The 55297-nt window shown below is 65.4% G+C and carries 53 protein-coding genes and 2 tRNA genes (2 of these 55 only partly in view); 30 read left to right on the top strand and 25 right to left on the bottom strand.

Features of this window, described 5'->3' with window-relative positions; all coding sequences use genetic code 11:
• From AC1DIX_RS01575 to AC1DIX_RS01565, 3 genes are all read left to right on the top strand, one after another.
• Positions 1–313 carry the 3' portion of a 3-deoxy-7-phosphoheptulonate synthase gene (locus AC1DIX_RS01575; RefSeq protein WP_477321589.1) on the top strand. The gene continues 746 nt to the left of window position 1, outside the view, so 313 of the gene's 1059 nt are visible here — the last part of the coding sequence; its start codon lies beyond the left edge, outside the window; its stop codon occupies positions 311–313.
• A gap of 102 nt (positions 314–415) precedes the next feature.
• The gene (gene tsaD / locus AC1DIX_RS01570; protein ID WP_477321463.1) at positions 416–1453 is read left to right on the top strand and encodes a tRNA (adenosine(37)-N6)-threonylcarbamoyltransferase complex transferase subunit TsaD; all 1038 of its coding nucleotides are present in this window, start codon (positions 416–418) and stop codon (positions 1451–1453) included.
• Between the two features lie 98 nt (positions 1454–1551).
• Positions 1552–2397 (top strand): endonuclease/exonuclease/phosphatase family protein, encoded by an 846-nt coding sequence (locus AC1DIX_RS01565; RefSeq protein ID WP_477321461.1) that lies wholly within the window; start codon positions 1552–1554, stop codon positions 2395–2397.
• Here AC1DIX_RS01565 and AC1DIX_RS01560 read toward each other — a convergent pair.
• From AC1DIX_RS01560 to ybaK, 3 genes are all read right to left on the bottom strand, one after another.
• On the bottom strand, positions 2394–3044 hold the full coding sequence (locus AC1DIX_RS01560) for a DsbA family oxidoreductase (RefSeq protein ID WP_477321459.1): 651 nt from the start codon (positions 3042–3044) through the stop codon (positions 2394–2396). The genes AC1DIX_RS01565 and AC1DIX_RS01560 overlap by 4 nt on opposite strands.
• A 337-nt stretch (positions 3045–3381) precedes the next feature.
• Entirely contained in the window at positions 3382–4029 is a 648-nt protein-coding gene (gene plsY, locus AC1DIX_RS01555; protein WP_477321457.1) for a glycerol-3-phosphate 1-O-acyltransferase PlsY, read from the bottom strand.
• A 76-nt stretch (positions 4030–4105) separates the two neighbouring features.
• On the bottom strand, positions 4106–4597 hold the full coding sequence (gene ybaK, locus AC1DIX_RS01550; protein ID WP_477321455.1) for a Cys-tRNA(Pro) deacylase: 492 nt from the start codon (positions 4595–4597) through the stop codon (positions 4106–4108).
• Positions 4598–4635: 38 nt separating this feature from the next.
• Here ybaK and AC1DIX_RS01545 point away from each other — a divergent pair, with 38 nt between their 5' ends.
• The 3 genes from AC1DIX_RS01545 (at position 4636) to AC1DIX_RS01535 (ending at position 10083) form a co-directional block, all read left to right on the top strand.
• The gene (locus AC1DIX_RS01545) at positions 4636–5601 is read left to right on the top strand and encodes an endonuclease/exonuclease/phosphatase family protein (RefSeq protein WP_477321453.1); all 966 of its coding nucleotides are present in this window, start codon (positions 4636–4638) and stop codon (positions 5599–5601) included.
• A gap of 152 nt (positions 5602–5753) precedes the next feature.
• Entirely contained in the window at positions 5754–6962 is a 1209-nt protein-coding gene (locus tag AC1DIX_RS01540; protein WP_477321451.1) for an efflux RND transporter periplasmic adaptor subunit, read from the top strand.
• A 4-nt stretch (positions 6963–6966) separates the two neighbouring features.
• Positions 6967–10083 (top strand): efflux RND transporter permease subunit, encoded by a 3117-nt coding sequence (locus tag AC1DIX_RS01535; RefSeq protein WP_477321449.1) that lies wholly within the window; start codon positions 6967–6969, stop codon positions 10081–10083.
• A 127-nt stretch (positions 10084–10210) separates the two neighbouring features.
• Here the strand turns inward: AC1DIX_RS01535 and AC1DIX_RS01530 are convergent, their stop codons facing one another.
• From AC1DIX_RS01530 to AC1DIX_RS01505, 6 genes are all read right to left on the bottom strand, one after another.
• Positions 10211–10387, bottom strand: a complete 177-nt coding sequence (locus tag AC1DIX_RS01530) for a hypothetical protein (RefSeq protein ID WP_477250786.1) — start codon at positions 10385–10387, stop codon at positions 10211–10213.
• 71 nt (positions 10388–10458) lie between these two features.
• The gene (gene xerD, locus AC1DIX_RS01525; protein WP_441934745.1) at positions 10459–11364 is read right to left on the bottom strand and encodes a site-specific tyrosine recombinase XerD; all 906 of its coding nucleotides are present in this window, start codon (positions 11362–11364) and stop codon (positions 10459–10461) included.
• Complete coding sequence (locus AC1DIX_RS01520; protein WP_441934744.1) at positions 11337–11867, bottom strand: methylated-DNA--[protein]-cysteine S-methyltransferase; 531 nt, start codon at positions 11865–11867, stop codon at positions 11337–11339. The genes xerD and AC1DIX_RS01520 overlap by 28 nt, the downstream gene beginning before the upstream one ends.
• Positions 11868–12140: 273 nt before the next feature.
• Positions 12141–13421, bottom strand: coding sequence for a TRAP transporter large permease (locus AC1DIX_RS01515; RefSeq protein WP_441934743.1), 1281 nt, complete (start codon positions 13419–13421; stop codon positions 12141–12143).
• Positions 13418–13984 carry a TRAP transporter small permease gene (locus AC1DIX_RS01510; protein ID WP_477250787.1) on the bottom strand — a complete coding sequence of 189 codons (567 nt, stop codon included), beginning with the start codon at positions 13982–13984 and terminating at the stop codon, positions 13418–13420. The genes AC1DIX_RS01515 and AC1DIX_RS01510 overlap by 4 nt, the downstream gene beginning before the upstream one ends.
• Positions 13985–14151: 167 nt before the next feature.
• The gene (locus AC1DIX_RS01505) at positions 14152–15156 is read right to left on the bottom strand and encodes a TRAP transporter substrate-binding protein (protein ID WP_477250788.1); all 1005 of its coding nucleotides are present in this window, start codon (positions 15154–15156) and stop codon (positions 14152–14154) included.
• Positions 15157–15285: 129 nt separating this feature from the next.
• On the opposite strand from AC1DIX_RS01505, the gene AC1DIX_RS01500 reads away from it, so the two are divergent.
• The 3 genes from AC1DIX_RS01500 (at position 15286) to AC1DIX_RS01490 (ending at position 18459) form a co-directional block, all read left to right on the top strand.
• Positions 15286–17301, top strand: coding sequence for a sensor histidine kinase (locus AC1DIX_RS01500; RefSeq protein WP_477250789.1), 2016 nt, complete (start codon positions 15286–15288; stop codon positions 17299–17301).
• 26 nt (positions 17302–17327) lie between these two features.
• Entirely contained in the window at positions 17328–17942 is a 615-nt protein-coding gene (locus AC1DIX_RS01495) for a response regulator transcription factor (RefSeq protein ID WP_441934739.1), read from the top strand.
• Between the two features lie 187 nt (positions 17943–18129).
• Positions 18130–18459, top strand: coding sequence for a DUF3052 family protein (locus AC1DIX_RS01490; RefSeq protein ID WP_477321446.1), 330 nt, complete (start codon positions 18130–18132; stop codon positions 18457–18459).
• 7 nt (positions 18460–18466) lie between these two features.
• Here AC1DIX_RS01490 and queG read toward each other — a convergent pair whose 3' ends face one another.
• A complete protein-coding gene (gene queG / locus AC1DIX_RS01485; protein WP_477250791.1) occupies positions 18467–19573 on the bottom strand; it encodes a tRNA epoxyqueuosine(34) reductase QueG in 1107 nt (368 codons plus the stop codon).
• A gap of 50 nt (positions 19574–19623) precedes the next feature.
• Between queG and tsaE the strand changes: the two genes are divergently transcribed.
• The 3 genes from tsaE to AC1DIX_RS01470 are packed head-to-tail and all read left to right on the top strand — an operon-like array spanning position 19624 to position 22377.
• Complete coding sequence (gene tsaE, locus AC1DIX_RS01480; protein ID WP_441934736.1) at positions 19624–20112, top strand: tRNA (adenosine(37)-N6)-threonylcarbamoyltransferase complex ATPase subunit type 1 TsaE; 489 nt, start codon at positions 19624–19626, stop codon at positions 20110–20112.
• The gene (locus tag AC1DIX_RS01475) at positions 20076–21518 is read left to right on the top strand and encodes an N-acetylmuramoyl-L-alanine amidase (RefSeq protein WP_477321444.1); all 1443 of its coding nucleotides are present in this window, start codon (positions 20076–20078) and stop codon (positions 21516–21518) included. The genes tsaE and AC1DIX_RS01475 overlap by 37 nt, the downstream gene beginning before the upstream one ends.
• 22 nt (positions 21519–21540) lie before the next feature.
• On the top strand, positions 21541–22377 hold the full coding sequence (locus tag AC1DIX_RS01470) for a D-hexose-6-phosphate mutarotase (RefSeq protein WP_477321442.1): 837 nt from the start codon (positions 21541–21543) through the stop codon (positions 22375–22377).
• Here AC1DIX_RS01470 and AC1DIX_RS01465 read toward each other — a convergent pair.
• From AC1DIX_RS01465 to AC1DIX_RS01455, 3 genes are all read right to left on the bottom strand, one after another.
• Positions 22367–22888 carry a hypothetical protein gene (locus tag AC1DIX_RS01465; RefSeq protein ID WP_477321440.1) on the bottom strand — a complete coding sequence of 174 codons (522 nt, stop codon included), beginning with the start codon at positions 22886–22888 and terminating at the stop codon, positions 22367–22369. The two genes, AC1DIX_RS01470 and AC1DIX_RS01465, sit on opposite strands and share 11 nt — an antisense overlap.
• Before the next feature lie 10 nt (positions 22889–22898).
• The gene (locus AC1DIX_RS01460) at positions 22899–23975 is read right to left on the bottom strand and encodes a carbonic anhydrase (protein WP_477321438.1); all 1077 of its coding nucleotides are present in this window, start codon (positions 23973–23975) and stop codon (positions 22899–22901) included.
• A 119-nt stretch (positions 23976–24094) separates the two neighbouring features.
• On the bottom strand, positions 24095–24739 hold the full coding sequence (locus AC1DIX_RS01455) for a VTT domain-containing protein (protein ID WP_441934731.1): 645 nt from the start codon (positions 24737–24739) through the stop codon (positions 24095–24097).
• Positions 24740–24872: 133 nt separating this feature from the next.
• Between AC1DIX_RS01455 and AC1DIX_RS01450 the strand changes: the two genes are divergently transcribed.
• From AC1DIX_RS01450 to AC1DIX_RS01425, 6 genes are all read left to right on the top strand, one after another.
• The gene (locus AC1DIX_RS01450; RefSeq protein ID WP_477321436.1) at positions 24873–25808 is read left to right on the top strand and encodes a peptidylprolyl isomerase; all 936 of its coding nucleotides are present in this window, start codon (positions 24873–24875) and stop codon (positions 25806–25808) included.
• Between the two features lie 249 nt (positions 25809–26057).
• A complete protein-coding gene (gene mutL, locus AC1DIX_RS01445; RefSeq protein WP_477321434.1) occupies positions 26058–28031 on the top strand; it encodes a DNA mismatch repair endonuclease MutL in 1974 nt (657 codons plus the stop codon).
• Between the two features lie 20 nt (positions 28032–28051).
• A complete protein-coding gene (miaA, locus tag AC1DIX_RS01440; RefSeq protein ID WP_477321432.1) occupies positions 28052–29005 on the top strand; it encodes a tRNA (adenosine(37)-N6)-dimethylallyltransferase MiaA in 954 nt (317 codons plus the stop codon).
• 43 nt (positions 29006–29048) lie between these two features.
• Positions 29049–29125 (top strand) — tRNA-Met (locus tag AC1DIX_RS01435).
• Between the two features lie 66 nt (positions 29126–29191).
• Positions 29192–29268, top strand: a tRNA-Met gene (locus AC1DIX_RS01430).
• Between the two features lie 90 nt (positions 29269–29358).
• On the top strand, positions 29359–29694 hold the full coding sequence (locus AC1DIX_RS01425) for a DUF2004 domain-containing protein (RefSeq protein ID WP_441934725.1): 336 nt from the start codon (positions 29359–29361) through the stop codon (positions 29692–29694).
• Here AC1DIX_RS01425 and AC1DIX_RS01420 read toward each other — a convergent pair.
• Entirely contained in the window at positions 29691–30608 is a 918-nt protein-coding gene (locus AC1DIX_RS01420) for a LysR substrate-binding domain-containing protein (protein WP_477321430.1), read from the bottom strand. The two genes, AC1DIX_RS01425 and AC1DIX_RS01420, sit on opposite strands and share 4 nt — an antisense overlap.
• A 105-nt stretch (positions 30609–30713) precedes the next feature.
• Here AC1DIX_RS01420 and AC1DIX_RS01415 point away from each other — a divergent pair, with 105 nt between their 5' ends.
• On the top strand, positions 30714–31880 hold the full coding sequence (locus AC1DIX_RS01415) for a mandelate racemase/muconate lactonizing enzyme family protein (protein ID WP_477321428.1): 1167 nt from the start codon (positions 30714–30716) through the stop codon (positions 31878–31880).
• A gap of 1 nt (position 31881) precedes the next feature.
• Here the strand turns inward: AC1DIX_RS01415 and AC1DIX_RS01410 are convergent, their stop codons facing one another.
• The 5 genes from AC1DIX_RS01410 to AC1DIX_RS01390 are packed head-to-tail and all read right to left on the bottom strand — an operon-like array spanning position 31882 to position 37019.
• Complete coding sequence (locus tag AC1DIX_RS01410) at positions 31882–32199, bottom strand: putative signal transducing protein (RefSeq protein ID WP_441934722.1); 318 nt, start codon at positions 32197–32199, stop codon at positions 31882–31884.
• Positions 32200–32230: 31 nt separating this feature from the next.
• Entirely contained in the window at positions 32231–33502 is a 1272-nt protein-coding gene (locus AC1DIX_RS01405; protein ID WP_477321426.1) for a DUF445 domain-containing protein, read from the bottom strand.
• Positions 33503–33521: 19 nt separating this feature from the next.
• Complete coding sequence (locus AC1DIX_RS01400; RefSeq protein ID WP_477321424.1) at positions 33522–34673, bottom strand: CaiB/BaiF CoA transferase family protein; 1152 nt, start codon at positions 34671–34673, stop codon at positions 33522–33524.
• Positions 34674–34685: 12 nt separating this feature from the next.
• Positions 34686–35828: an acyl-CoA dehydrogenase family protein gene (locus AC1DIX_RS01395; RefSeq protein ID WP_477321422.1), complete on the bottom strand. Its 1143-nt coding sequence runs from the start codon at positions 35826–35828 to the stop codon at positions 34686–34688.
• Positions 35829–35837: 9 nt separating this feature from the next.
• A complete protein-coding gene (locus AC1DIX_RS01390; protein WP_477321420.1) occupies positions 35838–37019 on the bottom strand; it encodes a lipid-transfer protein in 1182 nt (393 codons plus the stop codon).
• Between the two features lie 85 nt (positions 37020–37104).
• Here AC1DIX_RS01390 and AC1DIX_RS01385 point away from each other — a divergent pair, with 85 nt between their 5' ends.
• The 3 genes from AC1DIX_RS01385 to AC1DIX_RS01375 all read left to right on the top strand — a co-directional run bounded on the left by AC1DIX_RS01385 (position 37105) and on the right by AC1DIX_RS01375 (position 41749).
• The gene (locus tag AC1DIX_RS01385) at positions 37105–37740 is read left to right on the top strand and encodes a TetR/AcrR family transcriptional regulator (protein WP_441934717.1); all 636 of its coding nucleotides are present in this window, start codon (positions 37105–37107) and stop codon (positions 37738–37740) included.
• 134 nt (positions 37741–37874) lie between these two features.
• Positions 37875–39590, top strand: coding sequence for a cation:proton antiporter domain-containing protein (locus tag AC1DIX_RS01380; protein ID WP_441934716.1), 1716 nt, complete (start codon positions 37875–37877; stop codon positions 39588–39590).
• A 104-nt stretch (positions 39591–39694) separates the two neighbouring features.
• Entirely contained in the window at positions 39695–41749 is a 2055-nt protein-coding gene (locus AC1DIX_RS01375) for an FUSC family protein (protein WP_477321417.1), read from the top strand.
• A gap of 67 nt (positions 41750–41816) precedes the next feature.
• On the opposite strand, the gene AC1DIX_RS01370 is transcribed toward AC1DIX_RS01375, so the two are convergent.
• Positions 41817–43784: an AAA family ATPase gene (locus AC1DIX_RS01370; RefSeq protein WP_477250802.1), complete on the bottom strand. Its 1968-nt coding sequence runs from the start codon at positions 43782–43784 to the stop codon at positions 41817–41819.
• A gap of 511 nt (positions 43785–44295) precedes the next feature.
• Here AC1DIX_RS01370 and AC1DIX_RS01365 point away from each other — a divergent pair.
• A complete protein-coding gene (locus tag AC1DIX_RS01365) occupies positions 44296–44577 on the top strand; it encodes a hypothetical protein (RefSeq protein WP_477321415.1) in 282 nt (93 codons plus the stop codon).
• 114 nt (positions 44578–44691) lie between these two features.
• Here the strand turns inward: AC1DIX_RS01365 and AC1DIX_RS01360 are convergent, their stop codons facing one another.
• Complete coding sequence (locus AC1DIX_RS01360; RefSeq protein WP_477321413.1) at positions 44692–45252, bottom strand: DUF1697 domain-containing protein; 561 nt, start codon at positions 45250–45252, stop codon at positions 44692–44694.
• A 57-nt stretch (positions 45253–45309) separates the two neighbouring features.
• Positions 45310–45918 (bottom strand): glutathione transferase GstA, encoded by a 609-nt coding sequence (gstA, locus tag AC1DIX_RS01355; protein ID WP_477321411.1) that lies wholly within the window; start codon positions 45916–45918, stop codon positions 45310–45312.
• Positions 45919–46043: 125 nt separating this feature from the next.
• Between gstA and AC1DIX_RS01350 the strand changes: the two genes are divergently transcribed.
• Entirely contained in the window at positions 46044–46376 is a 333-nt protein-coding gene (locus AC1DIX_RS01350; RefSeq protein ID WP_441934710.1) for a hypothetical protein, read from the top strand.
• Positions 46373–47215, top strand: a complete 843-nt coding sequence (locus AC1DIX_RS01345) for an HDOD domain-containing protein (RefSeq protein ID WP_477321409.1) — start codon at positions 46373–46375, stop codon at positions 47213–47215. The genes AC1DIX_RS01350 and AC1DIX_RS01345 overlap by 4 nt, the downstream gene beginning before the upstream one ends.
• Before the next feature lie 125 nt (positions 47216–47340).
• On the opposite strand, the gene AC1DIX_RS01340 is transcribed toward AC1DIX_RS01345, so the two are convergent.
• On the bottom strand, positions 47341–47736 hold the full coding sequence (locus AC1DIX_RS01340) for a hypothetical protein (RefSeq protein WP_441934708.1): 396 nt from the start codon (positions 47734–47736) through the stop codon (positions 47341–47343).
• Positions 47737–48303: 567 nt separating this feature from the next.
• On the opposite strand from AC1DIX_RS01340, the gene miaB reads away from it, so the two are divergent.
• The 3 genes from miaB to ybeY are packed head-to-tail and all read left to right on the top strand — an operon-like array spanning position 48304 to position 51228.
• Positions 48304–49677: a tRNA (N6-isopentenyl adenosine(37)-C2)-methylthiotransferase MiaB gene (gene miaB / locus AC1DIX_RS01335; protein ID WP_477321407.1), complete on the top strand. Its 1374-nt coding sequence runs from the start codon at positions 48304–48306 to the stop codon at positions 49675–49677.
• Positions 49674–50777 (top strand): PhoH family protein, encoded by a 1104-nt coding sequence (locus tag AC1DIX_RS01330; protein ID WP_441934706.1) that lies wholly within the window; start codon positions 49674–49676, stop codon positions 50775–50777. Before miaB ends, AC1DIX_RS01330 begins: the two co-directional genes overlap by 4 nt.
• Positions 50758–51228 carry an rRNA maturation RNase YbeY gene (gene ybeY, locus AC1DIX_RS01325; RefSeq protein ID WP_477250804.1) on the top strand — a complete coding sequence of 157 codons (471 nt, stop codon included), beginning with the start codon at positions 50758–50760 and terminating at the stop codon, positions 51226–51228. Before AC1DIX_RS01330 ends, ybeY begins: the two co-directional genes overlap by 20 nt.
• A 109-nt stretch (positions 51229–51337) precedes the next feature.
• On the opposite strand, the gene AC1DIX_RS01320 is transcribed toward ybeY, so the two are convergent.
• On the bottom strand, positions 51338–53581 hold the full coding sequence (locus AC1DIX_RS01320) for a xanthine dehydrogenase family protein molybdopterin-binding subunit (protein WP_477321404.1): 2244 nt from the start codon (positions 53579–53581) through the stop codon (positions 51338–51340).
• A gap of 14 nt (positions 53582–53595) precedes the next feature.
• A complete protein-coding gene (locus tag AC1DIX_RS01315; protein WP_441934703.1) occupies positions 53596–54099 on the bottom strand; it encodes a (2Fe-2S)-binding protein in 504 nt (167 codons plus the stop codon).
• Between the two features lie 154 nt (positions 54100–54253).
• On the opposite strand from AC1DIX_RS01315, the gene AC1DIX_RS01310 reads away from it, so the two are divergent.
• Together AC1DIX_RS01310 and lnt are read left to right on the top strand one after the other, a co-directional pair.
• Entirely contained in the window at positions 54254–55138 is an 885-nt protein-coding gene (locus AC1DIX_RS01310; protein WP_441934702.1) for an HlyC/CorC family transporter, read from the top strand.
• Positions 55139–55219: 81 nt separating this feature from the next.
• On the top strand, positions 55220–55297 hold the start of the coding sequence (gene lnt / locus AC1DIX_RS01305) for an apolipoprotein N-acyltransferase (protein ID WP_477321402.1). The gene runs 1506 nt beyond the window's last position; 78 of the gene's 1584 nt are visible here — the first part of the coding sequence; the start codon lies at positions 55220–55222; its stop codon lies beyond the right edge, outside the window.

Genomic DNA, 55297 nt, shown 5'->3' with positions numbered 1-55297 from the left:
GATCGCAGAACAGGCACTCAGGAAGGCCAAGCTCCCGGCCAACCTGGTGGTCGACTGCTCGCACGCCAACAGCTACAAGAAGCCGGAACTGCAGCCGCTGGTGATGTCGGACGTGATCCAGCAGATCAAGCACGGCAACCAGTCGCTGGTGGGCGTGATGATCGAATCGAACATCGTCAGCGGCAACCAGCCGATTCCGGAAGACCTGTCGCAGCTGCGGTACGGCTGCTCGGTGACCGACGGCTGCATCGGCTGGGAAGATACCGAGGCGATGCTGCGTAGCGCGCACAAGGAACTCTTGCAGCGGCCTTGACGTTCGCATAACGCTGGCGTCCGCGTGGGCACGGTGTCCTCGCCGGCCGCGTCCACCCTACGTTACAATGGCGGATTGTGCTTTTCCACTTCCGCTATTCCCATGATTGTCCTCGGCGTCGAATCCTCCTGCGATGAAACCGGCCTGGCTCTGTACGACACGGAGCGCGGGCTGCTGTCCCATGCCCTGCACTCGCAGGTTGCGATGCACGAGGAGTACGGCGGCGTGGTGCCGGAGCTCGCCTCGCGCGACCACATCCGCCGCGCCCTGCCGCTGCTCGAACAGGTGCTGGCCCAGGCCAACCTGCCGAAGGAGTGCATCGACGCCATCGCCTATACCCAGGGTCCGGGCCTGGCCGGCGCCCTGCTGGTCGGCTCCTCGGTGGCCTGCAGCCTGGCGCTGGCGCTGGATAAGCCCGTGCTCGGCGTGCACCACCTCGAGGGCCACCTGCTGTCGCCGCTGCTGGCCAGCGAGCGCCCGGAATTCCCCTTCGTCGCCCTGCTGGTCTCGGGCGGCCACACCCAGCTGATGCGGGTCGACGGCGTCGGCCGCTACACGCTGCTGGGCGAAACCCTGGACGACGCCGCCGGCGAAGCCTTCGACAAGTCGGCCAAGCTACTGGGCCTGGGCTATCCGGGCGGACCGGCGATCTCGCGCCTGGCGGAATTCGGCGATCCGGAAGCGTATAAACTGCCGCGGCCGATGCTGCACTCGAAGGATTTCAACTTCAGCTTCTCGGGCCTCAAGACCGCCGTGCTGACGGTGGTGAAGAACAGCGGCTCCGGGTTCGCCAACATCTGCGAGCAGGACAAGGCGAACATCGCGCGCGGCTTCGTCGATGCGATCGTCGACGTGCTGACCGCCAAGTGCGTGTCCGCGCTCAGGCACACCGGCCTGAAGCGCCTGGTGATCGCCGGCGGCGTCGGCGCGAATCGCCAATTGCGGGAGTCGCTGAACGCGGCGGCGGCGAAGAAGAAGTTCAAGGTCTACTATCCGGAGCTGGAGTTCTGCACCGACAACGGGGCGATGATCGCCTTCGCCGGCGCGCTGCGACTGGAGCGCAATCCGGCGGCCGCGAGGCATGACTACGGCTTCAACGTGCGTCCGCGCTGGCCGCTGGACGAGATCGAAGCCGCCTGAGAAATGTGAACTTGCAAGCTTGATATTGATCCTAACGTGTGACCTTTCGGCCCGAATAGATGGCAATATCGGGCAGTCGAGTTTTACGGAGGTATCGAATGCGCATCGTCAGCTGGAATATTCACTGGGGCTGCGGGAAGGACGGGCGCATCCGGATCCACGCCATCATCGACGTGCTGCGCAAGCTGAATCCGGACGTGATCTGCCTGCAGGAAGTCGCGGCAAACCACCCGGAACTCGAGGGCAGCGCCACCGCCAGCCAGTTCAAGCAGCTCGGCGGAGCGCTCGGCGGCTTCCACATGATCGAACACGCGCCGAGCGAAATCTACCGTAACAACCTGCCTCGCCAGTTCGGCAATATCCTGCTGTCCAAGTACCGCATCACCCAGGCCCAGCGCCACATGCTGCCGTGGCCGGCCGCGCCGGAATACCCGTCGGGCATGCCGCGCGGGCTGATCGAAACCGTGCTCGACGCGCCCGGCGGCAAGCTGCGCGTGCTGACCACCCACCTCGAGTACTATTCGCCGCCGCAGCGCCGCGCCCAGGTGGCGCGCATCCGCGAACTGCATGCGGAAGCCTGCGCGCGGGCCGCGATCTACCAGCCCGAGCCCGATCTCGACCCGCCCTTCCAGCTGGGCTTCCGGCCCGGCACCGCCATCTATTGCGGCGACTTCAATTTCACGCCGGAGTCGGAGGACTACCGCGCACTGCTGGCGCCACCCGGCGATGGCGTCCTGCCCCTGGTGGATGCCTGGAAGGTCCGCCACGGCGCGATGGCGCGGGCGCCGACGGCCGGGCTGCACGGCTACCCGTGGCCCGACCGCGCGGAGTGCTACGACTACTTTTTCGTGACCGAGGACCTGGCGCCGCGCGTCGTGGAGCTCAACGTGCAGTCCGAGACCGCGGCCTCGGATCACCAGCCGGTCGTACTCGATTTGACCTAGACCGTTTCTTCCTGCTGCGCCAGCTGGCGCAGCGCCTGCTCGAACACCTCGGGCGGCTGGCCGCCGGAAATCAGGTGGCGCTCGTTGATGACGATCGCCGGTACCGAACGGATGCCGGCGCGCTGCCAGTAGTACTCCTGCTGGCGCACTTCATCGGCAAAGCTGTTCGACTCCAACGCGGCGCGTGCCTGCTCCTGGTCGAGCCCCGCCTCGCCGGCGGCCCGCACCAGCACCTCGCGCGAGCTGGGGTCCTCACCTTTCGTAAAATAGGCTTCGAACAGCTTTTCCTTCAGCGCGCGCTGGCGGCCTTCGCCCTGGTTCTCGGCCCAGTGCAGCAGGCGGTGGGCGTCGAAGGTGTTGTAGATGCGGCCACGCTTGCTCATGTCGAACGTGAAGCCGACATCCGCGCCGCGCTGGCGGATCATCTCGCGCGACTGCTCCTGCTGGGCCGGCGTGGATCCGTATTTTTCGGTGATGTGTTCGAAGATGTCCTGCCCCTCGGGCCCCATGCCCGGGTTCAGCTCGAACGGCTGGAAATGGATGTCCGCCTGGACCTCGCCGGCGACGCGCTCGAGCGCCTTCTCCAGCGATTTCAGGCCGATCGCGCACCAGGGGCACGATACATCCGACACGAAATCGATTCTCATTTGCTTGCTCACGACTCACCACCTTCCTGGAATTGGCGCCGCCATTCATGCGGCCTGGGACATATGGTGACACATCGAACGAAAGCAGGCAGCGCGTGCACGAAAACGCCCCGTCAAAAATTCGGGGTCAGAGCACTTTTTCACACCAATTCGGGGTCAGAGCACTTTTTCAGGAAATGGCCAGCGCGCAAACAGCGCCACCGGATGGCCCGCAAAAACAAAGCCCGGCCACGCGCAAGTCGCGGCAGGGCTTGAGAATGCTGCTCAGGAGCCATTGCTGAGAAAAGTGCTCTGACCCCGAATTTGCCTGAAAAAGTGCTCTGACCCCGAATTGGGGTTATTTTTTCCTGACGGTGGCCTTGGTGGCTGCGGCCTTGCTGCCGATGCGCGATTCTTTGCCGGCCAGCAGGTTGGAGATGTTCTTGCCGTGGCGGTAGAGCAGGAGCGCGCTCATGATGACGACGGCGAATAGTTTTTCGTCCGCGCCGAACAGCAGGCCGTAGTAGAACGGTGCGAAGACCGCGGCCACCAGCGCCGCCAGCGAGGAGTAGCGGAAGGCGTAGGCCACCACCAGCCAGGTCACCAGGGTCGCCAGGCCGAGCCAGACGTTCAGGCCCAGCAGCACGCCGAGCGCGGTGGCCACGCCCTTGCCGCCGACGAAGCGGAAGAATACCGGCCACAGGTGGCCGACGAAGACCGCCACCGCCACCAGGGCGATGCCGCCGTCCTCGACGCCGAAGCGGTCGCCGAAGTGCACCGCCAGCCATACCGCCAGCCAGCCCTTGGCGCAGTCGCCGATCAGGGTGGCGATGGCGGCTTTCTTGCTGCCGCTGCGCAGGACGTTGGTCGCGCCCGGGTTCTTGGAGCCGTAGGTGCGCGGGTCGGACAGGCCGAAGGCGCGGCTCGCCACGACCGCGAAGGAGATCGAGCCGATCAGGTAGGCCGCGATGGTGAAAACAATGGTGTAAATGGTCGAGCTGTCCATGCTGTTTCTTTCTTATATGGCTTGCGCCGGCAATTGCTCAGGCGCGTGGAATATACACCATCGGCCGAGCTGAACGCTAATCCGCCAGGGCGCATTGCACCGGCCTGGCCTTCAGCACCTCGACCAGCGCCTTCGGATCGATCCCGATCAGGAAGCCGCGCCGGCCGCCATTGATATAAATCCTGGGCAGGGACAGGATGCCCTCCTCGACGTACACCGGCATCGCCTTGCGCACGCCGAACGGCGATGTGCCGCCGACCAGGTAGCCCGAATGGCGCTGCGCCACCTCCGGCTTGCAGGGCTCGACCGACTTGCAGGGGATGGCGCGCGCCAGGTTCTTGGTCGATACCTTGCGGTCGCCATGCATCAGCACGATGAGGGGGCGCGCCGCCTCATCCTGCATCACCAGGGTCTTCACGACCGCGTGCTCGTCCACGCCCAGTTCGCGCGACGATACCGCGGTCCCGCCATGCTCCTCGTACTCGTAGGGATGTTCGGAAAATACGACCCCGTTCTTGCGCAGGAACTGCGTTGCCGGGGTCTCTGAAATGTGCTCTTTCTTGGCCATGCGTGTTACGCTAAAAACAAACGGAGGAGTTGCTTATTATGCAGCAAGAAATTCGCTTTGCCACCTTCAATGTCTGCAACCTGGCACCGCCGGGTGCGCGGCTGTACGAGAACCTGGAACCGAGTACGCCGGAAGAGTACGAAGCGAAAATCGCCTGGACCGCACACCAGATCGACATGCTGGGCGCCGACGTGATCGGCTTCCAGGAAGTCTTCTCGCAGGCCTCGCTGGCGGAGGCCCTGTCGCGCACCCGCCGCTACCGCGAAGCGATCCACGTCGGCTTTGACCCCGATCCGGGCGCCGACAAACTCACGCCCAGCGTCGCCCTGGTGTCGCGCCTGCCGCTGGCCGACGCCCCCGAATCCTTCCCCTATTTCCCGCCGGGAATCGCGATGCCGCCCGGGAACCGCGACCCGGAGCGCTTCACCCGCGCGCCCCTGCACGCGGCGATCGAGATCCGGCCCGGCCTGGTGGCCGACGTGGTGGTCGTGCACCTGAAGTCGCGCCGCCCGGACTACCGCGCCAGCGACACCGGCGACGATCCCCAGCTGTTTGCGCTCGCCTCGCTGCGCTCRCTGATCCGGCGCGGCACCGAAGCCGCCGCCCTACGCGTGCTCCTGTCGAAGCTGGGCCGCGAACGCCACCGCCCGCGGGTGGTGCTGGGCGATTTCAACGACGTCGCCGACGCCGTCACCACCGGCATCGTGCTGGGCATCGGCGCCCCCAGCGGCGACCGCCTGTACGACGCCTGCCAGCTGCAGCGCCGCCAGGACCGCCTGCGCCATGTCGGCTTTTCCAACTTGCATGAAGGTCAATACACGACCATCGACCACATCCTCGTGTCCGGGGAATTCAATGGCGAACTGGCGGGTGCGCTGGGAGAAATCGTCGACGTGGTCTACCTGAACGACCACCTCGACCTGGGCTTGCCGGAAGCCTCCGACCATGGGCAGGTGCTGGCGCGGCTGCGGCTGTTCGAGACCGGCCAGCCCGGCGATGCCTGACTGATTGTCCGGACACGCCAATCGTACAGACGTCCGATCCGCCTTTTCGACGTTTCGTCGGTCCGATTGCACGGCTCGTCGCATTCCGATAGCTGTTCGTCATCCCCATCCTTATTCTCTCATCACGCGAATAAGAGACCGGACCATCCGCCATGAAGATCGAATCCCTGCCGCCGCTGGCGCCTCCCCCCGTCGAACCGACATCCGCGCGCCGCCGCTGGCGCGTGCCCGTCATCGTCCTTGCCGTGCTGGCCGTCGCCGGCGGCGGTTATGCCTACACGCACAAAGGCAGCGCCTCTCCCACCCCGGCGCCAGCGGCGGCGGAGAAGAAGGCCACCGTGCACGAACTGTCGGCGCGCGACATCGCACGCGTGGAGGCGCGGCCGCTGGCGGTGACGCTGCCCCTGTCCGGTTCCCTCACCCCGCTGGCCCAGGCCACGGTCAAGTCCAAGGTGTCGGGCGTGGTGCTGCAGACCACGGTGCAGGAAGGCATGAACGTGACGGCCGGCCAGGTCATCGCGCGCCTGGACGACAACGAGGCGCGCGCCCGCGTCGCCCAGCAGCAGGCGGCCTTGAACGAGGCCTCGGCGCGCCTGGCGCTGGCGAAGAAGAACATGGCCAACAGCGCCGCCCTGCTCAAGCAGAACTACATCGCCCAGAACGCCTTCGACACCACCGCCAATGCGGTCGACCTGGCCCAGGCCTCGGTCGATGCCGCGCGCGCCCAGCTGGAACTGGCGCGCATCTCGCTGGCGGACACCGCGATCCGCGCGCCGATCTCCGGGGTGGTCAGCAAGCGCCACGTGCAGGCCGGCGAGAAGCTGTCGCCGGACAGCCCGGTGTTCTCCATCGTCGACCTCAAGCAGCTGACCCTGGACGCCCAGGTGCCGGCCTCCGACATTCCGCGCATCAAGGTAGGCCAGGAGGTGCAGTTCAAGGTCGACGGCTTCGGCGAGCGCAATTTCGCCGGCAAGGTCGTGCGCATCAATCCCGCCACCGAGGCGGGATCGCGCGCGATGCTGGTGTATATCGGCGTCGACAACCCGGACGGCGTGCTGCGCGCCGGGATGTTCGCGAAAGGCATGGTCACCACCGAGAAATCGGCGCCCCATGCCCTGCTACCCCTGCTGGGCGTGCGCAAGGAAGGCGGCCGCGACGTGGTCTACCGCGTCGACGGCGGCAAGGTCGAGGCCAAAGCGGTCACGCTCGGCCTGAAGAACGAGGACGACGGCCTGGTCGAGGCGATCGACGGCATCGATCCCGGCGCGCTGGTACTGGCCGTGAAGCTGGACGGCGTCAAGCCGGGCGACAAGGTCAAGCTGCCGGAAGCCACCCCGGCCACCCCGGCGAAGAAAGGCTGAACCCATGTGGATCACCCGTATCAGCATCAAGCATCCCGTCTTCGCGACCATGGTGATGGTCGGCCTGATGGTGCTCGGCCTGTTCTCCTACCGCAGCCTTGGCGTGGAAAGCATGCCGAACATCGAGATCCCGGGCGTGTGGATCGAGACCAATTATCCGGGCGCTTCGCCGGAACAGGTCGAGAACGACGTCACCCGGCCGATCGAGGAAGCGGCCAACACCGTCGGCGGCATCAAGACCATCCGCAGCAGTTCCTGGGAAGGCCGTTCGGGCGTCGGCGTCGAGTTCCAGCTGAACGTCGACATGAACCGCGCCGTGCAGGACCTGCGCGACCGCATCAGTACCTTGCGCGGCGGCTTCCCGCGCGAAGTCAAGGAACCCGTGGTCTACCGCCAGGAGAGCGAGAACGCGCAGCCGGTGCTGCAGGTGGCGCTGCTGTCCCGTGAGCGCAGCCTGCGCGACCTGTCGATGCTGGTCGACCAGGTGATCGTCAAACGCATCCAGGCGGTGGCCGGAGTCGGCCAGGTGCGCATCAACGGCAAGCAGAACCGCCAGGTGCTGGTCGACATCCGTCCCGACCAGCTGCGCAGCCTGAACGTCGGCATCGACGAAATCATGGCCGCGATCACCGCCACCAACGCCAACCTGCCGGCCGGCCGCATCAGCCACGGCGAACGCGAGAACCTGGTGCGCATCGAAGGCAAGATGAAGGAAGCGGCCGACTTCCGCCGCATCATCGTCGCCAAGCGCGCCAACGGTCCGATCTACCTGCACCAGGTGGCCGAGATCAGCGACGGCGCCGCCGAAGAGCAATCGATCTCGCGGGTGGACGGCCAGCGCGCCCTGTCGCTGGAAATCGCCAAGGTCCAGGACGCGAATACCGTCGAGGTCGGCGTCAACGTCAAGAAGGCGATCGAGGCAATGAAGCAGACCCTGCCCAAGGACGTCGAGTTCCGCATCCTCGACGACGTATCAAGCAGGGTCCAGCACCAGGTCGACAACGTCAAGGAGACCATCGTCGAGGGCGCGGTGCTGACCATGGTGATCGTGTTCCTGTTCCTGCATTCCTGGCGCAGCACGGTGATCACCGGCCTGACCCTGCCGATCTCGGTGCTGGCCAGCTTCATCGCGATGAAGTACTTCGGCTTCACGCTGAACTTCCTGACCCTGATGGCGCTGTCGCTGTCGATCGGCCTGCTGATCGACGACGCCATCGTGGTTCGCGAGAACATCGTGCGCCATCTCGGCATGGGCAAGAGCCACGCCAGGGCCGCCGAAGACGGTACCAACGAGATCGGCCTGGCGGTGATGGCCACGACCTTCGCGATCGTCGCCGTGTTCGTGCCGATTGCCTTCATGAAAGGCATCATCGGCCGCTTCTTCCYGCAGTTCGGGATCACGGTGGCGGTGGCGGTGCTGGTGTCGCTGTTCGTCAGCTTCACACTGGACCCGATGCTGTCCTCGGTGTGGCCGGACCCGGTCAAGGATCGCTTCAAGTACGTCCCCTGGCTGGGCCGCCTGATGGCGCGCATCGACGTCGGCATCGACCGTGTGCACGGCTGGTATGCGAAGGTGCTGGGCTTCTCGCTGGCCTGGCGCAAGTCGACCCTGGCCTTCGCCTTCGCGGTGTTCGCCGGCAGCCTGCTGCTGGTGCCGATGATCGGCGGCGAATTCGTGCCCCAGGTCGACGACGGCTACGTCCAGCTGAACTTCAAGGTGCCGGTCGGCTCCAGCCTCGACTACAACGACGCCAAGGTCCGCCAGATCGAGGCCGCGCTGGGCGAGTTCAAGGAAATTGATAACATGCAGACCGTGGTCGGCGCCTGGGACGGCCGCCATACCTCGGCGATCAACCTGAAGCTGACGGACGTGCGCAAGACCCACCGCCGCTCGCAGCAGGAAATGGAAAAGGTGATCCGCGACCGCCTGGCCAGCATCGCCGGCGTCGAGATGACCGTCGGTAATCGCCCGATCTCCATCGCCATCCTCGGCAGCAACGAGGCGAATCTGGACAAGGTCGCGCACCTCCTGATCGACAAGATGAAGAAGATCAAGGGCGTGGCCGACATCCAGTACAGCCAGGAAGGCGCGAACCCGGCCACCATCGTGAAGATCAACCAGGAACTGGCGACCGACCTGGGCCTGTCGGTGCAGCAGATCGGTTCCGCCCTGCGTCCCTTCGTCGGTGGCGACCAGACCAACCGCTGGCTGGCGCCGGACGGCCAGAACTACGAGGTCAACGTGCAGCTGCCGAAGTCGGGCCGCCAGAAGGTGGCCGACCTGGCCGACCTGTCGGTCGCCTCGAGCAAGCTGGACGCGGCCGGCAATCCGATCATGGTGCCGCTGCGCCAGGTGGTCGAGTTCGTGCCCTCGACCAGCCCGCAGGTGCTCAAGCGCCAGGCGCTGGAACGCCGTGTGGCGATCAATGCCGGCCTCGAGAACCGTCCGTTGGGCGACGTCATGAAGGACGTGAACGCGGCAATGAAATCCATCGACCTGCCGGAAGGCGTGCGCTTCGACGTCGGCGGCCAGTCGCAGCAGATGGACGAGACCATGGGCGGCTTCGCCATCGCCCTGGGTATCGCGATCATCTTCATCTACCTGGTGCTGGCCTCGCAGTTCGGCAGCTTCCTGCAGCCGGTCGCGATCATGATGTCGCTGCCGCTGTCGCTGATCGGCGTGCTGCTGGCCCTGCTGGTCACGAAGAGCRCCTTGAACATCTTCTCGGTGATCGGCGTCGTGATGCTGATGGGCCTGGTGACCAAGAACGCGATCCTGCTGGTGGACTTCGCCAACCAGGGCCAGCGTGAAGGCAAGTCGCAGTTCGAGGCGCTGATGGAAGCCGGCCAGGTGCGCCTGCGCCCGATCCTGATGACGACCCTGGCGATGATCTTCGGCATGCTACCGATGGCGATCGGCCTGGGCGAAGGCGCGGAAAACCAGGCGCCGATGGGCCGCGCGGTGATCGGCGGCGTGATCACCTCGACCCTGCTGACCCTGGTGGTGGTGCCGGTGGCGTACACCTACCTGGACAGCTTTGGCAAGCGGGCCAAGCGGTGGTTCCAGAAGGGGCATGAGCTTGAGGCGGAGGCTGGTCCGGCCGAGGGGCAGGCGATCTGAGCACGTAAGTTTGCACGTCATTCCCGCGTAGGCGGAATTAGTGCCACTGGCACTAATTCCGCCAAGTTCGGCGATCTGCCAACAAGCTTGGGTCCCCGCCTTCGCGGGGACGACGTTCATGCGCCAACTAAGCCGAATCCCGCTCCGGCTCAGCCAGTTCCGCCGCATCCTCGTCGGGAGAAGCGCTACCCTCCTCCCCCTTGTGCTGCTTGGCCTCCAGCTTGCGCTTGGCCTTTTCCTCAGCCTTCTTCTTTTTCTCCAACTCACGTTGCCGTTTTTCATACTGGAAATTGGTCTTGGCCATGGTGTCCTCGTGCGTGTGGGAAGGGTATTACTAGACCATTATGACTCACCAGACCCGCCAGGTCTTGAGAATTAACCACGCGGGTGGTGCTGGGCGTGCAGGTGCTTCAAACGCTCGCGTGCCACATGGGTGTAGATCTGGGTCGTCGAAATGTCCGAATGTCCCAGGAGTAGTTGCACCACGCGCAGGTCGGCGCCGTGGTTCAAGAGGTGGGTGGCGAAGGCGTGGCGCAGCGTATGCGGCGACAGCGGCGCGGTGATGCCGGCCCTGGCCGCATGTTTCTTGATGACGATCCAGAACATCTGGCGCGTCATCGGTCCGCCGCGGCCGGTCACGAACAGGGCGTCGTCCATCTGCCCGTTCAGGATCACGCCGCGCGCCTCCTTCATGTAGCGCTCCAGCCAGTGGCGCGCCTGCTCGCCGAAGGGCACCAGCCGGGTCTTGCTGCCTTTACCCGTGATGCGCAGCACGCCGTCGTTCAGGCTCAGCTCGACCACTTTCAGTGTCACCAGTTCCGATACCCGCAGGCCGCTCGCATACATCAGCTCGAGCATGGTGCGCTCGCGCAGGCCCAGCGGGGTCGAGACGTCCGGCGCGCTCAAGAGGGCCTCGACCTGGGCTTCGGAGAGGGTGTGCACGAAGCGGGTCGGTTGCCTGGCCGAAGCCATGTTCAGGCAGGGGTCGTGGTCGATGCGGCGCTCGCGCAGCGCCATCTGGTAGAAGCGCTTCAGTACCGACAGCCGCCGGTTGGCCGAGCTGGGCTTGGTGTCCTCGTGGCGCTCGGCAAAGTAGGCGGCGATGTCCTGCGGCTGCACCGCGTGCAGGTCGCTGCGCTCCGGACGCCTGGCCTCGAGCCAGCCGGCGAACAGGCGCAGGTCGCGCCGGTAGGCATCCAGCGAATTCCTGGCCAGTCCGTGCTCGAGCCAGAGGGCGTCGCAGAAGCCGTCGATCAGGGAAAGATTGATTGCTGCTGCCATGGGACGTCGGCGGGGAGCGCACCTTCGTGGCGCAGCAGCCAGCGCTTGACCGTGAGCGTGAAGCCGTGTTCGTCGTCGCTGCTGGCAAAGCCGCCCAGGCCGCCGGCCGCGGTGACGCGGTGGCAGGGAATCACCAGCGGGAACCAGTTGGCGCCGCAAGCCTGGCCTACCGCGCGCGGATGCGACTCGAGCAGCTTGGCGACCTGGCCGTAGGTACGCACGCTGCCGCGCGGGATCGCGCAGATGGCTTCCCAGACGCGGCGTTGGAATTCGCTGCCGGCATCGACCAGCGGCAAGTCGAAACGGAAATCGGCGTCGGCGACATAACGCACGACCTGCTCGGCGGCCTGTTCGGCCACCGCATCCTGCGGCGCTTTTTCTTCGTAATGCGGCGGCAGGTAGACCAGCTCGCGCACGCGTTGATCTTCCGTACGGATGCCCATCGCCCCGAACGGCGCCGCGACGATGGCGCTGAAAAGCTCGCTGCCCTGTTGTGTGTTCATTGATCCAGTGTAGCAAAAAAAAACGCACCCTCGTGAGGTGCGTTTTCAGTATGGGTCACGTTTGCGGCCACTCGGTCAATGCCGGCGGCATCTATAAAACGTGCGTCTCCTCATCATTCTCCGGTATTCCAATGCTGGATTACCGCTTTTTTGCTTCTCCCCAAAATTCGTATCCGGGCTTTCGAACGCACCATGGTGGTGCCAAAGCTGCGCCATCATAACGCATTCGAATAAGAATAGCGTAGTTTTTTATATACATTCACGAAATATATGTCAGCCATAAACCATTCTCGGAAGCCATAAGGAGATTGCCGGGACATAGGTTATTAACAGCAGGAAACCAATCATCGTCAGCAGCCAGGGCATCACGGCCACCGTCAGCTCGGAAATGCCCATCTTCGTGATGCCGGAGGCGACGTACAGGTTCAGGCCCACCGGCGGATGGCACATGCCGACTTCCATGTTGACCACGATGATGATGCCGAAGTGGACCGGGTCGATGCCCAACTGGGTCGCGACCGGGAACAGGATCGGCGCCATGATCAGCACGATCGACGATGGCTCCATCACATTGCCGGCCAGCAGCAGCAGCAGGTTCACCACGATCAGGAAGCCGATCGGACCCAGGCCCTGGCCGGTAAGCCAGCCGGCCATCGCCTGCGGCACGTTCTCGCTGGTCATCAGGAAGGAGAACAGCACGGCATTGGTGATGATGTACAGGAGCATCGCCGACATCGCCGCCGAATCCAGCAGCACCTTGCCGACCTGCTTCAGCTTCAGGTCCTTGTAGACGAACACCGCGATCACGAAGGCGTACACCGCCGCGATGCCGGCCGCTTCGGTCGGCGTGAACACGCCGGTGTAGATACCGCCCATCACGATCACGATCAGGAACAGGCCCCAGGCACTGCGGCGGAACGCGGTCCAGCGCTCGACCCAGGTGGCGCGCGGCATGCGCGGATAGTCGTGTTTCTTCGCCAGGAACCAGGTCGTCAGGCCAAGCATGAACGCCAGCAGCAGGCCGGGCACCACGCCCGCCATGAACAGCTGGCCGACCGAGGTATTGGTCGTGACCGAGTACATCACCATCACGATCGACGGCGGGATCAGGATGCCGAGCGCGCCCGAGGTCGTGATCACGCCGGCGCCAAAGCGCTTCGGATAGCCCTGCTTGACCATGGCCGGCAGGATGATCGAGCCGATCGCCACCACGGTCGCCGGGCTGGAACCCGATACTGCGGCGAACAGCGCGCAGGCGAACACGCCGGCCAGCGCCAGGCCGCCATGGAAGTGGCCGACCATCGAGGTGGCGAAGTTGATCATGCGCCGCGCGACCCCGCCGTGGGTGAGGAAATTGCCCGCCAGGATGAAGAGCGGGATGGCCATGATCTCGAAGTTGTCGATACCGGTGAACAGCTTCATCGCCACCGACTCGATCGGCACGTGCGTCATGGTGAACAGGAAGGTCAGCACCGTGAGGCCGAGCGCGATCGAGACCGGCATCCCGGTCAGCATCAGCAGGATCAGCAGGACAAAGATAATGGCGGCGTTCATGAGGATTTCCTTGCTTCTTCGATTTCGTCGTCCAGGCCTTCGACGTAGGCGTGGTCATGCTTCGGCAGTTCGCCATTACGGATGAAATGCCAGGTCACCTGCAGGAAGCGGAAGCACATCAGCCAGGAACCGAGGGGCAGCGCCAGGTAGACGATCCACATCGGGATTTCCATGTCGGGCGAGGTCTGCGCGGTGCCGGCCATGCGGTAGACGAAGCTGGCGCCGAGGGTGCCGATGATGCCAGTGAACAGGGCGCCGGCCAGCAGCGCCAGCACGATGAGCTTGTTGCGCCAGCGCTCGGACAGCCGGTTGACCAGCACGTCGACGCCGACGTGGATGCCGGTGCGCACGCCATATGCGGCGCCGAACTTGGCCATCCACACGAACATGATGGTGCTGAGCTCCTGGGCCCAGCTGGTATTCAGGGAAATGAACCAGTCCTGCAGCCCGCCAAGGGGCAGGCCGGACAGGTAGCGGTGCAGCACCGCGATGAAGATGATGAAGGTGGCGCCGGCCATCAGGCTGGCGATGAGCCACTCTTCGAGGCGATCGAGGATTTTCATGGTGATCTCGGAGAGGAGCCGGGCTGCCGGTGAGGCAGGCGGCTTTAATCGTCGTTCCCGCGCAGGCGGGAACCCAAGTTCTGCATGCACCTCGACGGCGCATCGAACCTGGATCCTCGCCTTCGCGGGGACGACGTTTACGAGCTAACGAATACGTGCCGGTGCGATTACTGCACCGAAGCAGTCGCCTTGTTGATCGAATTGATCAGATCCTGGCCAACCCGGTCCGCCATCTGCTTCTGCACCGGCAGCAGGGCCTTGCGCCATGCCGCCTGCTCTTGCGGGTTCAGGTTGTAGATGGTGGTCTTGCCCGCCTTGCGGATGGCTTCCAGGGCCTGGTCGTTGTCCTGCTGGGCAATCGCCTTTTCGTACTTGGTGGCGTCGTTCATGGCCTGCTGCAGCTGGGTGCGGATGTCGGCCGGCAGGCCGTCCCAGAACTTCTTGTTGACGATGACCGCATAGCCCAGGTAGCCGTGGTTCGAGACCGTCACGTGCTTCTGCACCTCATGCATCTTCTGGGTGTACATGTTCGACGGCGGGTTCTCGGTACCGTCCACCACGCCGGTCTGCAGCGCCTGATAGACTTCCGAGAAGGCCAGCGCCTGCGGGTTTGCGCCCAGCGCGCGCATCTGCGCGTCCAGCACCTTCGAGCTCTGAATGCGCATCTTCAGGCCGCGGAAATCGGCCGGCATGTGCAGCGGCTTGTTGGCCGACATGACCTTGAAGCCGTTGTCCCAGTAGGCCAGGCCGGTGATCCCCTTCGGCTCCAGCTTCTGCAGCAGGCTCTTGCCGATCGGGCCTTCGGTCACGGTGTACAGCGCGGCCTTGTTCGGGAAGATGTACGGCAGGTCGAAGACTTCGAATTCCTTCACGCCCAGCGGACCGAACTTGGCCAGCGAGGGCGCCAGCATCTGGACCGCGCCCAGCTGCAGGGCTTCGAGTTCTTCCTTGTCCTTGTACAGCTGGCTGTTCGGGTAGACTTCGACCTTGACCCGGTGATTGGTCATCTTCTCGGCCAGTTCCTTGAAGCGCTCGGCGGCACGGCCTTTCGGCGTGTCGGTCGCCACCACGTGGCTGAACTTGATGACGATGGGGGTCTGGGCCGCTGCGCTGAACGCGAAGCCGGCGCCGGCGACCAGGGCAAGTGCTGCCACGACGGATTTGATCTTCATGAGTCTCCTCTCCAATAAGAATAGGTTTTATTTTTTTATATTTGCCACGAGTCTGCTGAGCTTCTTAACAACAAGCTATTGTGGAAAACCACAATTGTTCGCTCAGCAATAAAAGTATCACGTTATCGCATGAAAAACCCTTTTTCGATGCCGCGTCCCGTACCGGACGGCCCCTGGCGCTGGCTGGTGCCGGTGCTGCTGGTGCTGCTCTTCCTGCTGGTCCTGCTGTGGCTGCCCTGGCAGGCGCGCCAGATGGAGAGCAATGAGCGCCAGGAACAGCTGATCGCCGACACCCTCTGGGTCGAGCAGACCCTGCGCTTCGAACTGGCGCGCAGCGAGGAGGTGCTGGCGACCCTCGGCACCGACCTGGCCGCCGACAGCCCGCCCGCGCACGACGTGGTCGAGGCGCGCATGGCGCAGATGTTCAAGAACGGTCACGAACTGCGCCGCATCGCCTGGCTCGACGCCGGCGGCCGGCAGCTGGCGGTGCAAGGCGCCGAGCTGGCCCACGGCGCGTTGACCGCCTCCTCGCGCGATGCCCAGGAGATGGCGCGCAAGACGCATAACGGCCGCTACTCCGATCCGTATAGCCTCGGTCCGGCCAGGTATGGGCCAGATGCCGGCCTGGTCGACTACCACCTTCCGCTCTACCACGAAGGCAGGTTCGTCGGCAGCCTGGTCGCCACCTACGACTTGCAGACCCTGCTGGACGAGAACGTGCCCTGGTGGTTCGCCCAGGACAATTCGCTGTCCCTGCTCGACCGCGACGACCACGTGGTGGCCCACCGCGCCGCCGGCGGCCCCGGGCGCGGCGTCTACACCCACAAGCGCGCGCTCGACCTGCCCGGCGGCCAGATCGTGCTGGCCACCGACAGCGTCAAGGGCGCGCCCAGGCTGCTGCCCAACCTGCTGGTCGGCTCGGTGATCCTGCTGGCGCTGGGCCTGGTGCTGTCGCTGGCCGCGCTGTGGCGCCACATCGCGCGCACCATCGCCGCCGAGAACGCGCTGCGCCAGCAGATGGCCTTCCGCACGGCGATGGAAAACTCGCTGCTGACCGGCCTGCGCGCGCGCGACCTCGAAGGCCGCGTCACCTACGTCAATCCGGCCTTCTGCCGCATCGTCGGCCTGCCGGCCGGCGAACTGCTCGGCAGGACCCCGCCCATGCCCTACTGGGCGCCGGAGGAAACCGACGAGTACGAGGAGCGCTTCCGCAAGATCCTGGCCGGCCAGGCCACGCCGCAGTTCGAGACCGTGTTCCTGCGCCCCGACGGCACCCGGGTGCCGGTGCTGGTGTTCGAGGCGCCGCTGGTCGACAGCATTGGGCGCCACACCGGCTGGATGAGCTCCATCCTCGACATCACCGACCGCAAGCGCGCCGAGGAGCTGGCCCGCCAGCAGCAGGAAAAGCTGGAGACCAGCGCGCGCCTGGCGACCATGGGCGAGATCTCGTCGATGCTGGCGCACGAGCTGAACCAGCCGCTGGCGGCGATCTCCAGCTACACCGCCGGCGCGCTCAACGTGCTGGGGCGCGCCAGCGACCATGCGGCCCCGCTGGATGCCGGCATGCTCAAACGCGCGCTGGAACAGGCGAATACCCAGGCGCGGCGCGCCGGCCAGATCATCCGCAGCGTGCACGAATTCGTGAAGAAGCGCGAGCCGCGCCGCGAGAGCGTGATGGTGCCGCAGGTGATCGAGGGCATCCGCGCCCTGGTCGAGCTGCAGGCGCGCCAGAGCTACGTGACCCTGCAGGTCGAAGTGCCGCCCGACCTGCCGCCGGTGCTGGCCGACCGCGTGCTGCTCGAGCAGGTGCTGCTGAACCTGACCCGCAACGCGATCGAGTCGATGCAGGACATCGACCGCGAGCGCCGCGTGCTGCGCATCGAGGCCGCGCGCTTCGATGCCGACGACCAGGGCCGGGTGGCGGTGTCGGTGATCGACAACGGCCACGGCATCCCGCCCGAAGTGGCCGAGCGCCTGTTCTCGCCCTTCTTCTCGACCAAGGCCGAGGGCATGGGCATGGGCCTGTCGATCTGCCGCACGGCGATCGAATTCCACGGCGGCACCCTCACCCACGCCGACAATCCCGGCGGCGGCACCGTGTTCACGTTCACCTTGCAGCAGGCGCAGGCTACAATGCCGACCTGAAGAGCAGGACTTACGAAGGAGACTCCATGCTGCACATCGTCGACGACGAAGACGTCATCCGCGACGCCCTCGAATGGCTGGCGCAATCGCGCGGGCTGGCCGCGCGCGGCTATGCCGGCGGCCAGGCCTTTCTCGACGCCCTCGACGCCCAGTCCGGTCTTGATGCCGCCACCGGTAGCGGGACCGCCGGGGATGGCGAATGCGTGCTGCTGGACGTGCGCATGCCGGGCATGAACGGCATCGCCGTGTTCGACCAGCTGGTCGCGCGCGGCCTGCTGGCGCGCCTGCCGGTGATTTTCCTGACCGGCCACGGCGACGTGCCGATGGCCGTCGATTCGCTCAAGCGCGGCGCCTTCGACTTCTTCGAAAAACCCTTCAACGACAACCAGCTGATGGACCGCGTCGACGAAGCCCTGGCCAAATCGCGCCAGGCCGCCGCCTCCAGCGCGGTGCGCGAACGCCTGTCCACGCTGTCGGCGCGCGAACGCGAAGTGCTCGACCTGATCCTGGCCGGCAACATGAACAAGGTCGTGGCCGACAAGCTGGGCATCAGCATGCGCACGGTGGAAGTGCACCGCGCCCACATCTTCGACAAGATGCAGGTCAAGACGGCGGTCGAGCTGGCCGGCCTGTTGAAATAAAACTTCCTTCGCTTTTCGTTCCGGAACCCCGCGCACGGCAGGTTTCGCGCCCTGCTTTTCTGAAGTTCGCTTGTAAAATCAAGCTGAACACGCCATGGTCAAACTGACCATGCAAATATTTTCTTAGGGAACGCAGATGAGCGAAAAGACAATTGCAGACAAAATGTTCTTGAGGAACGCGAAATCGATGCTGATCCTGAACGGGAACGTGCATCCCGGCATGGTGTCGCAGATCCCGCCCGACCTGATCAAGGACGACCAGGACAAGGTGGATGTGGTGTTGCTGTTCGCGATGAACCGCAAGGAACTCGAACAATACTTCCCCACCGCGAAGGAGCGCATGGGCGAGAAAGGATCGCTGTGGGTGGCCTATCTGAAGCAGACCGCGTCGAAGGCCACTGATATCAATCGCGACTCAATCAACGCTTATGCGAAGGAAAACGGTATCACAGGCGTGGCGATGATCTCGATCGACGGCGACTGGTCGGCACTGCGCTTGAAGCGCATCGAGATTTAAAGCAGACTCAGGCTGCGTGACGGGCTAATGCCCAGGCGACATGCTCGCGCACCAGCGCCGACGGATGCTCCAGCCGGGCCCGCAGCGCGGCCACGATGCGCGGGTCGCCCTTGGCCCCGGCCTCAGCGGCAGCGTTCCCCATGCCTACCGCCAGATTACGCAGCCAGCGCTCATGCCCGATCCGGCGGATCGGGCTGCCCTCCATGCGGCGGTTGAACTCCTCTTCTTCCCAGCCGAACAATTCCACCAGCCCGGCGGCGCCCAGGCCGTTGCGCTCGTCGAAATCCGGCAGCACGGCGCGCCGGGCGAACTTGTTCCACGGGCAGACCAGCTGGCAATCGTCGCAACCGTAGATGCGGTTGCCGATCAAGGGCCGCAGGTCTTCCGGAATGCTGCCCTTCAGCTCGATCGTCAGGTAGGAGATGCAGCGCCGCGCATCGAGGCGGCCCGGCCCCAGGATCGCGCCGGTCGGGCAGGCGGCGATGCAGGCTTCGCACTGGCCGCAATGGGCGCCGGTGGCATCGTCGACGGGCAGCGGCAGGTCGACCAGGATCTCGCCGATGAAGAAGGTCGAACCGGCCTCGCGCGACAGCAGCAGCGTGTGCTTGCCGCGCCAGCCCAGCCCCGCCTTTTCCGCCAGCGGCAATTCCATCACCGGCGCCGAATCCGTGAACACGCGGAAGCCGTACTCGCCGGCCAGGCCGCGCACGCGTTCGGCCAATTGCTGCAGGCGGTTGCGCAGCACCTTGTGGTAGTCGCGTCCGCGGGCGTAGACGGAGACCACGGCGGCGCCCGGATCCTGCTGGCGCAGGCGTTCCCGGGCGCGCCAGTCGGCGTCCGCGCTGTTGCCACCCGAGATGGGCAGGTAGTCCATGCGGGCGACGATCGCGCGCACCGTGCCCGGCACCAGTTCCGCCGGCCGGGCGCGCTTCATGCCGTGGCTTGCCATATAATCCATCTCGCCATGGTGGCCGGCGTCCAGCCAGGCTTGCAGCCCTGCCTCGTGGCGCGCCAGGTCGACGTCCGTGATGCGCACCTCGGCAAAGCCCAGTTCTACGCCCCACGCCTTGATGGCGCGTGCGAGTTCGTTCAGGTCAGGCTGGGATGGGGACATGGCGGGACGGACACTGGCTGGTTGGTACGACAAACCCGATATTCTATTCGATGCAGCATTCATTCAACGCTTATCTTCCGGACGAAGCCGCCACCCAGGCCCTGGGCGGCGCCCTCGCGCGCGCGCTGCGCCCCGGCCTCGTGATCTATCTGCACGGCGACCTCGGCGCCGGCAAGACGGCCCTCACGCGCGCCCTGCTGCACGCGGCCGGCCACAAGGGCGCGGTCAAGAGCCCGACCTATACGCTGTCCGAGCCCTACCGGATCGCGCTCGACGGCCAGGCCGTCAACCTGATCCACTACGACCTGTACCGCATGTCGAGCCCGGAAGAATTCCTCGATGCGGGCTTCCGCGAAGACTTCGACGGCAGGAACATCTGCGTCGTCGAATGGCCGGAAAAAGGCGAGCCGGTGTTGCCCCCGCCCGACGTCCGGGTGTTGCTTACGGTCAGCGGCCACGGCCGTGCTGTAGAATTGCAGGCGTTGTCTGAATTGGGCCTGCTATGCCTCGAACGCCTGCACTACCCCCCGACTCCCTGATCCCCGGTTCCCCGAAGCGCCGCGCGGTGCTGAAGGCCGGCGGCACGCTGCTGCTGTCCGTACTCGCTCCGCTGCCGGCGTCGGCCGCGCAGATCATGGCCGTGCGTGTCTGGCCGGCCGACGAGTACACCCGCGTCACGCTGGAAAACGACAGCGAGCTGAATGCCTCCCACTTCATGCTGGCCGATCCGCCGCGCCTGGTGGTCGACATCGACGGCCTGGCGCTCAACGAGACGCTGAAAAGCCTGGTCGCCAAGATCGAATCGAACGACCCCTACATCAAGCAGGTGCGGGTCGCCCAGAACCGCCCGAACGTGGTGCGCCTGGTGTTCGATCTCAAGGAAGAGGTCAAGCCCCAGGTGTTCACCATGGCCCCGGTGGGCGGCTACCGCCATCGCCTGATCTTCGACCTGTATCCGGTGCATCCGGTCGATCCCTTGTCCGCCATGATCGCCAGGGAGAACTGGTCCGAGGGCGGCGCGCGCGCCACCGAAGTGCCCGCGGCGACGCCGGCGCCGGCCCAGCAGCCGGGCGCGCCGACGGTCGGCCAGGCCGGCCCCGACGCCATCGCCAGGCTGGAAGCCGACGCCGCCCGCGCCGGCAGCACCCCGGCCCAGCCGCAGCCGACCGCACCGCAGGCGCAGCCCCAGCCGCAAGCGCCGACACAGGSCAAGAACGCGCCCGGCGGCAAGGTGATGCGGATGGTGACCATCGCCCTCGATCCCGGCCATGGCGGCGAGGATCCGGGCGCCACCGGCGCCACCGGCGTGCATGAAAAGGACATCGTGCTGGCGATCGCCAAGCGCCTGAAGGGCAAGCTGGAAGAGCTGCCGAACACGCGCGTGATGCTGACCCGCGACGCCGACTTCTTCGTGCCGCTGGGCCAGCGCGTGGAAAAGGCGAGGAAGGTGCAGGCCGACCTGTTCGTCTCGATCCACGCGGACGCCTTCATCCAGCCCTCCGCGCGCGGCTCCTCGGTCTTCGTGCTGTCGGAAAAAGGCGCGAGCTCGAGCGCGGCGCGCTGGCTGGCGGCCGACCAGAACAAGGCCGACCTGATCGGCGGCGTGAACCTCGGCACCCACGACAAGCAGCTCGCCAGCGTGCTGTTCGACCTGTCGACCACGGCGCAGATCAACGACAGCATGAAGCTCGGCAAGGCCGTGCTGAGCGAGATCGGCGGCATCAACCGCCTGCACAAGGGTTCGGTCGAGCAGGCCGGCTTCGCCGTGCTGAAGGCCCCGGACATCCCCTCGATCCTGGTCGAAACCGCCTTCATCTCGAACCCGGAAGAGGAAGCGCGGCTGAAGGACGACGCCTACCAGAACCAGCTCGCCGACGCGATCACGAAAGGCATCAAGCGCTACTTCGCGTACAATCCGCCGCTGGCGAAGAGCCGAATGACCTGATCTCAGCCTGGAGGGTTTTGACGTGAGCGTTACTACTACTCAATTCGGGCAACTGCCCGCCCTGCTGCTGCGCGCGCCGGACGGCGCCGAAGCCACCATCACCCTGTACGGCGCCCACCTGGTGTCCTGGAGGCCAGCGCACAGCGCTGGCCGCGAAGGGCAGCCCGGCGAAGCCGGGCCGGAGCGCATGTTCATGAGCAGCCTGTCCGCGCTCGACGGCAGCCGCGCCATCCGCGGCGGCGTGCCGGTGATCTTTCCGCAATTCGCAGAACGCGGCGAAGGCATGCGCCACGGCTTCGCCCGCGTCAGCACCTGGCGCTTGCTCGACAGCGGCGAACAGGACGGCGCCGCGTTTGCCCTGCTGGGCCTGAACCAGGACGACCTGTCGCCGCAGGCTTCGAGCGCCTGGGCCTATGCCTTCGAGCTGGCGCTGCGGGTGAGCGTGCAAGGCGCCAGCCTGGCGATGTCGCTCGAAGTGCGCAACACCGGCACCCACCCCTTCTCCTTCTCCAGCGCCCTGCACACCTACCACCTGGTCGAGGACGTCGAAGCCGTGCGCATCGACGGCGTGCAGGCCGAGACCCTGGCCCTGACCGACAAGCTGGACCAGGTATTCGAGCGCATCGCCGGGGCGATCACCTTCGACAACGGCGCCGACAAGCTGCTCTTGCAGCAGAGCGGCTTCACCGATGCGGTGGTGTGGAATCCGGGCGCGGCCGATGCCGCCGCGCTGTCCGACCTCGAAGACGAGGAGTACCGGCGCTTCGTCTGCATCGAACCGGCCCTGCTCCAGCCGCAGACCCTGGAACCGGGCGGCAGCTGGAAGGGCGAATACCGGGTGGGGCCGGCTACTTCCTGACGCGCTCGAAGCTCAGCTGGTCGATCATCCGCCACGGCTTGTCGCCGGCGTGGACTTCATAGGCCATGTGGAAGCTGTCGTCCGATTTGCGCTCGAACACGAAGCGCTCCTCGCGCAGGGGCTCGCTTGATATCGTGCGGACGAACACCACCTTGCCGTCCTGCCAGCCCTCGCTGGCGAACGTGCGCGCGCCGCCGCCGTTGTCGTTGACGGTCATGACCAGCTTGCGCGAGCCGCTCTCGATGCCCCACAGACCGAGCGCCTTGTAGCTGTTCGGCGCGCGGTCGGTGTGGCGGTACTGCAACCACTGGCCGTCCAGTTCGGGCGTGAAGCTGACCTCGGCCTCGATCGGGCGGCCGGAGGCGAAGGCGCCCTTGCCGCTCCATTCGCCGCCGAAGAAGGCGGCCATCTCGGCGGGCACGCGGGTCGGCGCGGCAGGGGTCTGGGAAAAGGCGGGAATGGCGGCGCAGGCGCACAGCGCCGCCGCCAGGATGCGGGCAGTCAGGGTCATGGCGAGGAGCTTAGTTGGATTCCTTGATCATCCGGCCCGAGGTCGACTGCACCGGGCGCGCATTCAGCGGATACAGGCGCGAGAACAGCGCCATCTGGGCCGGCGAGGCCTGGCGCGGCTGCTTGAACACCAGCCACAGCACGCCTTCGGTGCAGGGCGGCTCGGTGAGCGAACCCATGTAAGTGAAGTATTCACGCTTTTCAGGCAGCGCATCCTTCGGGTCGATCACGATCGAGGGCGATACGACCTCGTTCTTTTCGAGCGGCAGGTTGTCCCAGATGGTCTGCACCAGGCTGTGCGGCTGGCCGCGTTCGAGCAGCACGGCGATGATCGCGATCTTGCCGTCATAGCTCTTGTGCACCAGGTGCATGACCATTTCCGTGCCCTTGCCGTTGATGCGCTCTTCCGACGGACGGTGGAAGTGGAACTGCTGCAGCTCGTAGGTCTGGTTGCCGACCGTGATGAAATTGCCGCCGCCGACCGTCACCTGGACGGTGTGGCCGTTGTTCACCTCGTTGAACGAGGACGGGTGGTAGTCGAAACCGATCTGCTCGAGGTTGACCTTGATGCCGTCGCGCAGGTCGATCGGCGACTGGCGGTTGCCGGTGCCGCACTTGGCCCAGTCGACATTGATCTTGGACCAGTTGGCCGGGCCGAGTTCGCCCTCGTAGGACCAGACGGTGCCATGCTTGGGCGCGGCGGCCAGGATCGCAGCGGCGGAGGCGGCCTTCTCTTCCTCGCGGCGCCTGGCGTCGGCGGCCTTTTTTGCGCGTGAGGCCGCGCTGGCGCGGGCCTGCTGGCGTTCGCGCAGTTCGGCCAGGCGCTCGGCGATCTTGGCCGAGAGGGCGACTTCGGCCGCTTCCTCATCCTGTGGGGCGGGGGCGGCCTTCTTGGCCGGGGCCTCTTTCTTGCCCGGCAAGGGTTCCTTGGCCGCGTCCTTGGCCATCTGTTCCTTGGTCGGCATCGAGGCCGACGCCGGCTTCGACACGGAGGCCGCCAGTCTGGCTGCCGCGGCGGGGGCAGGATCGTTCGCGCTTGCGCTCAGGACGACGCAGCTGCAAGCGAACAGGGCGATCAGGTTACGCATGGGATTCCAGTAGTGTTGCTGTCCCATGCTTTATCGGCGCGGGCAAGGGTAAACTTGAGCGCCGTAAACACACAGCGCGCCGTCGAAGCGGCGCGCTGCAGGAATGACAAGGTGCGCTTTCAGCGGCTGAGCATGCGGCGCCCGAACTTGTAGATGCCGCCCAGGGCCAGCGGCACCACGGCGGCGCCGACACCGATCAGCACGATGGCGGTCAGGTGATCGCGCACGATGGGAATGTTGCCGAAGAAGTAACCGGCGGTCACGAGACCGGCCACCCACAGGACGGCGCCGGTGATGTTGAACATCTGGAAACGCGCATGCGTCATCTCCGAAATGCCGGCCACGAAGGGAGCGAAGGTCCGCACCACCGGCACGAAGCGCGCCAGGATGATGGTCTTGCCGCCGTGCCTTTCGAAGAAATCGTGGGTGCGCTGCAGCGCATCCTTGTTCAGCCAGCGGTAATCATGGGTGAAGACGCGGTGACCGATGGCCCCGCCGATGTAATAGTTCAGGGTATTCCCGGTAACGGCGGCAATGATCAGCAGCGCCATCAACAGCGGATAACTCATCTCGCCGGTGGCGCAGAAGGCGCCGGCGATGAACAGCAGGGTGTCGCCCGGGAAGAAGAACAGCACCACGAGACCGGTCTCGCAGAACACGATCGCGAACAGGACCGCATAGACATACACACCGTACTGGGCCAGCAGGGTGCCCAAGGTCTTATCGACGTGCAGAAGCATGCCGAAGAGTTGCATCAGATCCATAATCATCCTAAATGGTAGCGCCGAATCATACCATCAGACCGTCTTCAAAAAATGGCCCCGGGGTCAAGATCATGGAGAGAATTTGTACTTTCCGGATTACAATCGTTCGAATAAGAATGACAAGGAGAGAAAGATGGCTTACCGGAAGCTTCACCACGCCGTGCTGCTCGGGATTGCAGCCTTGATGGCAACGGGCGCAGGCGCCGCCGACAAGAAGGCGGAGAAGGAACTGCCGCCCAAACCCAGCGTCGGCGACGTACTGAAAGGCTCGACACCGGGCGACTGGCGCCCGCTCGACCCCGACAACACGCTCTATATGGAGCTGCCGGGCGGCCGCGTGGTGATCGAACTGGCGCCGGACTTCGCCCCCAACCACGTCAGGAACATCAAGGCGCTGGCGCGCGAACACTATTACGACGGCCTGGCCATCATCCGCTCGCAGGACAACTTCGTGGTGCAATGGGGCGATCCGCACGAAGACGACGAGCAGGCGCGCAAGGTCAAGGGCGCGCACCGGACCCTGCCGGCCGAATTCACGGTGTCGCTGGCAAACGACCGCCACTTCGTCCGCATGCGCGACATCGACGGCTTCGCGCCCCAGATCGGCCATTCGGGCGGCTTCCCGGTCGGCCGCGATCCGAAGGCGGGCCGCACCTGGCTGGCCCACTGCTACGCCATGGTCGGCGTCGCCCGCGGCAACGAGTCCGACAGCGGCGGCGGCACCAGCCTCTACGTCGTCACCGGCCAGGCGCCGCGCCAGCTCGACCGCAACATCACCGTGGTCGGCCGGGTGGTATCGGGCATGCCGCTGCTGTCGACCCTGCCGCGCGGCCCGGCGCCGATGGGCTTCTACGAGCAGCCGGGGCAGCAGCTGCCGATCGGCGCGGTGAAGGTCGCCGCCGACGTCCCGGAAGCCGAACGCAGCCGCCTCGAAGTGATGCGCACCGACAGCGCCACCTACCAGTCCGTCCTCGAAGCCCAACGCAACCGCGGCGGCCCCTGGACCAAGTACACACCGAACTACCTCGACCTCTGCAACGCCCAAATCCCGGTACGCGAGCAAAAATAAATTCGGGGTCAGAGCACATTACCGCTGAAATTCGGGGTCAGAGCACTTTTTCGGGCAATGGTTAGAAGGTAACTCAACCGGCCAGTTTCCCTCTGCGGCACGACGGTGGCGCTACTTGAACCGGGCCGATCAGCCGTCCGGCGAAATGTGCTCTGACCCCGAATTTGCAGAAAAATGTGCTCTGACCCCGAATTTTGGAAAAATCGGACAGCCATGCTTTGCCATGTGGCGGCGAGCTATAATTTGTGAATGAACGCCCCGGCCCCCACCCACCGCCCCATCCAGCAGCTTCCTGACCAGCTCATCTCGCAGATCGCCGCCGGCGAGGTCGTCGAGCGGCCCTCGGCCGTGGTCAAGGAATTGCTGGAGAACGCACTCGATGCCGGCGCCACCCAGGTCACGATCCGTCTCGAGGAAGGCGGCGTCAAGCGCATCGCCATTACCGACAACGGCCGCGGCATTCCGCCGGAAGAGCTGCCGCTCGCACTGGCCCGCCACGCGACCTCGAAGATCGCCTCGCTGACCGACCTCGAAAACGTCAACACCCTCGGCTTCCGCGGCGAGGCGCTGGCTTCGATCGCCTCGGTGGCGGCGGTCAGCATCACCTCGCGCACGCCGAACGCGCCCCACGCCTGGGAGATCGTCGGCTCGCACCAGGGCACGGTCTCGCCCTCCTCCGGCGCCTTCGGTACCACGATCGACGTGCAGGACCTGTACTTCAACACGCCGGCGCGCCGCAAGTTCCTGAAATCCGACCAGACCGAGTACGGCCACTGCGCCGAAGTCGTGCGCCGCATCGCGCTGGCCCGTCCGGACGTCTCGTTCAGCCTGACCCACAACGGCCGCACCATCGACCACTGGAACGTCAGCGAACCGGCCAAGCGCAGCGCCCAGATCCTCGGCAACGACTTCGCCGAAGCCAGGCTGCAGCTCGACGAAGCCGCCGGCCCGCTGCGCCTGCATGGCTACGTCGGCCTGCCGACCGCCTCCAAGGCGCGCGCCGACGGCCAGTTCTTCTACGTGAACGGCCGCTTCGTGCGCGACAAGCTGCTGGTCCACGCGGTGAAGGCCGCCTACCAGGACGTGCTGCACGGCGACCGCTTCCCCAGCTACGTGCTGTCGCTGGAGCTGGACCCCGCCATGGTCGACGTCAACGTGCACCCCTCGAAGATCGAGGTGCGCTTCCGCGACAGCCGCGCCGTCCACCAGTTCGTGTTCCACGCGGTGCAGCGCGCGCTCGCCCAGACCTCGGCCACGGCCCACGGCAACGCACCGGCGCCGGTCAGCGCGGCCGAGATCGCGCCCTCGGGCGCGTCCTGGGGTGGCGGCTTCGGGCGGGATTCCAGCATCGGCGGCACCCCGGCCTGGCGCCGCCCGCACGAGCAGACCTCGTTCGGCTCGCAGCTGACACCCGGGTCGCCGTATGCCTCGACCTTCTCGCCCTCGCCCCACCCGGCCGGCAGCCGCTGGGATGCCCAGCCTTCCGGCGCCGGCGTGGCCCAGCGCACCGAAAGCTACGGCGCCCTGTTCGCCGGCGTGAAGGACGCCGATGCCGCGCAGGCCAAGTCCGCACCGTCCGGCTTCGAAATGCCGCTGCCCGCCACCACCGCACCGGCACACGACGACGACTTCCCGCTCGGCTTCGCCCTGGCCCAGCTGCACGGCATCTACATCCTCGCCCAGAACCGCAAGGGCCTGGTACTGGTCGACATGCACGCGGCCCACGAGCGTATCCTCTACGAGCAGCTGAAGAATGCCCTCGACGCCCAGGCCGGCGGCGAACAGATGCAGGTGCAGCAGATGCTGATCCCGGTGACCTTCTTCGCCGACGCCGTCGAAGTCGGCACCGCCGAAGAAAACCGCGAGACGCTGCAGGCGCTCGGCTTCGACATCACGGCGGTCTCGCCGACCACGCTGGCAGTGCGCGCCGTACCGACCCTGCTGAAGAACGCCGATGCGCAGACGCTGGCCCGCGACGTGCTGCGCGACGTACGCGAATACGGCGGCTCGCGCGTGCTGATCGAGCGCCGCAACGAGCTGCTCGGCACCCTCGCCTGCCATACCGCGGTGCGCGCCAACCGCATCCTGTCGGTGCAGGAGATGAACGCCCTGCTGCGCCAGATGGAAGCGACCGAACGCGCCGACCAGTGCAACCACGGCCGCCCGACCTGGGTGCAGCTCGAGATCTCCGCACTGGACAAGCTGTTCCTGCGCGGCCAGTAATAGCCTCGTTATTTATGAATATGAATCACAAACCGATGGCGGTCGCCATCATGGGCCCGACCGCGTCCGGCAAGACCGCCGCCGCACTGGCGATCGCCAGGGAGATGCCGGTCGAGATCATCTCGGTCGACTCGGCCCTGGTCTATCGCGAGATGGACATCGGCACCGCCAAGCCGAGCCCCGAAGAACTGGCCAGCGTGCCGCACCACCTCATCGACATCATCGACCCGCTCGAGTCCTACTCCGTCATGCAGTTCCGCGAAGACGCGATCCGGCTGGTGGCCGGGATCCAGGCGCGCGGCAAGCTGCCGCTGCTGGTCGGCGGCACGATGATGTACTTTAAAGGGCTGGTCGACGGCCTCGACGACCTGCCGACCGCCGATGCCGAGGTCCGCGCCCGCATCGATGAGGAAGCCGCGCGCATCGGCTGGCCCGGCATGCACGCCAGGCTGCGCGAACTCGATCCGGCCACGGCCGACCGCCTGGCGCCGAACGACGCCCAGCGCATCAACCGCGCGCTGGAGATCATCGAACTGTCCGGCAAGCCGATGTCCGAACTGCTGGCCAGGCGCGAGAAGACCGAGCTGCCCTTCGAACTGCTCTCGTTCGCGCTGGAGCCGTCCGACCGCGCGGTGCTGCACAAGCGCATCGCACAGCGCTTCGACCAGATGCTGGGCAGCCGCGACGACGAAGGCATCGTGGCCGAAGTGGCAAGGCTGCGCGCCCGCGGCGACCTGGACCTGAGCTTGCCGTCGATGCGCTGCGTCGGCTACCGGCAGAGCTGGGAATACCTCGACGGCCAGTACGACCGCGCACAGCTGCGCGAGAACGGCATCGTCGCCACTCGCCAGCTGGCCAAGCGCCAGCTGACCTGGTTGCGTTCGATGCCGGAGCGGATCGTGGTCGATTGTCTGGCGAAAGATGCAACGGCCCAGGTTCTGGGCGTGCTGGACAAGCACATTCGAAGCGCGTAACCTTGACAGTCTTGTGTGCGGACGRCATAATGCCCTCCGCTTTGGTGATATAGCTCAGCTGGTTAGAGCACAGCACTCATAATGCTGGGGTCGGTGGTTCAAGTCCACCTATCACCACCAGATTTCAAGCGAGATGGCTTGGCTCCTCAAAGGCTAGGCCATTTTGTTTTTAGTACCGTTTTAGATGGTGATATAGCTCAGCTGGTTAGAGCACAGCACTCATAATGCTGGGGTCGGTGGTTCAAGTCCACCTATCACCACCAGACATGAAGAACCGCCGGTTTCGCGAGGAGCCGGCGGTTTTTTCTTTTCCAAAAATGCCAGCCTTGCGCAAACATTCACGGAGCACCCCGATGACCGACCACACCGCCGAACCGACCCGCCGCGAAGCCGCCGCCCGCCAGGCCATCAAGAACGGCTTCGACATGGAAGACGAGGATTCCGGCGTCGCCATGTTCGTCGCCTTCCATCTCGAAGAGCTCCCGCCCGGATACTGGCAGGAGAAGATGGGAACAAGCCGCCCGGATCCCGCCGCCGTGCTCGACATCCTCGAGCTGCGCGGCTACTCAGGCGAAGACGACGACATGGAATACTTCGATTTCACCCTGCCGGGCAAGGTGACCGACTACGTCATCAGCGTGCGCTTCGACGCCAAAGGCAAGGTCGACGAGATCTCGATGGAGAGCTAGGCCATCGCCGAAGGCTGGCTGAAATGCTCAACCAGAAAATCAATGAACACCCTGCTCCGCGCCGCCTGATTCCGCCGGTTCAGGTAATACACGAACAGATCCGCCGACGGCAGCCGGTACGCCGGCAGCACGATCTTCAGCCGTCCACTCTCCACATAGCGCGCCAGGTCCCACTCCGAGCGCACCAGGATGCCGTGCCCGTCCAGCGCCCAGCCCAGCACGATGTCGCCGTCGTTGCTCGACAGCGCGCCATGCACCTTCACCACCTCGCTCTGCTCCTCTCCCTCGCCTGAATAGAAGCGCCAGACGCCGTGCGCCTCTTCGTTCTGGCGGTGCACGATGCAGCGGTGCCGCGTCAGGTCGCTCAGGCACGCCGGCACGCCATGCCGCTGCAGGTACAGGGGCGAGGCGCACAGGAAGCGCCGGTTGCTCATCACGCGGCGCGCGTTCAGGCGTTTATCCGGCAGCGCGCCGAAGCGGATCGCCAGGTCGTAGCCGCTCTCGACCAGGTCGACCGGGCGGTCGGTCACTTCCATCTGCACCTCGACCTGCGGGTAGCGCTTTGCGAATTCGGAGACGATCGGTGCGATCGTGGTGCGGCCGAAGCCCAGGGTCGCGTTCACGCGCAGCAGGCCCTTGGGCGCCGCGCGGCCGCTCGACACCGCGTCCTCCATCTCGCGGATGCTGGCGAGGATGCGGCCCGCGTGCGCCAGGTAGGTCTCGCCTTCGCTGGTCAGGCTGATGCGGCGCGTGGTGCGGTTCACCAGGCGCACGCCGAGCCGCGCCTCCAGCTGGGCCAGGCGCTTGGTGGCCGCGGGCGGCGTCAGGTCGAGGGCGCGCGCGGCCGCGGCCAGGCTGCCGTGGCGCGCCACCAGCGTGAAGAATTCCATGTCGGCCGTGTGGTCGGGTTTCATCCGGCATTTACCTCAAGTTAATAATCAATTCGACGCGGGGAAATTATAGACGGGGAGGCAGGGGCTAAGCTGGGGACTTCATTGACACCCACGCAGGCAGCCATCATGAGAATCGTCGAGATCCGCGAACAGACCCTCCCCATCAGCTCTTCCATCCGCAACGCCTACATCGACTTCAGCAAGATGACGCTGAGCCTGGTGGCGGTGATCACCGACGTGGTCAAGGACGGCAAGCCGGTGGTCGGCTACGGCTTCAATTCGAACGGCCGCTACGGCCAGGGCAAACTGATGCGCGAGCGCTTCATCCCGCGCATCCTGGAAGCCGAGCCAGGCTCCCTCGTCAACGACAAGGGCGACAACCTCGATCCGCACAAGATCTGGGACTGCATGTTCACCAACGAGAAGCCGGGCGGCCACGGCGAGCGCTCGGTGGCGATCGGCACCATCGACATGGCGGTGTGGGATGCGGTCGCCAAGATCGAAGGCGTGCCGCTGTTCCAGCTGCTGGCGGACCGCTACGGCAACGGCCGGCCCGACCGCAAGGTCTTCGTCTACGCGGCCGGCGGCTACTACCATCCCGGCCAGGACCATGAGGCGCTGAAGAACGAGATGCGCAGCTACATCGACCGCGGCTACACGGTGGTCAAGAAGAAGATCGGCGGCGCCTCGCTGGATGAAGACCTGCGCCGCATCGACTCCATCCTGTCCGTGCTGCAGGACGGCCAGAAGCTGGCGGTGGACGCCAACGGCCGCTTCGACCTCGACACCGCGATCCGGTACGCGAAAGCGCTGTCGCAGTACGACCTATTCTGGTACGAGGAAGCCGGCGACCCGCTCGACTTCGAGCTGCAGGCGACCCTGCGCAACTACTACGACAAGCCGATGGCGACCGGCGAGAACCTGTTCTCGATGCAGGACGCGCGCAACCTGGTCCGCTACGGCGGCATGCGCCCGGACCGCGACTGGCTGCAGTTCGACTGCGCCCTGTCCTACGGTCTGGTCGAGTATCTGCGCACGCTGGACATGCTGCACCAGCACGGCTGGTCGCGCACCCGCTGCATTCCGCACGGCGGCCACCAGATGTCGCTGAACATCGCGGCCGGCCTGGGCCTGGGCGGCAACGAGTCCTATCCGGACCTGTTCCAGCCTTTCGGCGGCTTCCCGGACGGCGTGAAGGTGGAGAACGGCTATGTGACGATGCCGGACCTGCCGGGCATCGGCTTCGAGGGCAAGGCGGACCTGTTCCGCGAGATGCAGAAGCTGTCGGCCTGAGTCATTCCTCGCCGACGTCGGCATCTTCTCCCAGCGCGAACTCGCCGCGCTGGAAAGCCTCGAGTACGGCCTGGGCTTGCGTCAGATGCTCCTGCGGCACCAGGATGCGCACCCCGCCCAGTGCCGGCGCCAGCAGCAGGTCGGTCTGTACCAGGTTGGCATCGGCAAGCACCGCCGGGACGCCGGCCGCGACCAGGCAGCCCTGCACCAGGCTGGCTTCCATGGGGATCAGATAACGCGCGAGTTCGAGCAGATCGCGGCCGGGCAGCAGCCCGGCCTCCGGCGTGCCTGCCAGCAGTGCATTCAATGCGTGTGTCATGACGGCTCCCTGAAGATCGACGGCTGTGTATTCATCTTAGCAGCATCGGCAGCGCGGACAACAGATACAGCACCACGCCGATCAGGCCGCCGACCACCGTACCGTTGATGCGGATGTACTGCAGGTCCTTGCCGATGTTGAGCTCGACCTGCTCGGACATCTCGCGGCTGTCCCAGTTCTTGACGGTGTCGGCGATGTGGCGCGTCAGGAAGCCCGCGAACTCGGGCGCCGCGCCGCGCGCCGCCAGCTCCAGGTTCTCGTTGAGCGAGGCGCGTAGCAGCGGATCCTCGGCCAGCGTGCGCCCGACCCAGGCACCGGTCGCTTCGAGGCGCCGGCGCAGCACCGAATCTTCTTTCTCGAGGTCGGCCTTGATCCAGGCTTTCAGGTCGCTCCACAGCGAGCCGAGATAGCCGTTCAGGGTCTCGTCGCCGATCAGGTAGCGCTTGATGTCCTCGCCCTTCTCCAGGAAGGCGGGGTCGTCCTGCAGGCGCGCGATGAAGTCGGCCGTGAAGGCGTCGAAGCGCTGGCGCAGCGGGTGCTGCGGATCCTCGCTGACGCGCTTGAGGATGCCGGCGGCCAGCTTGACCGTCAGGTCCGCGCCCTTCCTGCCGATGAGTTCCGAGGGCAGCATCTTTTCCATGAAGGCGTATTCCTCGCGCAGCCAGTCGACGATGCCGTGGGCGATCACGGCCTGGGTCTCCTCGTTGGCCAGCAGTTTCGCCAGCTGGACGATGCCTTCGTCGAGCAGCTCCTGGTGGCGGCCGTCGCGCGTCACGCTCTCCAGGATGGTGCCGGCGGTCTTCGACAGGTCGACGGCCTGGATCATGCCGTGCACGGCGCGGCGCACGAAGTTCTGCACCGCGGCGTCCTCGATGAAGTCGAGCGCCCAGCCGGCCGTCCTGACCAGGTAACGTCCCAGCTGCCGGGTGTTCTCGGGGTGCGTGAGCCAGTCAGCCACCTTCTGCGCCGGGTCGTGGCGCTGGATCAGGCGCACGATGGAATCGGTGTCGAGGAATTTCTCGTGCACGAAGGCGCCCAGGTTGTCGGCGATGCGGTGCTTGTTGGCGGGGATGATCTCGGTGTGGCGCGAAACGAAGGGAATCGGGATGCGCCGGAACAGCGCGGCAACCGCGAACCAGTCGGCCAGCGCGCCCACCATCGCGGCTTCGGCGAAGGCTTTCAGCAGGCCGGTCCACCAGTTCTGTGGAAGGAACAAGGACAGCACGAACAGCGCGGCCGCGCCGCCGAAGAAGGACAGCGCCAGCCGCTTCGACTGGCGAAGTTCCGCACTCTTTGTATTCATGCCTCCATGTTAGCTCAGCCTAGACGACGCCGGCGCGCAGCAGTGCCTCGACGCTGGCCGCGCTCCAGCCCCAGTCGGCCAGCACGGCGGCGCCATCCTGGCCGGGACTGGATGGCGCCGGACCGATCTCCGCGGGGGTGCGCGAAAAGCGCGGCGCCGGCGCCGGCTGGGTCACGCCGTCGCGCTCGACGAAGGTGGCGCGCGCCGCATTGTGCGGGTGGCGCGGCGCCTCGTCCATGTCGAGCACGGGGGCGAAGCAGACGTCGGTTCCTTCCAGCAGCGCGCACCATTCGTCGCGGGTGCGGGTGGCGAACAGCGCGGCGAAACTGCGCTTCAGCCCGGGCCAGCCGGCCTGCCGCCATTGCTTGCGGAATTGCGGATCGTCGGCGCCGCTCAGCTCCAGCAGCTGGGCATAGAACTGCGGTTCGATCGCGCCGATCGAGATGAACTTTCCATCTGCGCAGGCATAGCAGTCGTAGAAGGGAGCGCCACCGTCGAGCAGATTGGCTTCGCGTTCATCGCTCCAGGAACCGAAGGCGCGCAGGCCATACATCATGGAACCCAGCAGCGCGGCGCCGTCCGTCATGGCGGCATCGACCACCTGGCCCCGGCCCGAACTCTTCGCTTCGAAGGCGGCGCAGACCACGCCGAAGGCCAGCATCATGGCGCCGCCGCCGAAGTCGCCGACCAGGTTCAGGGGCGGAGTCGGCGGACTGTCCGCCCTTCCGATCGCATGCAGCATGCCGGACAGCGCCACATAGTTGAGGTCATGCCCGGCCGCCTRCGCCAGCGGCCCGGTCTGGCCCCAGCCGGTAACGCGGCCATACACCAGCCGCGGGTTGCGGTCCATGCAGGGATCGGGGCCGAGTCCCAGTCTCTCCATCACGCCGGGGCGGAAGCCTTCGACCAGCACGTCGGCCTTCGCCACCAGGTCGAGCAGCAGCTGGCGGGCCCGCGGGTCCTTCAGGTCCAGCGCCAGCGAGCGCCGGCCGCGCGCCATCACGTCGAACTTCGTGCCCAGCATCGGATACGGGTTCGGCGCCGCCGGATCGGGCTTGCGGTCGATGCGGATCACGTCCGCGCCCATGTCGGCCAGCATCATGGCGGCGAAGGGGCATGGGCCGATGCCGACCATTTCGATTACTTTCAATCCTTTCAGGGGTCCTGGCATGGATGTCTCACATCACAAGGAACGGGCGATGATCTCTTTCATGATCTCGTTGGCGCCGCCATAAATGCGCTGCACGCGGGCGTCGAGATACATCTGCGCGATCGGGTACTCCAGCATGTAGCCGTAGCCGCCGAACAGCTGCACACACTGGTCCACGATCTTGCACTGCAGGTCGGTGATCCAGTACTTGGCCATCGAGGCCTGCACCGTGTCCATGCGGCCGGTCATCACATCCTGGATGCAGCGGTCGACGAATACGCGCGCAACGAAGGCCTCGGTCTTCGCTTCGGCCAGCACGAAGCGGGTGTTCTGCATCTCGATCAGGGCCTGGCCGAAGGCCTTGCGCTGCTTCGCATGCTCGACCGTCAGCTTGATCGCACGCTCGATCGAGGCCACCCCGCACACGCCGACGATGGTGCGCTCGTAGGGCAGCTCGGTCATCAGCTGGGCAAAGCCGTGGCCCTCCCCACCGCCCAGCACGTTCTGCAGCGGCACGTGGGCGTCGTCGAAGAACAGCTCGCAGGTGTCCTGGCCCTTCTGTCCCACCTTCTCCAGGATGCGGCCGACGCGGAATCCGGGATTGTCCCTGGTCTCCAGCAGCAGCAGCGAAACGCCTTTCGCGCCGGCCGCCGGGTCGGTCTTGGCGACCACCAGGACCAGGTCGGCCATATAGCCGTTCGAAATGAAAGTCTTGGAACCGTTCAGGCGGTAGCCGTCCCCGGTACGGGTGGCCGTGGTGCGGATGCCCTTCAGGTCGGAGCCGGCGCCCGGTTCGGACATGGCGATGGCCGCGATCGTCTCGCCGCGCGCCAGCCGCGGCAGGTATTTGACTTTCTGCTCTTCCGTGCCCTGGTTCAGCAGGTAGTGCGCGACGATGGCGTGCACGTGCAGGCCGAAGGCGGTGTCGCCGGCACGGCAGAGCTCTTCGAACACCACGCACTGGTGGGCGAAGCTGCCGCCCGAGCCGCCGTATTCCTCGGGGATGTCGGCCAGCAGCAGGCCCATCTCGCCGGCCTTCCGCCAGACCTCGCGGTCGACGTGCTGCTGTTCGCGCCAGCGCTGCTGGTGCGGGACCACCTCATGATCGATAAAGCGGCGCACGGCATCGCGAAAGCCTTCGAGTTCGGCGTCCATCCAGGGAGAGACGTAGTCCATGTGCCCTCCTTACACGCGGTACATGGTGACGACGCAGGCGCCGCCCAGGCCCAGGTTGTGCTGCAGCGCGACCCTTGCGCCCTCGACCTGGCGCGCGCCCGCGCTGCCGCGCAGCTGGTGGGTCAGCTCGAAGCATTGCGCCAGGCCGGTGGCGCCCAGCGGATGGCCCTTCGACAGCAGGCCGCCGGACGGGTTGGTGACGACCTGGCCGCCGTAGGTGTTGTCGCCGTCGCGGATGAATTTGTCGGCGCCGCCTTCCGGGCACAGGCCCAGGGCCTCGTACGTGATCAGTTCGTTGTGCGCGAAGCAGTCGTGCAGCTCGACCACGTCGAGGTCTTCGGGGCCGACGCCGGACTGGGCGTAGACCTTTTGCGCGGCTTCCCTGCTCATGTCGTAGCCGACCAGGCGCATCATGTCGTTCGCATCGAAGGTGCTCGGTCTGTCGGTGGTCATGGCCTGGGCGGCGATGTGGACGTGGGTGCGCAGGCCGTGCCTCTTTGCGAAGGCTTCCGAAACGAGCACCGCGGCGGCGGCGCCGCAGGTCGGCGGACAGGCCATCAGGCGGGTCATCACGCCGGGCCAGATCTCCGGCGCGTCCAGCACGTCCTGTTCCGTCACCTCCTTGCGGAACAGGGCCAGCGGGTTGTTGACGGCGTGGCGGCTGGCCTTGGCGCGGATGCGCGCGAAGGCGTTCAGGGGCGTGCCGTATTTTTCCATGTGGGCCAGGCCGGCGCCGCCGAAGTAGCGCAGCGCCAGCGGGATCTCAGGCTTGCCGACCAGGCGGTCGGTGACGGCGTCGAAGTCGTCGAAGGGCGCCGGACGGTCGGTGAACACCGAGGCCAATGCACCCGGGCTCATCTGCTCGAAGCCCAGCACCAGCACGCAATCCGCCGCGCCGCTCTGCACCGCCTGGCGCGCCAGGTACAGCGCCGTCGACCCGGTCGAGCAGTTGTTGTTGACGTTGACGATCGGGATGCCGGTCATGCCGACGCCGTACAGGGCCTTCTGGCCGCAGGTCGAATCGCCATACACATAGCCCACATAGGCCTGCTCGACGTCTTCGTAGGCGATGCCGGCATCTTCCAGCGCGGCGCGGGCCGCCAGGGCGCCCATCTCGTGATAGGGGCTGCTTCCGCCCGGCTTGGCGAAGGGGATCATGCCCACGCCGCTGACGAATACTTTCTGACTCATCGCTGTCTCCTGGTTTTCTCGGTCACGCGACCGGTTTTGGACAATTATAGGTCAACTGTACTAGTCGATAAAGTATAATCGCGACATGGAAACGACACTCGACAGCACGCTGAAGAACAAGGTCTCGGGCACCACCGAGAAGGGCCTGGGCCGGGCGCAGGACATCCTGCAGGCGGCGCGCTCCCTGCTCGCCGCCGAAGGCTATGCCGGGCTGTCGATGCGGCGGGTGGCTGCGGAGGCCGGCATGAGCTTGTCGAACGTGCAGCACTACTACGGCAGCAAGGACCTGCTGCTGGAAGCGCTGCTGCTCACCACCATGGACCTGGTGCAGGGCAAGATGGACGCCATCGCCGCCGCCATGAGCGAGCGCTCGCAGCTGGAGCGCTTCCTGACCACGGTCGACATGTTCCTCGAAGAGATCACCGATCCCGTCACCCACGCTCTGTTCTTCGAGATCTGGGCGCTGGCCTCGCGCAACCCCTTCGCCTCGAAGCTGATGGACAAGATGCTGGGACGCGAGCGCAAGACCGTCTACAACCTGGTCCGCGGCCTGAACCCGGCCATTTCCGACGACGAGACCATGCGGCGCGCGGTGCTGATGGTGGCCCAGATCGAGGGCCTGATGCTGTTCCGCCTGGATAAGCGCCGCCGCCGCGCCCAGTTCGACGAGGTGCGGGCAGCGCTGCGCAAGGCACTTCTCACACTGGCAACCATGCCCTAACACGCCGCGATCTGCCGCGTTCGCATCGGATCGCCCCTTCATCCTCCGCTAATTTTTTTCGCCCCGCGGCCGGATGAAGGCCCATCGTCGCTTATACTGGACAGGTTTATCTTTACAAGGAGGGCCTCGTCCGCATGCACCACAACATCAGTCTGATCACCACCATTGCCGCCGCTCTCGGCTTCGGCTTGCTGTTCGGGATGCTCGCCGTCCGCATGCGGCTGCCGGCCCTGGTCGGCTATCTCGCCGCCGGCGTCCTGATCGGCCCTGCCACGCCCGGCTTCGTGGCCGACGTTGCGCTCGCCTCCCAGCTGGCCGAGATCGGCGTGATGCTGCTGATGTTCGGTGTCGGCCTCCACTTCTCGCTCGACGACCTGCTGGAAGTGAAGGGCATCGCCCTGCCCGGCGCGATCCTGCAGATCACGGTGGCCACACTGATGGGCATCGGGGTCAGCCATCTGTGGGGCTGGAGCCTGGGTGCGGGACTGGTGTTCGGCCTGGCGCTGTCGGTGGCCAGTACCGTGGTGCTGCTGCGGGCGCTCGAAGACCGCGGCCAGCTCGATTCCTTCAACGGTCGCATCGCGGTCGGCTGGCTGGTGGTCGAAGACCTGGTCACGGTGCTGGTGCTGGTGCTGCTGCCGGCGCTGGCCGGCCCGCTGGGCGGCAACGCCGGCGGCGACGGCCACGCTGCCGGCGATTCGCTGTGGCTGGCGCTCGGCAAGACCCTGCTGTCGGTGGGCGCCTTCGTCGCCTTCATGCTGCTGGTGGGCCGCAAGCTCTTCCCCTGGTTCCTGTGGCGCGTGGCCAAGACCGGCTCGCGCGAGCTGTTCACCCTGTCCGTGATCGCGGCCGCGGTCGGCATCGCCTACGGTTCGTCGGAGCTGTTCGGCGTCTCGTTCGCGCTGGGCGCCTTCTTCGCCGGCATGGTGCTGCGCGAATCGGCGCTCTCCCACCGCGCGGCCGAGGAGACCCTGCCGCTGCGCGACGCGTTCTCCGTGCTGTTCTTCGTCTCGGTCGGCATGCTGTTCGATCCGCGCGTGCTGGTCGAGCATCCGCTCGAGCTGCTGGCGGTGGTCGCCATCATCCTGTTCGGCAAATCGCTGGCCGCCTTCGTGCTGGTGCTGGCGCTGCGCTATCCGCTCAACACGGCCATCACCGTCTCGGCCAGCCTGGCCCAGATCGGCGAGTTCTCCTTCATCCTGGCGGCGCTGGGCATGTCGCTGGGCCTGCTGCCGGACCTCGGCCAGAACCTGATCCTGGCCGGCGCCATCATCTCGATCGCGGTGAACCCGCTGATGTTCAAGGCGATCAACCCGCTGCAGGACTGGCTGCGTTCGAAGTCGGACCTCGCGCGCCGGCTGGAGCGCTCGGCCGACCCGCTGGCCGAACTGCCGGTGACGGTCACCCACGAACACCTGACCGGCCAGGTGGTGCTGGTCGGCTATGGCCGCGTGGGCCGGCGCATCGCCCAGGAACTGAGCAGGCAGGGCATCCATTACGTGGTGGCGGAACAGAACCGCGAAGTGGTCGAGGAGCTGCGCCGCAAGGACCAGCCGGCGGTGGCCGGCAACGCGGCCGACCCGGCGGTGCTGATCCAGGCCCACATCGCCCGCGCGTCGATGCTGGTGATCGCGACGCCGGACACCTTCCACGTGCGCGCGATGGTCGAGATAGCGAAGGCCCTGAACCCGGGCATCCGCTGCGTGGTGCGCAGCCACAACGAAGAGGAAGCGCGCCTGCTGCGCGAAGACACCGGCGGCACCGTCTTCATCGGCGAGCACGAACTGGCGGCCAGCATGTCGCGCCACGTGCTGCAGGGCCTGGCCGAAGCGCCGGTCGCGGCGCACTGAGGCATCGCCGCGGCGCACGCTTGTCCAGGCGGCAAGCGTGCGTGCCGGGCTCTTGTCATCTTGTACAGTAACTGCTCGGCCACTGCCGGACTTCGACTATCGAGATGCATCGCGCCCACCATCTGTTCGCTTATTTACTCGATCTCTTCCTCGCTTCCGATCCAGCCCTGGAGCGGCTGCGCAGCGGACTGCGCGCCCTGCTCACCGCCGCCATCCTCGCAGCCCTGTTCCTCCTCGTTCCGCGCCTGCTCGGCCTGAAATACGAGCTGACCCTGGCCGGCATCCTGGTGGCGGTGATCGCCGCGGTCGCCCTGCAGGACCCCGGAAGGAAGCAGCAACAGCGGACGATGGCCTGGGTGCCCTTCCTCGCCAGCGCCATCCTCGTCCTCGGCAGCCTGGTGGGCGACCATCCCTGGCTGAGCGGCGGCTGCTTCCTCATCATCATCTTCGCCGCCTTCCAGGCGCGCCGCTTCGGGCCGCGCGGCAGCGGCCTCGGCGCCCTCGCCTACCAGTCCTATTTCTACGCCCTGCTATTGAAGACGCCGCCGGACAAGGCGCAGTGGCTGCCGCTGTTCGTCCTGGTCGGCTGCGCCGTCGCCTATGCGATCCGCTTCTGGCTGGTGCCCGAGCATCCGGGCCGCATGCTTCGCAGCGAGCTGCGCGCCTGGCGCGCCCGCATCAGGGCCCTGCTCCACGACCTGGCCGGCCAGCTGGAGCAGGGAAAGGAAGCTGGCTGCAAGCGGATCGAAGCCCAGCTCGAGCGCCTGAACGCGCAGTCGCTGGGACTGGAAACGCGGCTCGCCGATTTCGCCTGCGACGCCGGCCGCGACGGCGGCCCGGCCGACCGGCTGCGCGGGCAGGTGCTGCGCGGCGAACTGGCCGCGGAAGCCCTGGCGGCGGTCGTGCGGGCGGCCGCCAGGGCCGGCGCCGGCGAGCGGCAAGTGCTGGCGAACCGTCTGCGGACGCTGGAACGCAGCCCCGGCGGCGAAGCCGCTGCCGATGCCGACGATAGCGAAGAAGCCGGCGCGGCCTTGCCAGCTGCGCTGCGCTGGCGGCTGGAGCAGGCGCTGCGCGTGCTGGCCTGCCTGCCCTCGCCGCGCGAGGCCTTGCCGCCGATGCGCGACGAGCGCAAGCCGCCGCCCGCCGAAGGCGCCGACAAGAAAGCGGACGACAAGGACGAGAAGCGTTCCTGGTTCGACCACACCACCCGGCGCGCGCTGCAGGCTTGCGCGGCCGCCCTCGGCGCCATCGTGGCCGGACGCGCCCTGTCGCCCTCGCACTGGTATTGGGCGGTGTTCGCCGCCTTCGTCGTCTTCACGCGCACCGTCACCATCGGGCAGACGCTGTCCGGCGCGTGGCGCCAGGTGCTGGCCACGGTGGTGGGCGTCTGCGTGGGGATCGCCGCCGCGGAGCTCGTGCATGGCAACCGCACGGTCGAACTGGTTCTGCTGTTCGCTTTCGTGGGGAGCGGCTTCTATGCTTTCCGCGGCCTGCAGAACGTGTATGTGGTGCTGCTGAGCGCGATGCTGGCGATGCTGTACGAATTGATGGGAATGAACAGCCCGGGCCTGCTGATACTAAGGCTCGAGGAAACCCTGATCGGCGCGGCAGCCGCCGTCCTCAGCGCCAGCCTGGTGCTGCCGGTCCACACCCGCGACGAATCGCGCGGCAAGAGCGCCGAGCTGCTGCGCGCCGCCGGCCGCCTGCTGCGGGCGGCATGGGCGGATCCGGATTCGCCGCCGCGGCACGAGGAGATCCGTGAACTGGACCGCAAGCTCCAGGCGCTGCGCCAGACGCTCGGCCCGGTCACCGGCGCCGAGTATCCGGGATCGAAAAAGCATCGCCGGCAGCATCTGCGGCGGCTGTCGCGCATCGCCTATTGCGTGCGTCACTGCTGCGACCTGGTCGTGAATTTCGCGCCGCAGCTGACGCGGTCGCCGGCATTGCACACGGCTGCCCGCGCCCTGGCGCCCAGGCTGGAACAGGCGGCCGCGCTGTTCGAAGAGCCGGAGCGGCGCGATCCGCCCGATGCCGAAGAAGCGATCCGCCCCCGGGCCGGCAATGCCATCCCCTCCCAACTTGCCGCGCGCTGGCTGACGGACATCGACGACACCCTGCGCGCACTGCGGGCCGAGACCGCGAGGCCGGACAAACCATAAAAAAGGCGGACATCGCTGTCCGCCTTTCGAACCGGGCCAGGCCCGCGGTCCATCAGCTATCGTTTGCTCAGGCCACGGCTTCGCCGGTTTCCGCGCACAGCTTCAGGCTGGCGTGGCGCTGGGCCTTCAGGCCGGCCATCAGGGCATCCTTGTGCTCTTCCAGCAGGGCAAACACGGCGTCCTTGGACAGCACGTACTGTTCGAGCAGGGTGTCCTTGATGGCGGCGATCACCTTCTCGTAGTCGCGGATCGCGTCCAGCGTGTAGCTGTACAGCTCATCGGATTTCTCCTCGACCTGGCGCAGGGTATGCTCGCCGGAAGCGTCGTTGGCAAGCTGGCTGTAGTCGATCTTGGCGCGCGAGTACATCGACAGGCGGCCGACCATCAGGTTCAGCATCTTGGTGATCTTCTCGATGTCGTTCTGGCTGCCGACCGAGATGCCGCGGGCGCCGTAGAACAGCTCTTCCGCCGCCACGCCGCCGTACAGGCCGATCACGTCGCGCTCCAGCTCTTCCAGGGTGCGCAGCGACATGTCGTCGCCCGACTGCAGCACGTAACCCAGGGCGCCGATCTTCGACACGGCTTCGGTGCTGATCTTCAGCAGGTGCGATTTCTCCTTCACTTCGTCCAGGCTCATGCCGGCGCGCAGGAAGGGGTCGATCTGCATGAAGAAGTGGCCCAGCTCGTGCACGGCGATGCGCTCGCGCTGCTTGTGCTTCTCGGCGGTGGTGGCGCGGTCGGTCAGGCCGATGGTGGCGCGCTCATAGGCACGGAACAGCAGGTCGGTGTTGATGATGACCTTTTCCTGGATCGACAGCATCGATGCGCGCTCGACCACGGATTCCAGCAGCGCCGGGCTCAGGTTCTGGGTGATCTCGGCCACCTGGTCGAGATCGAGGTCGTTGTAATCGACCAGACCTTCTTTTTTACGCGACAGGAAGCTGCGCAGCAGTTCCCTGCGCTCGGCCTTGTTCGGCAGGCGGAAGTTGATCTTCACCGAGAAGCGGCGCAGCATCGCTTCGTCCATCTCGGTCGAGGCATCGTCGAAGTTCGAGGCGACCACCCAGATCACGCCCTGGCCCTTGTCGCTCTTGACGCCGTCCAGCAGGCCCAGCAGGGTATTGGCGGTATCGTCTTCCCATTTCTTTTCGCTGCGGCCGCGCGGCATGAACAGGCTCTGCGCTTCATCCAGGAAGATGATGCAGCGGCCCTTGCTCGAGGCCTTGCGGTAGAGGGCGTTCAGCGCCTTCGAACCGCCGCCGACGTAACCCGATTCCAGCGCCGAACCCGAGGCCTGGATCAGCGGGATGTCCAGGCGCTTGGCCAGGTAGCCGACCAGCTTGGTCTTGCCGGTACCGGCAGGACCGGTCAGCATCACATTGAAGGGCTTGTCGATGTTGTGCTCTTTGTACAACTCGCGGTTGCGGATCATGTCTTCCAGGTGCAGCACTTCCTGCTTGATGTCTTCCATGCCGATCAGGTCGTCCATCGAGCCTTTCAGCTTGTCCGGCGAGATCATCTGGGCGCCGCCGTTCATGCCCGGGATGCCGAACTTCAGGGCGTACAGGATCAGCACCAGCACGGTCAGGTCGAGCGCATGGCGTTTCATGAAGGAGACGACGTCGGAAACGAAGCCTTCGTTCTCGTCCTGCAGCACGGCTTTGTGGGAAGCCAGGTAATCGTCCTTGGCGATCGAATACGGGATCGCGTTCTTCAGCAGGACTTCGCGCTCGAGCGACAGGTGGGAGGTGCTCGGCACCTTCACCACGTGCAGCTGCGGCGCGCCCTTGAACTTGTAGATATAACGCGGTGCGTCGGACAGGGGGCGGGCCACCAACAGGTAGTCGAGCTTGTCCTTCTGTGCGGCCAGTTCGGTGATCTCGGAGATGTTCTGCGAGTGGACGACCGGCGACGGATCCTGCGGAACGTCGGCCTTGTAAACGAACCAGCCCACCAGCATACCCAACAGCACGGCAGTCAGAATACGGACATAAACATTCTTAAAGGCAATTTGGAGTCGAGCAAAATTGGGCATATATCAGTACTCTTTAATCTGAAGGTGCTTCACGACATTGATATTGCGTGCCTTCCGAAGTGCCGAGTGGACGCGAAAGGCGGCGGTGCATGGGACCGCTATGGGATGCAAACGTATGCGTCTGCTATTGTTTTGATGCCCGAAGGCAATGGGGATATGGAGACTATACCCCCAAAGAAAAGACAGGTGTATACCGTGCGATGAAAAAACTTTGGGACACAACACAACTGATCAAATTGATATCGATTTTCTTTGTGATTTCAATAAGTTAGCTAAGTAAATCGCAAAGATTCGATGATTATTTGCATGTTAAATAAGTAATTTATGGATAACTGATTCTATTTCCATAATTAAAAAATATTTAATTTTTAATTGCAGAGTAATTGCAGCTTACGTATTCAGTAATTGCTGAGTAACAGATAACAAGACGTAACGAGCGCTTTTCCACCTGTGTTTTTGTTATGCTGAATAGGTACCCGGATGCGCTCTCCGAGGTGGACATTTGGAAGGAATGACCGTGAAACGAATCTTTCTTGCCGCAGCAATCAGTTCAGCCCTCAGCCTGCTCTTCGCCGGCGCCGCCCAGGCGGCCGCCATCGACCTCGACTCCCACGCCATCCGCTCCAATCGCATTGCCGATGTCTCGGCGGTCGCGCGTACCGAAGTGGTGTCACCGCCCTCGCCTTCCATGTCCGAACTGCCCGAACCCGAAGTGTTTGCGATGATGCTGGTGGGACTGATCCTGATCGGCTACCGCGCGAGCCGCGACAGCAGCGAGAAGTTCAAGAAATAAGTCAAGAAACACGCCTGGCCGGAAGGCCGGGAGAAGAAACGGCGCCTGCGGGGCGCCGTTGTCGTTTTGGGCGGGTGCGCGCCCAGGTTTTATATATGGGGACGGGATCGGAAATTACAAGGGTCCGGCGCACAGGGCGTGCAGCTTGAGCAGCGTCGCCCAGTTGCGCGACGTGGTCGCATCGCCCAGCTGTTTGCCGAGCGCGGCCGCGGCGGCGCTGGCGAGGATGCCTTCCGGGCACCATACATAGGCGGCACGCTCGCTCAACGCGACGGCGCCGGGTTGCCAGTCGCGGCCGCACAGGGCTTCGAGCGCCTCGCGTGCCTGCGGTGTGGCATGCGGGCTGGACAGGACGAAGGCGAGCAGGCGCGAGTGGTCGCCGGCCTGGTCGAGCAAGGGGTTGCCGGCGACGATGGCCGCCAGCTCGTCGGCGTCGAGCACCAGCACGCGGGCGGCCACGCCCAGTTTCAACACCAGGGCCTCCTCGATCTCGCTGGCGACCTGGTCCTGCGGCTTGGCCGGGCCGCTGAAGACCAGGTTGCCGCTGTTGAGGACGCTGCGCACCTCGTCGTAACCCAGGTCGCCGGCCAGCTTGCGCAGGTCGGCCATGGCGACGCGTTTCGCGCGTCCGACATTCACACCCCTCAGCAGGGCAACGTAGCGTTTGCTTTTCATGGCGCGCATGGTACCGTGGCCGCGCCGTCGACGGCGCAGCGCACGGTCCTTATCGGATTACTTGAGCAGGCCTTCGTCGCGCAGCGCCTGCTGCACCGCCGGACGCGCGGCCACGCGCTGCGTATAGGCGGCAAACACCGGCCACGGCGACAGGTCGAAGTGCACGAAGCCGGCCCAGCCCAGCACCGTGAACAGGTAGGCGTCGGCCACCGTGAACTGCGAACCCATCAGGTAGTCGCGGCCTTCCAGCTGGCTGGCCAGCCAGCCGAAGCGGTTGCCGAGGTGGGCGCGCGCCGCTTCCTTCATGTCCTCGGTCGAGGTCGGGCGGAACAGCGGGCTGAAGCTCTTGTGTAGCTCGGTCGAGATGAAGTTCAGCCATTCGACCAGGCGGTAGCGCTCCAGGGTGCCGTTGGCGGGCGCCAGCTGGCGGTCCGGGACCAGGTCGGCGATGAACTGGACGATGGCCGGGCCTTCGGTCAGCACGGCGCCATCCTTCAGCTCCAGGGCGGGCACATAGCCCTTCGGATTGATTGCCAGGAAGTCGGCGCCGCTGGCGGTCTGCCTGGCGCGGATGTCGACTTTCTCGGTCGTGAAGTCCAGGCCTGCCTCGAGCAGTGCGATGTGGGGAGCGAGCGAACAGGCGCCGGGGCTGAAATACAGTTTCATGATTGTCCTATCAAATACAAACCGGTCGAGAATACAACAGTTTGCGGTATCTTGCCGGCTGGCACGGGACCTTGATCCGTGCCGGATGGTAATATAAATACGTTAACAAAAAGCAAGAGGGAAGAATGAACGGGGCTTACCAGCTGACACCTCTCGCAGAGGCCACGCCGGGCATGGTCCTGGGCGAGGTGCTGCGCGACGGAAATGGGAATGTGCTGCTGGCGCAGGGCGTGGTGCTGACCGAGGGCATGCTGGCTTCGCTGGCGCGCCACGGGATCGAACTGCTGCCCATCCTCGGCGCCGCGCGCGCCGAAGCGCCTGTCGACCCGGCCCTGGTCCGGGAAAGGCTGGACCGGGTGTTCCGCAAGCACGAGCGCGGCAACCATGGCGACTGGGCAACCGGCATCCTGCGCCAGTACATCGAGGATTTCCGCCTGGGCCGCGAGGTGGGGCAATGAGCATGCTGTCTCCGGAACAATTGGCCCTGAGCGTACAGGATCTGCCCTCCCTGCCCGCGGTCGTCATGGAACTGCTGGGCAGCATCGAACAGGAAAACATCGATATCTCGGTGCTGGCAAAAAAAGTGTCCTATGACCAAGCACTGACGGCAAAGACCCTGCGCCTGGCAAACTCCTCCTCCTATGGCTTGCAAGTCAAGGTGGCGACGATCCAGCAGGCGATCACCTTCCTGGGCTTCCAGACCACGCGCAACCTGATCACGGCGGCGGCCGTCACCGGCTGCTTCCCGAATGGCAAGTGCCCCGGTTTCAACGACAAAGCCTTCTGGCGCCATTCGATCGCCACCGCCGTCTGCGCCCGTTCGCTGGCGCGGCGCCTGCGCTTCAACCAGGATGTCGCCTTCACGGCGGGATTGCTGCACGACATAGGGCGCCTGGTACTGGTGACCGGCCATCCCCAGGCTTATGGCGAGGTGCTGGCCTGGCGCCGCAGGCATGACGGCGAATGGCTGGAGGCGGAGCGCGCCGTACTGGGCATCGACCATGTCGACGCCGGCGTGGCCCTGGCGGAGCACTGGAATTTTTCGGACACGATGCGCCAGGCGATCGCGTTTCACCACGCGCCCGAGACCCCGGGCGCGGGATTTCTTGCCGCCATCGTTCACGTCGCCAACGCGGTCGTCCATGCGCTCGACCTGGCGGGCGAGGAGGAGGAACTGGTACCGGCGCTGTCCAGCATCGCCTGGGATGCAATGGGCTTGAACGAAGACGCTTATCTGGACCTGTTCCGCGAGACGGAACAGCAGCTGGAAGAAATGTCGGCCATCCTGATGGCGTGAGGGTTTTCACCCTCCAGGCTCAGGACGGCCTGTAAGTGACGGCAGCGGACGCGTTCCTGACGGACGCGAGCCCGCTGCCGGGTCGAGCCGAAGGCATGACGGGACCGGCCGTCATGCCCGCGGCATCAGTGCGCATAATTACCGGACTTGGAAGCGTCGCTCTGCTCTTGCGGCTGGGCTTGTTGCTGTTGTGCAGCAGCTTGCTGTGCAGCAGCTTCTTTGGCGGCTTTTTCTTCAGGCTTCGGGCGGCCTTGGGCGTCTGACAGGCGATATTTGGTCCGGCGATCGCCCATCAGGTCGCGCAGGTCGCGAATGCTCATGCCGGTCACTTCGTGCATACGGATCAGCAGCGACGCGCCGACCGGCAGGCGATGGTGACGGATCTTGCTGATCACCGGCGGAGCGACTTCCAGCATGCGCGACAGCGCGGCGTCGTTCTTCAGCTGCATCTTGCCGAGCAGGATGTCCAGCAAGTGGTTCGGGTTGTAGCTTTCCTGTGAAGACAGAGCGTGATGTGCCATGATTACCTCGTGAGTGGTTAAAATAGTTCTCTTACGAACTTTGTTAAAGACTTCGTTTCGTCAACATAAGTTCCCGGACACGTTACCGAACGGTCAATCGACTGCGCGTCGACAACGTCACCGGACCCCGTGCGCTCCCTAACTCGCTTCCGTTACGCACTTGTATTTCGAACAAATTATCAAACTCATACGTCGCGTTCACACTCGACCTGAGCACTGAAATCATTGGCCGAAATCAAGCTATCGTCGGGAAAGCTTGTCATACAGTCATTTCAGCACATGGTGACAGATTGTGGCGCACGCAAGAGTTTTCTTGAACTAATTTTGCAATTTCCAGAACACAGGAACTATTTGATTTACAAGAAGAAATAAAAAAATCGTTCCGACAATCACAAACATAACAGTTAGCAACCAGAAATCAATATTTAACAATGTAACTGACTGTATCAAAAATTTTATTTTGGAAATTAACCGTTCCCGGCAGTACCGAAACCAGGCGCACACGCCCTTTTCCGGGCATGTTTCCGATTTGCGGTAAACTGGAATTCACTTGTCAAAGCATCAGCCATGCAGAAAAAAGTATTCATCAAGACCTTTGGTTGCCAAATGAACGAGTACGACTCGGACAAGATGGCTGACGTGCTCGGCGCGTCCGAAGGACTCGTACGCACCGACAGCCCCGAGGATGCCGACGTCATCCTTTTCAACACCTGCTCGGTCCGCGAAAAGGCACAGGAAAAGGTCTTTTCCGATCTCGGCCGCCTGAAGGAGCTCAAGCGTGGCAAGCCGGACCTCGTGATCGGCGTCGGCGGCTGCGTCGCCTCCCAGGAAGGCGAGGCGATCGTCAAGCGCGCGCCCCACGTCGACGTGGTGTTCGGCCCGCAGACCCTGCACCGCCTGCCGCAAATGATCCAGGCGCGGCGCGCCAGCGGCTCGGCCCAGGTCGACATCAGCTTCCCGGAAATCGAAAAGTTCGACCACCTGCCCCCGGCCAAGGTCGAGGGCCCGGTCGCCTATGTCTCGATCATGGAAGGCTGCAGCAAGTATTGCAGCTACTGCGTGGTGCCCTACACCCGCGGCGAGGAAGTCTCGCGCCGCTTCGAGGACGTGCTGACCGAAGTCGCCGGCCTCGCCGCCCAGGGCGTGAAGGAGATCATGCTGCTGGGCCAGAACGTGAACGCCTACCGCGGCCTGATGGAGGGTGGCGAGGGCGCGGCGCAGTTTGCCGATTTTGCCCTGTTGCTCGAATACGTGGCGGCGATCCCCGGCGTCGAGCGCCTGCGCTTCGTCACCAGCCACCCGAAGGAATTCACCCAGCGCCTGATCGACGCCTATGCCAAGATCCCGCAGCTGGTGAACCACCTGTATCTGCCGGTGCAGCACGGTTCCGACCGCATCCTGCAGGCCATGAAGCGCGGCTACACCGGCCTCGAATACAAATCCATCATCCGCCGCATCAAGGCGGTGCGCCCGAACATCTCGATCTCCTCGGACTTCATCGTCGGCTTCCCCGGCGAGAGCGATGCCGACTTCGAAGCGATGATGAAGCTGGTGGAAGACGTCGGCTTCGACAACAGCTTCAGCTTCATCTTCAGCAAGCGCCCCGGCACCCCGGCCGCCAATCTCGAAGACGATACCCCGCACGAGGTCAAGCTGGCGCGCCTGCAGCGCCTGCAGGCCCAGATCGACCTGAACACCCGCAAGACCAGCGCGAGCATGGTCGGCACCGTGCAGCGCATCCTGGTCGAAGGTCCGGCCAAGAAGGGCCAGGGAGAACTGGCCGGCCGCACCGAGAACAACCGCGTCGTCAACTTCGCCCCCGGCGAGCCTGGTGAAACGCTGGTCGGCCAGCTGGTCGACGTGCGCATCACCGAAAGCCTGGATTACACCCTGCGCGGCGACCTGGTCGCCAGCCTTGACTCGATTGCCAAAGCCAGTTGAAAACGCCTACCCAGCCTTCGTATTTCTTCCCCGAGCCGCTCGATAACACGCGGCTCGCCCACCTCTGCGGCCCGCTCGACGAAAACCTGCGCCAGATCTCGGCCGCCCTCGACGTCACGATCTTCCGCCGCGGCGAGAAGTTCATCGTCAGCGGCACCAATGCCGAACGCGCGGTCGAGCTGCTCGAACGCTTCTACGCGGTGGCCAACAAGGTCGTGCCGATCGAAGAGGTGCAGCTGGCCCTGGTGGAGCAGCGCGCCGGCCTGAAGCCGGCCGCCGCCGATGCCCCCGCCGCGTCCGAAGCGAAAAAAGAGCCGGGCGAAACGGTCAGCGCGGAAGCGGAAAACCTCGAACGCGACGAAGCCGGCGAGCTCGTCAGCCCGATGCTGAAGACCCGCCGCAGCGACCTGCGCGGCCGCACGCCGCACCAGATCCAGTACCTGAAGGCGGTGCTCGAGCACGACATCAGCTTCGGCATCGGTCCGGCCGGCACCGGCAAGACCTATCTCGCGGTCGCCTGCGCCGTCGATGCGCTGGAGCGCGACGCCGTCAAGCGCATCATCCTGACCCGCCCGGCCGTCGAAGCCGGCGAGCGCCTCGGCTTCCTGCCGGGCGACTTCGCGCAGAAGGTCGATCCCTACCTGCGCCCTCTGTACGACGCGCTGTACGACCTGCTCGGCTTCGACCGCACCCAGAAGCTGTTCGAGAAGCAGGTGATCGAGATCGCCCCGCTGGCCTTCATGCGCGGCCGCACCCTGAACCACGCGTTCGTGATCCTGGACGAAGCCCAGAACACGACGGTCGAGCAGATGAAGATGTTCCTGACCCGGATCGGCTTCGGCAGCAAGGCCGTGGTCACCGGCGACGTGACCCAGGTCGACCTGCACAAGACCCAGCGCAGCGGCCTGGTCGACGCGGTGCACGTACTGAAGGACGTGCGCGGCATCGCCTTCACCCAGTTCTCCAGTGCCGACGTGGTGCGCCATCCGCTGGTCGGACGCATCGTCGATGCCTATGAAAAATCCGCGTCGATGCAGGAGCTTGGCGCCCTGCCCGGCGTGGCCAAACCCGTGACCCGAAATGCAAGAAAAAAAGCATAAACTCGAACTCGACGTCCAGTACGCCGACACCCGCCTGGAAGCCTCGATCACGCCCGCGATGATCGAACGCTGGGTCCAGGCCTCCCTGCTCGGCCCGGCCGAACTGGCGATCCGCTTCGTCGACGCCGCCGAAGGCCAGCAGCTCAACCGCGACTACCGCGGCAAGGAYTACGCCACCAACGTGCTGACCTTCGCCTACAACGAAGGCGCCGAGATCGACGACGACGAGCCTACCCAGGCCGACATCGTCCTCTGCACCGACGTGCTGGAGCGCGAGGCCGAGGAGCAGAAGAAAACGGTCGAGGAACACGTGGCCCACCTGGTGGTACACGGCGTGCTGCACGCGCAGGGCTTCGACCACGAGAACGACGAAGAGGCCGAGGAGATGGAGCAGCTGGAGCGCGACATCATGGAGGCGCTCGCGTATCCGGATCCGTACGCGGAGGATTAATCATTAACCCGTCGTTCCCGCGCAGGCGGGAACCCAGGTTTCTATGATCCGCCGCTAAACTTGGATCCCCGCCTTCGCGGGGACGACGGTTTTCAGGCCACAGGCCTTATCAAGCCTTCTTGAGCTGCTCCCCAATCGGCAGCTTCCGCACCCGCTTGCCGGTCGCCGCGAACACCGCATTCGCGATCGCCGGCGCAATCCCCGAGGTTCCCGGCTCGCCGATCCCGCCCGGCTCGTCGTGGCTGTTGACGATGTACACCTCCACCGTCGGCGCCTCGTTCATCCGCATCACGCGGTAATCGCCGAAGTTGGTCTGCTGCACCCGGCCCTTGTCGAGGGTGATCTCGTCCCACAGCGCGGCGCTGGCGCCGAACACGATGCCGCCTTCCATCTGGGCGATGATGGTGTCCGGGTTGATGTTCTGGCCGCAGTCGACCGCGCACACCACGCGGTGCACGCGCACGTCGCCGTCCGGGCCGACCGAGACTTCCGCCACCTGCGACATATAGCTGCCGAAGGCAAACTGCGCCGACACGCCGCGGCCGACCTTGCGGCCGGCGATCGGCCTCAAAGGCCGGCCCCAGCCCGCCTTCCCGGCCGCCAGGTTCAGTACCGCCAGCGTACGCGGCGACTTTTGCAGCAGCGCGCGCCGGAACGCAACCGGGTCGGTCTTGCTCGCATACGCCAGCTCGTCGATGAAGCTCTCGACCACGAAGACATTGTGGGTCGGACCGACGCCGCGCCAGAACGCAGTTGGCACGCCGGGCGGCTCGTGGCGCACGTACTCGACCCGCATGTCGGGAATCGTGTACTGCAGGTCGGCGGCGGCTTCCACGGCGTCCGGGTCGACGCCGTTCTTGACCATCGGCGGCGCGAAGCGCGCCATGATCGAGGAGCCGGTCACGCGGTGGAACCAGGCCAGCGGCATGCCCTTGTCGTCGAGCTTGGCCGACAGGCGGTCATAATAATAGGGGCGGTACATATCGTGCTGGATGTCTTCCTCGCGGGTCCAGATGACCTTCAGCGGCCCCTTGGCCAGCTTGGCGAAGGCCACCGCCTGGATCACGTTGTCGACTTCCAGCCGGCGCCCGAAGCCGCCGCCCAGGTAATGGTTGTGCACCTTCACCTTCTCGAGCGGCAGGCCGGTGATCTTGGCCGCCGCTCCCTGCGCCAGCGCCGGCACCTGGGTGCCGACCCACAGCTCGCAGGCATCCGCGCGCAGGTCGACCGTGCAGTTCATCGGCTCCATGGTCGCGTGGGCCAGGAAGGGCATCTCGTAGATGGCGTCGATGCGGCGCCCGCCGTCCTGGCCGAGCACCTTCAGGGCATCGCCCTTGTTGGTGGCGATCGCCCCGGTGCCCTGCGAGACCTTGGCCATGTCGGCCACGATCGAAGCCGTGCTGACCTTGGCGTTGGGGCCGTCGTCGAAGCGCGGCGCGGCGGCCAGCAGGCCCTGTTTAGCGGTCCAGAAATTGTCGGCGACCACCGCCACCGCGCCTTCGATGCGCAGCACCTGACGCACGCCCTTGACCGCCATCGCCTTCTGCTCGTCCACCGCCGCCACCTTGCCGCCCGTGACCGGCGAGGCCATCACCGCCGCGATGCCCATGTTCGGCAGGCGCGCGTCGATGCCGAACAGGGCCTGGCCGTTCACCTTGACCGGCGAATCCAGGCGCTTCATCGACTTGCCGATCAGGGTGAAGTCGGCGGCGTCCTTCAAGGTCACGGTCTTGGGGAACTGCAGCTTCGAGGCGGCGTCGACGAATTCGCCGAAATGGCCCGAGCGGTTCGAGGCATCGTGGCGCACGGTGCCGCCGACCACCTTCAGCTCCTTCTCGTCCACCTTCCAGGTCTGGGCGGCGGCCTGCACCAGCACCGTGCGCACCTTGGCGCCGGCCTCTCGCAGCGGCTTCCAGGCGCCGCGCACCGAGGTCGAACCGCCGGTTACCTGGCCGCCCAGCATCGGATCGGCATACAGGCTGTTGTCGGCCGGCGCCTGCTCCAGCTTCACCTTCGACAGGTCGGCGCCCAGCTCCTCGGCCAGCAGCATCGGCATCGAGGTGAAGGTGCCCTGCCCCATCTCGACCTTGTGGATGATGAGGGTGACCAGGCCGTCGCGGTCGATGCGGATGAAGGCGTCGTGGGCCAGGCCGGCCGGCTCGGATGCCGCGGTGGCGGCCTGGCCGACCGCGGTCTCGGACGGTTTCTCCTTGCGGTCGTTGTGCCCATCCTTGCCRTCACCCGTGCGATGACAGCCGAACAGCGAGAAGCCGAACACCAGGCTGCCGCCCGCCACCGCGCCGGCTTTCATGAAGCCGCGGCGCGAACCCGATACTTTTTCCTTGGTTTCCATGTGCGCTCCTCGGTTCAGGCCTTGCGGGGTGCTTGCGGCTGGGCGGCTGGGGCCACCGCGGGCGACGGGATGCCGGCCGCGATCTTGATCGCTTTCCGAATGCGTCCATAGGTGCCGCAGCGGCAGATATTGCCGGCCATGGCGCTGTCGATGTCGGCGTCGCTCGGCTTCGGCGTAGCCTGCAGCAGCGCGGTGGCCGACATGATCTGGCCGGACTGGCAGTAGCCGCACTGCACCACGTCGACCTGGCGCCACGCGTCCTGCACCCTTGCTCCGACCGGATCGTTGCCGATCGCCTCGATGGTCGTGATCTTCTTGCCGGCCGCCGCCGAGACGGGCGTCACGCAGGAGCGGATCGGCTGGCCGTCCAGGTGCACGGTGCAGGCGCCGCACAGGGCGACGCCGCAGCCGAACTTGGTGCCGGTCAGTCCCATCACGTCGCGGATGGCCCACAGCAGGGGCATGTCGTCGGGGATGTCGAGATTGGTGGTGGTGCCGTTGATGTCCAGGGCGGGCATGAAGAACTCCTTCGGTAGCGAATGAACAACTATAAGACAAGCGGCGGACAGAAGGGCGCACACATTCGCCGGGCTAGGTGAGCTGCATAAAAAACAGGCATCCGCGCTTTTGGTGTATCCTAATGCCCATCGCAACAACGGCTTCACGCCAACTATGCCCGAGCACCCTGCTGACGTCCGTAACGACGTCAAAACCCACCGGTCGCTGTTCGAACGGCTGACCGCCCTGATCTCCCCCGAGCCCGAAAATCGCGCCGAGCTGCTCGAAGTGCTGCACGACGCCCACGAACGCAACCTCATCGACGCCGATGCCCTCTCCATGATCGAGGGCGTGTTCCAGGTATCCGACCTGTCGGTGCGCGACATCATGGTCCCGCGTTCGCAGATGGACGTCATCGACATCACCAAGCCGATCGAGGAATGGCTGCCGATCGTGCTCGAGACGGCGCACTCGCGCTTCCCCGCCATCGAGGGCGAGCGCGACAAGGTGGTCGGGATCCTGCTGGCCAAGGACCTGCTGCGCTACTACGCCGAGGAATCCTTCGACGTGCGCGACATGCTGCGCCCGGCCATCTTCATCCCCGAATCGAAGCGCCTGAACGTGCTGCTGCGCGACTTCCGCGCGAACCACAACCACATGGCCATCGTGGTCGACGAGTACAGCGGCGTGGCCGGCCTGATCACCATCGAGGACGTGCTGGAGCAGATCGTCGGCGACATCGAGGACGAGTACGACTTCGACGAGGAAGAGGACAACGTCCTGTCGATCAAGGAAGGCCAGTTCGGCCCGCGCTGGCGCGTCAAGGCCCTCACCGAGATCGACCAGTTCAACGAAGAGATCGGGGTCGACCTGCCCGAGGACGACGTCGACACCATCGGCGGCCTGGTTGCCAGCCACCTGGGCCGCATGCCGCACAAGGGCGAGGTCTTCGACCTGGACAACCTGCGCTTCGAGGTGCTGCGCGCCGACGCGCGCCAGATCCATGTACTGCTGGTCGAAAAGCTGCCTTCGCGCGACGGTGACGCCGATCACGACTGAATGTCGTCGTCCTCGCGCAGGCGGGGAGTCGTTTCCGGCAATGCCGGGAACGACAAATTAGCTAATGAATTGGACCCACGCTTGATCCTGCGCCGCCGTACCCAGACCGCCACCGCGCCCGACCCGGCGCTGCGCGGCACCCGCCCCTCCCCCATCGGC

The organism is Massilia sp. 05N420 (assembly GCF_056397205.1).
This window is presented reverse-complemented; position numbering and strand designations above follow the sequence as displayed.

What these genes read in the sequence shown, in the direction of transcription:
- AC1DIX_RS01530 (WP_477250786.1), bottom strand. Translation starts at nt 10,387, where the DNA reads ATGGCCAAGACCAATTTCCAGTATGAAAAACGGCAACGTGAGTTGGAG.
- AC1DIX_RS01465 (WP_477321440.1), bottom strand. Translation starts at nt 22,888, where the DNA reads ATGACCCTGACTGCCCGCATCCTGGCGGCGGCGCTGTGCGCCTGCGCC.
- queG (WP_477250791.1), bottom strand. Translation starts at nt 19,573, where the DNA reads ATGTCCCCATCCCAGCCTGACCTGAACGAACTCGCACGCGCCATCAAG.
- AC1DIX_RS01370 (WP_477250802.1), bottom strand. Translation starts at nt 43,784, where the DNA reads ATGCCCAATTTTGCTCGACTCCAAATTGCCTTTAAGAATGTTTATGTC.
- AC1DIX_RS01405 (WP_477321426.1), bottom strand. Translation starts at nt 33,502, where the DNA reads ATGAATACAAAGAGTGCGGAACTTCGCCAGTCGAAGCGGCTGGCGCTG.
- AC1DIX_RS01350 (WP_441934710.1), top strand. Translation starts at nt 46,044, where the DNA reads ATGAACGGGGCTTACCAGCTGACACCTCTCGCAGAGGCCACGCCGGGC.
- AC1DIX_RS01385 (WP_441934717.1), top strand. Translation starts at nt 37,105, where the DNA reads ATGGAAACGACACTCGACAGCACGCTGAAGAACAAGGTCTCGGGCACC.
- ybaK (WP_477321455.1), bottom strand. Translation starts at nt 4,597, where the DNA reads ATGGCCAAGAAAGAGCACATTTCAGAGACCCCGGCAACGCAGTTCCTG.
- mutL (WP_477321434.1), top strand. Translation starts at nt 26,058, where the DNA reads ATGAACGCCCCGGCCCCCACCCACCGCCCCATCCAGCAGCTTCCTGAC.
- AC1DIX_RS01520 (WP_441934744.1), bottom strand. Translation starts at nt 11,867, where the DNA reads ATGAACACACAACAGGGCAGCGAGCTTTTCAGCGCCATCGTCGCGGCG.
- AC1DIX_RS01360 (WP_477321413.1), bottom strand. Translation starts at nt 45,252, where the DNA reads ATGAAAAGCAAACGCTACGTTGCCCTGCTGAGGGGTGTGAATGTCGGA.
- AC1DIX_RS01565 (WP_477321461.1), top strand. Translation starts at nt 1,552, where the DNA reads ATGCGCATCGTCAGCTGGAATATTCACTGGGGCTGCGGGAAGGACGGG.
- miaA (WP_477321432.1), top strand. Translation starts at nt 28,052, where the DNA reads ATGAATCACAAACCGATGGCGGTCGCCATCATGGGCCCGACCGCGTCC.
- AC1DIX_RS01420 (WP_477321430.1), bottom strand. Translation starts at nt 30,608, where the DNA reads ATGAAACCCGACCACACGGCCGACATGGAATTCTTCACGCTGGTGGCG.
- AC1DIX_RS01510 (WP_477250787.1), bottom strand. Translation starts at nt 13,984, where the DNA reads ATGAAAATCCTCGATCGCCTCGAAGAGTGGCTCATCGCCAGCCTGATG.
- AC1DIX_RS01380 (WP_441934716.1), top strand. Translation starts at nt 37,875, where the DNA reads ATGCACCACAACATCAGTCTGATCACCACCATTGCCGCCGCTCTCGGC.
- AC1DIX_RS01515 (WP_441934743.1), bottom strand. Translation starts at nt 13,421, where the DNA reads ATGAACGCCGCCATTATCTTTGTCCTGCTGATCCTGCTGATGCTGACC.
- miaB (WP_477321407.1), top strand. Translation starts at nt 48,304, where the DNA reads ATGCAGAAAAAAGTATTCATCAAGACCTTTGGTTGCCAAATGAACGAG.
- AC1DIX_RS01410 (WP_441934722.1), bottom strand. Translation starts at nt 32,199, where the DNA reads ATGACACACGCATTGAATGCACTGCTGGCAGGCACGCCGGAGGCCGGG.
- gstA (WP_477321411.1), bottom strand. Translation starts at nt 45,918, where the DNA reads ATGAAACTGTATTTCAGCCCCGGCGCCTGTTCGCTCGCTCCCCACATC.
- AC1DIX_RS01450 (WP_477321436.1), top strand. Translation starts at nt 24,873, where the DNA reads ATGGCTTACCGGAAGCTTCACCACGCCGTGCTGCTCGGGATTGCAGCC.
- AC1DIX_RS01365 (WP_477321415.1), top strand. Translation starts at nt 44,296, where the DNA reads ATGACCGTGAAACGAATCTTTCTTGCCGCAGCAATCAGTTCAGCCCTC.
- AC1DIX_RS01425 (WP_441934725.1), top strand. Translation starts at nt 29,359, where the DNA reads ATGACCGACCACACCGCCGAACCGACCCGCCGCGAAGCCGCCGCCCGC.
- AC1DIX_RS01540 (WP_477321451.1), top strand. Translation starts at nt 5,754, where the DNA reads ATGAAGATCGAATCCCTGCCGCCGCTGGCGCCTCCCCCCGTCGAACCG.
- AC1DIX_RS01315 (WP_441934703.1), bottom strand. Translation starts at nt 54,099, where the DNA reads ATGCCCGCCCTGGACATCAACGGCACCACCACCAATCTCGACATCCCC.
- tsaD (WP_477321463.1), top strand. Translation starts at nt 416, where the DNA reads ATGATTGTCCTCGGCGTCGAATCCTCCTGCGATGAAACCGGCCTGGCT.
- AC1DIX_RS01345 (WP_477321409.1), top strand. Translation starts at nt 46,373, where the DNA reads ATGAGCATGCTGTCTCCGGAACAATTGGCCCTGAGCGTACAGGATCTG.
- tsaE (WP_441934736.1), top strand. Translation starts at nt 19,624, where the DNA reads ATGCAGCATTCATTCAACGCTTATCTTCCGGACGAAGCCGCCACCCAG.
- AC1DIX_RS01495 (WP_441934739.1), top strand. Translation starts at nt 17,328, where the DNA reads ATGCTGCACATCGTCGACGACGAAGACGTCATCCGCGACGCCCTCGAA.
- xerD (WP_441934745.1), bottom strand. Translation starts at nt 11,364, where the DNA reads ATGGCAGCAGCAATCAATCTTTCCCTGATCGACGGCTTCTGCGACGCC.
- AC1DIX_RS01490 (WP_477321446.1), top strand. Translation starts at nt 18,130, where the DNA reads ATGCTGATCCTGAACGGGAACGTGCATCCCGGCATGGTGTCGCAGATC.
- AC1DIX_RS01505 (WP_477250788.1), bottom strand. Translation starts at nt 15,156, where the DNA reads ATGAAGATCAAATCCGTCGTGGCAGCACTTGCCCTGGTCGCCGGCGCC.
- AC1DIX_RS01390 (WP_477321420.1), bottom strand. Translation starts at nt 37,019, where the DNA reads ATGAGTCAGAAAGTATTCGTCAGCGGCGTGGGCATGATCCCCTTCGCC.
- AC1DIX_RS01560 (WP_477321459.1), bottom strand. Translation starts at nt 3,044, where the DNA reads ATGAGAATCGATTTCGTGTCGGATGTATCGTGCCCCTGGTGCGCGATC.
- AC1DIX_RS01375 (WP_477321417.1), top strand. Translation starts at nt 39,695, where the DNA reads ATGCATCGCGCCCACCATCTGTTCGCTTATTTACTCGATCTCTTCCTC.
- AC1DIX_RS01415 (WP_477321428.1), top strand. Translation starts at nt 30,714, where the DNA reads ATGAGAATCGTCGAGATCCGCGAACAGACCCTCCCCATCAGCTCTTCC.
- AC1DIX_RS01310 (WP_441934702.1), top strand. Translation starts at nt 54,254, where the DNA reads ATGCCCGAGCACCCTGCTGACGTCCGTAACGACGTCAAAACCCACCGG.
- AC1DIX_RS01460 (WP_477321438.1), bottom strand. Translation starts at nt 23,975, where the DNA reads ATGCGTAACCTGATCGCCCTGTTCGCTTGCAGCTGCGTCGTCCTGAGC.
- AC1DIX_RS01395 (WP_477321422.1), bottom strand. Translation starts at nt 35,828, where the DNA reads ATGGACTACGTCTCTCCCTGGATGGACGCCGAACTCGAAGGCTTTCGC.
- plsY (WP_477321457.1), bottom strand. Translation starts at nt 4,029, where the DNA reads ATGGACAGCTCGACCATTTACACCATTGTTTTCACCATCGCGGCCTAC.
- AC1DIX_RS01500 (WP_477250789.1), top strand. Translation starts at nt 15,286, where the DNA reads ATGAAAAACCCTTTTTCGATGCCGCGTCCCGTACCGGACGGCCCCTGG.
- AC1DIX_RS01455 (WP_441934731.1), bottom strand. Translation starts at nt 24,739, where the DNA reads ATGGATCTGATGCAACTCTTCGGCATGCTTCTGCACGTCGATAAGACC.
- AC1DIX_RS01340 (WP_441934708.1), bottom strand. Translation starts at nt 47,736, where the DNA reads ATGGCACATCACGCTCTGTCTTCACAGGAAAGCTACAACCCGAACCAC.